Here is a 57,671-nt window from a genome sequence, read left to right as displayed (position 1 = left end):
ATCTTCAAAAACTACAAATTCCGTATGGAATATGTAATTAAAATGGTTAAAAATTATTGTTACTTAAACAATGGTTTGACAATTATTTTCAACGGAGACAAATATATTTCTGAAAATGGTCTTCGTGATTTATTAGAAGAAACCATTAGCGAAGAAGATTTAGAATATCCAATCATTCATTTGAAAGATCATGATATCGAAATCGCTTTAACGCATAGTAAAACACAATATAGCGAGGAATATCACTCTTTTGTCAACGGTCAGAATACAACGCAGGGAGGAACACACTTAGCAGCTTACAGAGAAGCACTTGTGAAAACCATTCGTGAGTTTTACAACAAAAATTTTGAAGCATCAGACGTCCGTAAATCGATTGTAAGTGCGATTAGTATTAAAGTTATGGAACCTGTTTTTGAGTCTCAGACCAAAACTAAACTGGGTTCAACCGATATGGGTTCTGATGATGGAACACCAGCAGTTTCAGTTCGTACCTTCGTAAATGATTTTGTGAAGAACAAACTGGATAATTATTTACATAAAAATCCTGTAACTGCAGAAGCGTTATTACGCAAAATTCTACAAGCTGAAAGAGAGCGTAAAGAATTATCAGGAATTAGAAAACTGGCAACAGATCGTGCAAAAAAAGCCAATCTGCACAATAAAAAATTAAGAGATTGCCGTGCGCATCTTCCAGATACGAAAAACCCGAGAAACTTAGAAAGCACCCTTTTTATTACCGAGGGAGATTCGGCTTCCGGATCGATTACAAAGTCGCGTGACGTAAATACACAAGCCGTTTTCAGTTTGCGTGGTAAGCCTTTGAATTCCTACGGAATGACGAAGAAAATCGTATATGAAAATGAAGAGTTCAATTTGCTTCAAGCCGCTTTAGATATTGAAGACGGACTAGAAAAATTAAGATACAATAATATCGTAATCGCAACCGATGCCGATGTCGATGGTATGCACATTCGTTTGTTGTTGATTACATTCTTTTTGCAATTTTTCCCGGAATTGATCAAAGAAGGGCATTTATATATTTTGCAGACACCCCTTTTCAGGGTTCGAAATAAAAAAGAAACCATTTATTGTTATTCTGAAGAAGAAAGAAGAGACGCGATCGAAAAATTAAAACCAAAACCAGAAATTACCCGATTTAAAGGTTTGGGAGAGATTTCGCCAGATGAGTTCAAGAATTTCATTGGAGAAACGATTCGCCTTGACCCAATTATGATGGATAAAAACACATCAATTGAGCAGCTATTGTCTTTTTATATGGGAAAAAATACGCCCGATAGACAAGAGTTTATTATCAAGAATTTGAAGGTGGAGTTGGATGCGGTTGAAGAAGTATAGAACAGATGGATAAAAAGAAATTGATTTACGCACTAATTGTATTTATATTAAGTTTTGCATTGACTTTTTTTCTTATAAAGAAATTTAAAAAAGCAAATCAAGATACAATTGAAAACGTTCAGGTTAAATAAAATAATTCGGAATCAAAATAAATGAAAGACGAAGACGACAACATAATTCCAAATAACGAAGAGAATAATTCAGAAGAAAATTCGCTTGACGAAAATCAAGAGGGAGATGATTCTGAAGAAATTATCAACGTAGATGCTAAACATTTTGAAGGACAGCATTTTTACGAAAATCAGGAAGAAGAAGGCGAAGATGTAATTACGAAAGTAACCGGTATGTACAAAGACTGGTTTTTGGATTATGCTTCGTACGTAATTCTGGAACGTGCAGTTCCGGCGATTGAAGACGGATTCAAACCGGTTCAGCGTCGTATTATGCACTCTTTAAAAGAGTTGGATGATGGTCGTTATAATAAAGTTGCCAATGTTGTAGGTCACACCATGCAGTATCATCCACACGGAGATGCGAGTATTGGTGATGCAATGGTACAAATTGGTCAGAAAGACTTATTAATTGACTGCCAGGGAAACTGGGGAAATATCTTAACAGGTGACGGAGCAGCAGCTTCTCGTTACATTGAAGCACGTTTGTCTAAGTTTGCTTTAGAGGTTTTATATTCACCAAAAATTACCGATTGGGGTGTTTCTTATGATGGTCGTCGTGCAGAACCGAACAATCTTCCAGTAAAGTTTCCATTGCTTTTAGCACAGGGAGCAGAAGGTATCGCAGTTGGACTGTCAACTAAAGTTTTACCACATAATTTCAATGAATTAATTGATGCTTCGGTTAAAATTTTAAAAGGAAAACCTTTTACCTTATATCCTGATTTCATGACACAAGGTATTGCCGATGTGTCAAATTATAATGATGGACTGCGTGGCGGACGTGTGCGTGTGCGTGCTAAAATTGCCCAGTTAGATAAAAATACATTGGTGATAACGCAAATTCCGTTTTCGACCAATACAACGACTCTGATTGATAGTATTTTGAAAGCCAATGATAAAGGCAAAATCAAAATCAAGAAAATTGAAGACAATACCGCAGCTGATGTAGAGATTTTAATTCATCTTTTTCCGGGAGTTTCTCCAGATAAAACAATTGATGCATTATTTGCTTTTACTGCCTGCGAAACTTCAGTAGCGCCTTTAGGTTGTGTTATCGAAGATAATAAGCCATTGTTTATCGGAGTTTCTGAAATGTTGAAAATTTCGACCCACAGAACGGTTGATTTGCTGAAACAAGAATTAGAAATTCAGTTAGAAGAATTAAAGAATAAATGGCATTTTTCTACTTTAGAAAAAATCTTCATCCGTGAAGAAATGTACATTGAGTTCAAATTGTATTCTGATAGAGAATCGCTGTATAAATATTTGTACGATCGTTTTGAGCCTTTCAAAAAATCATTCGTCAGAGAAATCAACGACGATGATTTACAAAGACTAACTCAGATTCCGATGATTCGTATCACTCGTTTTGACTCTGATAAAGCTGATGATTTTATCGCTAAGTTAGAGGATGAAATGAAAGAAGTGCAGCATAACTTAGAGCATTTAACAGACTTCGCTATTGCTTACTTTACCAAATTAAAGGAGAAATACGGAAAAGGTCGCGAACGCCAAACAGAACTTCGTGTTTTTGATAATGTTGAAGCTACAAAAGTAGTTTTAAGGAATACAAAACTATATGTAAACCGCGAAGAAGGTTTTGTTGGAACAAGTTTGAAAAAAGACGAATATCTTACCGATTGTTCTGATATTGATGATGTAATTGTGTTTTTACGTGATGGTAAAATGATCATTACGAAAGTCGATGCCAAGACATTTGTGGGGAAAGATATTATACATGTCGCCATTTTTGATAAGAGTGATAAACGAACGATATACAACATGATGTATCGTGACGGAAAATCAGGTCCTTCGTACATTAAACGTTTTAATGTAACAGGCGTAACGCGCGACAAACCATATGATTTAACAAATGAAACAGCAGGTTCACAAGTAGTTTATTTTTCGCATAATCCTAATGGAGAAGCTGAGGTAATTACGATTTTATTGCGCCAAGTCGGAACAATTAAGAAATTGAAATTTGATATTGATTTTGCCAAGTTGGCCATTAAAGGTCGTGCTTCCAAAGGAAATCTAGTTACCAAATATCCAATCAAGAAAATCGAATTAAAAGAAAAAGGAATTTCTACTTTATTGCCAAGAAAAGTTTGGTTTGATGATACTGTAAAACGTTTAAATGTCGATGCAAGAGGAGAGTTGCTTGGAGAATTTAAACCAAGCGATAAAATACTGATCATTAATCAAACAGGGAAATTGAAAGTTATTATTCCTGAATTATCGACACATTTTGAGGAAGATATGATTGTGTTGGAAAAATGGAATCCGAAGAAACCAATTTCTGCAATTTACTATGACGGAGAAAAAGAGCGTTATTTCTTAAAACGTTTTCTGGTTGAAAATGAAGGGAAAGAAGAAAGCTTTATTACCGATCATCCAAATTCGCAATTAGAAATTGTTTCTACAGATTATCGTCCGTTGGCGCAATTGGTTTTTGCGAAAGTAAAAGGAGTCCAAAAAGAAGATTTACATATAGATGTAGAAGATTTTATAGCCGTAAAAGGTTTTAAAGCCTTAGGAAATCAATTGACAGCCGATAAGTTAAAACAAGTTAACTTACTGGAGCCTTTGCCATATGAAGAACCAGTTGAAGAAATTCCGGAGAAACCTGAATTACCAGAAGATGATTCGGTGGAGACGGAATTAGATGATGATGGCCAAATAGGTTTGGTTTTAGAATAACAAACGAAAAACGCTAAGAGAATTTCTTAGCGTTTTTTTATGTATTTTTTCGGCCCGAAAATTTATTTTAAAAAAGCTTATTATGATACTTTTAAGATTTATATAGACATATTTTTTTTGTTAAATTATGGTGATTTGTTTTTTAATTTAAAAATCAAAACCATGAAAAAATTGCTTTATTTATTTGCCGCTAGTTTATTAGTATTTACCTCTTGTTCAAAAGATGATAATGATTCATCTAATTCAACTTCTTCAATTTTACCTAAAAAAGTAACAACTACATATAGTGGAGGGGATTCTGATGTCCAAAATATTGTATATAATGGGAATAAAATAGTTACTAGTACCGACCAAGACGGCTATGTAATTAAGTACACTTATACAGGAGAATTCATTACAAAAGTAGAGGAGTTCGATAAAGATGGAAAACTTGATAAAACTACTGATTATACATATTTAAATGGAAAGTTAAATACAAGTGTTGAAAAAAGTGCAGATCCAACTGCTACTTATTACTACGAAACTAAATTTATGCATAATGCAGACGGCACTGTTTTTTATGAAAACTTTAGAGGGCTTATTTTAACTGGTGTTGAGCAGGAGTATGGAGCTACTGGAAAATATACATTTAAAGATCAAAATTTAGTAAAACTTGAAGTATCATATTATGGTAATGAATATTCTTATGTGTATGAATATGATACCAAAAATAATCCACTTAAAAATGTTTTAGGTTATAATCTATTACTAGAAGATGAGAATGCATCCGTTAATAATGTACTAAAGGAAACCTCTACTTCAGGATCTGGAGCTAAAATTAGTACATCGACAACGACTTATTCTTATAAATATGATGCAAACAATTATCCAACAGAAACTGTAAAAAGTTATCCAAGCGGAACTTCAGTTGCGACGCAAACTACTCAAATTGTTTATTAATATTTAAATATTAACAAAAGCCAAACACTTCGTCAATTAGAATTTGATGTGTTTGGCTTTTTTCTTAAAATAATTCCACCCACATTTCTTCTGCTTTTTTTTGGAAGACAAATAATAACATGAATGCTTAAAAATATACTCATTTCCTTATTTTTTTTGTCTATATCTTTTGGCTTTTCACAAAATAAGACAACCGTTATGGTTAATGCCAGAGCTCAAAAAGATAAAATCTTAATTCGCTGGGCGGTCAATTCTCCAATAGAATGGCAAAAAGCAAACAAAAAAGGATTTGTAATTACAAGAACTACTGTATTGCGAGACGGTAACATTTTACCCAAACCTGAAAAAATTCTTCTAACTCTAAAACCGCTAAGACCCGAGCCTTTAGATTCCTGGCTTGATTTAGTTCAAAAAGATAATAACGCTGCTATTATAGCACAATCTATTTATGGAGAGAGCTTTGAGGTAACTGCTGCTAAAGGAGGAGATTTGTCTAAAATAATAAATATGGCTGACGAACTCGATCAGCGTTATACGTTTGCTTTGTATGCTGCTGATATGAATTTTGAAGCTGCGGTAAAAGCGGGGTGGGGATTTGTTGATAAAGACGTAAAAAAAAATGAGGTTTACGCTTATCAAATAAGCGTTTTTGAAAGTCCGAAGGTAAAAGAATCTTCCTATATGACTGGTTTGAAAGATTATACTGTATTACCTCCTCCAACTGATTTTATAGCAATTCCCGATGATAAAAAAGTGATGCTTTCGTGGGATTATGAAATCTTCAAAAGAGTTTACACTTCTTTTATGGTCGAGAAATCTTCTGATGGAATCAATTATGCTCCCATCTCAAATACAGCATTGGTGAACTTAAATGATAAAGAAGATCATCCATCAAAAACAATGTATTATGTTGACACACTTAGTGTCAACGATAAAATATATCATTATAGACTATATGGTATAACTTCATTTGGAGAAAAAGGAGAATTGACAAAACCTATTACTGCAACAGGAGTTGCGGCTATAGTTACTCCAGCCAGGCTCATAGATTATAATATTGTCAATTCAAACGAGATTAACCTGGAATGGGAATATCCTGCAGCATCAGAAGGTTTTATTCAGGGTTACGAAATTAACTTGGCAGATAATGACAAGGGACCTTATAAAATAGTTTCTAAAATACTGCCTCCCTCTCAGAGAAAACTTAATTATAAAGAAAATTTATTTCCATCCAATTACTTTACGATATCTGTTGTAGGAAAAAACAACCAGCGCCTCACATCCCAAAGTATGCTCATTCAACCTGTTGATTCTATTCCGCCGGCAAAACCAATAGGACTTGAAGGTGTAATTGATAGTCTTGGAACGGTAAAGTTAAAATGGAAACCCAATCAGGAAAAAGATCTGAGAGGTTACCGAATTTTAAAAGCCAATACCGCAGGCGAAGAATTCGTCGATATTTATCATAAATCATATATAGGCAACACTTATAAAGACAGCGTGAGTCTGAAAATGACAAACAGTAAAGTATATTATAGAATTGCTGCCGAGGATATGCGTTTTAATATTTCGGAGCCTTCAGATATTTTGATTTTAGATAAGCCGGATAAAATTCCGCCGGCTGCACCAATTTTTAAAGACTATGACAACAAAGATGGTAAAGTACATCTTAAATGGATACGAAGTTATAGCGAAGATGTAGTAGGATATAGCCTAAGAAGGAGAGAAAAAGGCAAAGAAAAGTGGCAGGAAATAAAGCAGATAAACGATACCATTCAGGAATTTACAGATGATAGGGTAGAGAACAGAAAAACGTATCAATATGCGATTCTGGCTAAGGACAGAAGTAATCTTTGGTCGTCATTAGATCATTCCACAATAACTGTACAGGTTTTAGATTTTACATCTCTTAAGATTATTACATTTTTACAAGCAACTCCAGATAGAGAAAATAAAAAAATAACCCTGACTTGGGATTATAATAAAAGTAAAGAAAAAGTAACTGGTTTAAGCATTTATAAAAATATAAAGGGAATGCCAGCAACATTATGGAGGGAAGTAAACGGTGATATTTTTACTCTGGAAGATAAAAATTTAAAAATAAACTTGGAATACGAGTATCATTTAATTCCTAGCCTAGAGAGCAATAGCCCAGCAAAAGAAGAAGTTTTAACCGTTGTTTATTAAGCGTATGAAGAAGATTTACTTATTGATTTTTTTACTGGTTTCAGGATTTGGGTATGCACAAAATGTTGGAGAATATAAAGTAACAGCTATATTGAAAATAAAACCTGGTTCGGGAAGCTATGGTGGTGGTTGCAGGAATGATGTAAAAGTTGATTTGATTTATGATACAGGTATTCCAATTACAGTCATTAATGAAGGATTAGGATCTACATCAACAAGCAACTACACAGTATTTCAAGACTCAATTAAAGTTTCCTCATCTAGAGAACCTGTTAAAGTTCAAGTTTATTCCTCCAGAAACTGGAAAAGAACCCTTGGAGGTTGTGGAGGGAATGGCTCTTTCAATGATGATTTAAGAGAAAGCGATCAATTCAAGTCTTGTACAAATACATATACAGATATTGTAAAATGGTGGGACGACGAATTAACTATAATTAATAACCCAATTTTAGTTGTTACTAACCCAGGAGATGAAAATGATTTTCCAACAGAAACTAAAATCACGTTAAAATCAAATACAGGATTTTTAAAGTCTGAGTATAATTGGCAATATTCGTTTGATTTACCATCAAACGAAGATCCTGACTCTCCTTTGTGGATAAATTTACCGCAATACAATGAAAAAGATAGCTTTTCAGCCAATGCTGTTGATATTTTAGGAAAGAATGTAATAAATTATATAGGAAAGAAAATTTACTTTAGACAAAAAGCTTGTGGTATTGTGTCTAAACCTGTAGAGTATATAGTGCGTTTATCTGCACCAATCGTTAATTCCGCAACACCTATTCAGCCAACGTGCAGTGATATTGAGGATGGAGCTATAAAGTTGATATTCAATAGAGATTTATATGCCGGTGAGCAATTAAATTATACTTTATTGGATGTTGATACAGATACTCCAACCAATTATAATGGTGATTTAACTATAGGATCAGACAAATCTTTTATGATTTCTGGTTTACGAAAAGGAAATTATATGTTACAATTAATAGGCTTTAAAGATGGATTAAATACAGCTACTGATGCAGATCGATATGATTTAAAACCTTTTACAATAGCAACCCCTCCTATATTAGATTTTACTTTAAATGCCTCTAACGTTAATTGTAAAGGAAATCAAGACGGCACCATAACCATAACAACAATAGGAGGAACCCGAACATCTTCAGGAAATGATTATTATTCATTAGATAATGGAGCAAGCTGGATCCCATTCCCAAATAATGCGCCGTATACACTGACAGGTGTGGCACCTGGAATTTATCGTGTAAAAGTAAAAGACATGAATGATTGTATTGCCAGAACTCAATCCGTGGTTGGAGGCGAAATTCAGCTTGGTGAAGAAAAAGTTATAGAAGCTGTTATATCAGAACCATTATCGCCATTAACATTAAATTATACGTTCAAAAAAGACCCAACATTTTTTGGAGCAGTTAATGGAAAACTAGTAGCGTCTGTCAGTGGTGGAACCATTAATGACAATAAATCGTATGATTATGAATGGAAAAATAAAAATGGTGCAGTATTACCAACAACATCTCAATACAATGCATCAGACAAAACATTTAATATTACATTAGAAAATATTCCCGCAGGAGAATACAAACTTACGGTAAAAGACAAAAATTATACCACTGCGACAAACAAAGAAGGCTGTTCTATTATTGAATCGTCTCAAGTAGTAACACAACCTGATAAAGTTGTTATTGCATTAAATGAAACACAATCAATTTCTTGCAATAGTGAGAATTCAGATTCAGATATAAATAAATTTTCTGACGGTATTTTAAAAGCTAATGTTCAAGGAGGTATTCAGCCTTATCAATATGTTTGGTCAAAGTACAATATATCGACAAGTGCCTGGGATGTCTTGGAGGATGAAAATGATAATATATTGCAAAATATATCTAAAGGTAATTATGCTGTAAATATTATAGACGCTAACGGAATAGTTCAGGGAATTTATAATAGTACTGATTTAGTAACAGCAACTCCAACAACAAAAGAAATTTCAGAACCTGCTAAACTTGAATTATCATTTAATTCCGGAAATATCTCTTGTAATGCAGGTAATAACGGTTGGGCGACAGCGAATGTAACAGGAGGAGCAGGATCTTATAAATACACCTGGCACAATACAGGCAGCGGAGTTATAGATGAGAATAAAATATCCAGCTTAATTGCAGGAACTTATACTGTTGAAGTTACCGATAAAAATGGATGTTTTACAAAAGGAAATGTTGTGATTACTGAACCACAATCTCCTGTGACAATTGAATATGAAGAGATTTCGACACCTACTTTTTCCGGCGCTAAAAACGGAAAAATTATCGCTAAAATTACAGGCGGAACACCAAACGACAATCAAACGTATAGTTATGAATGGAAAAATTCAAAAGGTGAGACGCAAACTGCTGTTACTGAATTAAAATATGGCATTTATACTATTACAATAGAGGGACTTCCTGCAGATGATTATTTTTTAAATATTAAGGATAAAAACTATAACGAAGGAACCAATCAAATTATTAATTGCTCCGTATTAGAATCGAAAGTAATACTGAATGAACCTGATCCTCTAAAAGTTGTTTTTGAAATCGTCCGTAGTATTTCTTGTAATACAAGCAATGAGTTCGGAAATGATACAGATATAACGCCGAAAGATGGCCAACGTGATGAATCACAAGACGGAATTTTAATGGCTCATGTTACCGGAGGAACTCCGTTGGCAGCTTCTGTAAATAACGGATTGCCGTATTATTTTTATTGGAAAAAGCAGCAAGACGATGGTTCATGGACTGCATTAACTAATATTTTAGGAGAAACAGCTTCAAATCTTTCTCATGGTAATTATGCCTTAAATGTAAAAGACAGAAACGGAATTGTTCTAGGAACTTACGTTAATAACCATCTTACACAAGAGATTGATGTAACACAATTACTGCAGGAGCCTCCAAAATTATCTGTAACCATTACACATGGAGATGTTTTTTGTAATAACGGAAACGACGGCTGGGCAACAGCGAATGTTGTTGGCGGAACGCCTCCGTATGATTATAAATGGTCTAATGATGTTGTTGATACAGACAAAAACACTGTTTTGATAGCCGGTGATTATTGGGTATTTGTTACAGATGCAAAAGGATGTACGACACAAGCTGATGTTAGAATTACAGAACCAGCAGCACCGATTACTATAAAATATACCGAAACTCTTAATCCTAGTTTTTATAAAGCAACGAATGGGAAAATTGTAGTAGAGGTTACCGGCGGTACTATTTTTCCTGACAATACCTATTGGTATGAGTGGAAAAACAGTAAAGGAATAGTGCAGAATACAACAGTAGCTAATTTTAGTAATGGTATTTACACCATTTCTTTAAACGGACTTGCAGAGGAAACCTACAGCTTAACGGTTCGTGATGCCAATTACAGTGCAGCTACATATAAAAAAAGTTGTACAGTAGCAAATTCTATTATCACATTAGATGACCCGGATCCGCTTGAAGTTACTTTTGAAGTAGCTCGTACTATTTCTTGTAATGTGAATAATGAATTTGGAAATGAGACTGATTTTAATCCGCAAGACAATCAGAGAGATGAATCACAAGATGGAATTTTAAAAGCTCATGTTTCAGGAGGAATTCAGCTGCAGGCAGATCAAAATAATGGATTGCCTTATTTCTACACTTGGAAAAAACAACAAAAAGATGGTTCATGGAGCATCTGGAACGCTCATGATGAAACTGCAGATAACCTATCAGACGGAACTTATGCTTTAAATATTGAAGATGCCAACGGTATAAAATTGGGTACTTACGTAAACAATGTTTTAGTTAAAGAAACTGATGCAGTACAATATATGCCACAGCCTGCAAAATTGAACTTGACTTTTGTAAAATTCAATGCAAGCTGTAACAATGGAGATGACGGCTGGGCACAAGCTCATGTAACAGGTGGAACTGCGCCATATACATACGAATGGACAACCGGGGATACAACAGCAAAAATTGAAAATATTACAACCAATAATTATTTTGTAGTAGTTACCGATGCAAAAGGCTGTACGGTTCAGGGCAGTATTTTTGTTGGAGATCCTAAAGGAATATTTACTACTGAAACTATCAAAAATCCTACCTGTTATGGAGGTAATGATGGATCAATACAACTAAATCTTACAGGTGGAAATTTACCATATACCTATTTATGGAATACAGGAGCAACTACTAAAGATTTAGATAATCTTACAGCAGGAAATTACGACGTAACTATTACTTGTGCAGATTGCTGCGTTTATAAAAAGAAATTTATTTTAAAAGATCCAAATCCAATTGTGATTGATTTAGGAAAAGACAGAACCTTGTGTAATGATCAAATTTTAGATTTAGATGCCGCAATTGCAGATATAAATGCGCAATATAGCTGGACTTCTACAAATGGATTTACTTCAAATGAGGCAAAAGCAAGCTTAACAAAGGCTGGAACCTATCACGTAAAAGTAACTTCAGGTTTGGGATGTATTGGCAAAGATGAAATTGTTATAAAAAAGAGTCAGGCAATAATTAGTTCTGAGTTTTTATTGAGTTCTCAGGCTTATTTAGACGAAGAAGTGATCTTAGTTAATACCAGTGATCCATTTGGAGAAAGTACCCAATGGAATATTCCTAACGGAGTAAAAATTGTAGAGGAAAAAGAAAAATATATCATACTAAAATTTGACGAAATAGGTACTTACGCCATTGGTTTACAACAAACACAAGGAGAATGTTTTGCTGAGTACAATAAAAACATAACCGTAGAAAAACGAAGCACTTTACCAAATGCTGGCAGTGCTCCAAAATTTATTATAGATTTTATCGTAACGCCAAACCCAAGTAACGGAAATTTTAAAGCCATTATTAATTTAGAAAATAACAGCGCTATTAATTTAAGACTGTTTTCTACAACCGGAGAGTTTACCACACAGAAAAAAGATTCAGGCAGGAAAAACTACGAAGTTGATTTTAATACTTCGTTACAATCCGGAATGTATATTTTGGTATTGGAAACGGAACAACAAACAATGGTTAAAAAAATTATCATCTATTAAAATGAAGAACTTTTTCAAAAATATAATAGTATTCATTCTGTTCCCCCTTTGGGGGCTAGGGGGCCATGCCCAATTATTTCCTGTTCAGTTAACGCCTGTTTTTAAAAGCCCGTACAGTGTCAAAATATCCGACTATGCGACTAGCATGGATACCAAGTTCCAACTGCTGATTAATCCTACGGATGTCACAATATCGCAAAGGCAGGTACGCCTAAAATTGTACATACAAGGCAATGGAGTCAATATAAGAAGCAGTGATTATATAACAGGACAAAGACCCATTTTTATAAATGGAGGTGAATTTCAAACTTTGACTAATAGCGATATCTCAGCATTATTCAGGTTAGAAAATCTGCAGGGAATAAGCCCTGCCCAGTATGCAAATCCACTGCCAGACGGGATGTATGATTTTTGTTTTGAAATGTATGACTTCATCACCAATCAAAAAATATCACAGAAAAGCTGTGCCAGTATTTATCTTATATTAAATGATCCGCCGTTATTAAATACACCGCAAAAAAACGAACAAATAGCAGCGAGTGATTTCACGAATATCATCTTTACCTGGACACCGCGCCAGACCAATGCGACCAACGTTTCGTATAAGTTCGAATTAAAGCAGCTCATTGACCCAACATTAGACCCGCAGTTTGCGTTTCAAATGTCCCCGCTTTTATATGAGGAAACAGTTTTTAGCACTGCTATGCTGTACAATTTAAGTATGCCCATACTGACTCCGGGCATGCGTTATGCATGGCGTGTAAAGGCAATATCAACAACCGGACTTTCAGAAAATGCAATATTTAAAAATGATGGTTACAGTGAAATCTATTCCTTTAAATACACCGCATCTTGTGCTGCACCGACTTTTTTATTAAGTGAAGCAATAAGTCCAACGAGCGTTAAAATAACCTGGCAGGGAATTCCTGACCATACCAAATATCAGCTTCAATATAAAAAGCAGGATGTAAGAAATGCAGAATGGTTCTCGACAAATAGTTTAAACACCCAAAGTTTAATTACCAATTTAGAGCCCGGAGTAACCTATCAGTTTAGGGTTGGTTCGAGCTGTGATCCTCCAACGGAAGGAATCCAATCTTTTACTTACTCGGGAATCAGCACATTTACAACACCAACACAAGCCAATGGAGTTCCTGCTTACAATTGTGGAATTACCCCTAAAATTGATATTCAAAATCAAAAACCGCTTACAAATTTAATTCATAGCGAAACTTTTACGGCGGGTGATTTCCCTGTAACAATTTTAGAGCTAAAAGGAGAAAACAGCCCATATTCAGGAAGAGGTTATATTATAGTGCCTTACTTGGCAGATTCCAAAATTGCAGTAGAGTTTACTAATATAGTGGTCAATACCGATTATCAGTTGATTAGTGGTGTTGTTGAGACAAGCTATAATCCGGATTGGAAAAATGTTGTTGATGTAGAAGATTTTACAGGCGAAGGACCGGGCGGGAAAATAAAAGAAGGAGTTCCGTTCGAGATAGAGAAGATTGTAATCAATGCAAGCGGAGATATTGTAGTAAATGGCAAAGACGGCCAACAGGTAACAATTCCGGGAGGAAAAGATACTGTAATTACTGACAGCAGTGGAAAAATATATACAGTAGACAGCAAAGGAAACGGAAGCAATGTACCGGTAGATGTCGCTGAAGGAGGAAGATCTACTCCCGAAAACACTGACGGGGTCGATAAAAACGGCCAAGCTATTGCATTTACAGCCAAAGGAATTACTATTGTCTTTTCAGACATGAAGGATAGTAAATATGCTTTTGATGTGATGCCGGAAAACGCTACAGCAAGCTTGAAAAAACTGTATAAACAAGTAGGCGAAAAAGCGTTGCCTTATAAGGCAGTTGTAAACGGTAGCAGCGACACATTATTGGCAACAGTTGCAATAACTGACGATAATATTAATTTGGATGATATTGTATTTAAGACTGAAAGCGGAGCCAAAGTTGATGCAGTACGAAAGGACAGGATTTTCACTTTAACAGTAAGAGGTAAGCTGACCTACGCCGAAGAAGAAGTCCTTGCTACAATAAAACAAGAAGATAAATGGAAAGTTTTAGGTGCTTTTATGTTGGTTCATATTTCACCAAAAGAAGTAAATGTGGCGCTGGTGCCAACAGATAAAGCTTCGCAAGATAAACTCGAATCGATTATCTCTAATACTCAGGCTATTTACAATAAAGTTGGGGTAAAAATTAATTTTACCAGGGAGCCTGTTTTGCCTATCAGCGATGTAGTTTCGGGGGATACAATTCAGACCGAAAAGAATGCACTTACGTCAACCTACAGCACAGAACAGCAAAATATAAACGCATTATATCATGGTCCTGACAATAGTTATGTGCTTTTTATAACGGATAAAGAGTCAAGCAAAGGAATAGATGGCTATATGCGTTTGAACGGACAGTTTGGATATATTTTTAAAGCTGGATCTTCCAAAACTCCAGCACATGAATTAGGACACGGAATTTTTAAACTCGAGCATCCTTTTGAGCAGTACAAAACTTCTGAAAAAGATACTGATTTTTTAATGGATTATAGTCAGGGAACTGTCCTAAACAATCTTGATTGGAAACAAATTAATGATCCTACTTTTAAATTGTATGCTTTTCAAAGTCAGAGTAGTGGGGATTTAATTGCGGGACATGATCTTATAATAATTAAAAAATACAAAGGTTCCAATGGGAAAATGAAAGAAGATATAGAAAAAACCAAAGAAATGTCTCTGAAAGAATACAATGAATATAAAAAAACAATATGGAACACCTTTCAATTATGCGATAAAAAGGGTTTCAGCGAATGGGTAGAAGGATACAATCAGTATACTTTGGGAAATAATTGCAGTTATAAAAATGGTTTTTATGGGATAAATACTGGGGTTTTAGTTATCGAAGTTACAGAAGAAATACCAGTTTATAAGATTTATTATTATAAGAATGAAATACAATATGAGAGTTCTAAAAATACTCAAAACATACTTGTTTTTGTAAATGGATATCGAGATTCAGGAGTAACACAAGGCGAGTTTGACGATACTTATAACGGCATTAGTAATACTTCAATAGATGATTATTGGGAAGGGATAGATCTTATGTTTGAAGAACGTTTAAAAGACAGAGAAGTTTATTATGCAGACGGACATCATAGTGTAAAAACTTCTAATCATAGAAGCACAGCAAGTTTTGCGAATAATATGTTTAATCATAAAATGGCAACAAGTCCAAATATTGAGGGTTTTACTTTACGTAAGAATAATGGATTTATTGCGGGGATTAATTTGTCAAAAGAATTAGAAAAAGTTAAATTTAATAAACAAATTGAAAAAATTGATATTGTAGCTCATAGTATGGGATATGCTTATGCTTTGGGTATGGTACAAAGTTTAAAGACTAAAGGTTACTTACTTGGGCGTTTTTATATTATTGCCCCTGAAAATGCTTGTAGTGGACGAGTGGACAGAGAAGAGTTTGAAGAAGTATGGCAATACGGAAGCAATTTAGGAGAGCCGGATGCAGATCCAATTAGTGAACAAGATGGTATTGCTCCACAATGCGCAGCTACTGGTTTAACTAACGATCAACGCGCATTTATTCCTAAAAATTGGAAGCCAAAAGGTTTTTTGGATAGTCACTCAATTGTTAATTATAAATGGATATTTCAACGAAAAAAAACAGAAAAAGGATATGTCAAACAACGTTAATAAAATTTTTATAATAGTTTTAGGATTACTCTGTTTTCTTTCTTGTAAAGATGAGAAAAAAGAAATACAAAAGAAGGCAAGTTTGTATTATGAAAAATCCATATCTGCGTCAGATAATGATACATACAATCGAGTTTATGCTAATGCTACTGATTCAATAAATAGTTGGATTAATAACAAATTAAAAGGATATGCAAATCAAAGGTTAAATGCGGGATCATGGCGATTGGATTCTCTGATATGTTTTAACTCTAAAGCTGATAAATGTATTCTTGCATTATTGACTCAAGCTGTTTTTTGGAAAGATACTGATCATGATAACATGGACTTCTTTTATGGCATTAAAATAAAAAACAAGTGGTATTTCTTTCAAGGAGCTGGTATTAGTCTTCCCCGTGAGTTTTATCAAAAGGATACTACCAAACCATTATCATTTCAAATAATGCACGAGATTGCGATGAAAGAAATTTTCAGAGGTTATTTAAAGAAAAAAGATAAAGGCTTTTGGGGCAACTTGTTTGGTAAAACAGAGTGGGAAATAAACGACCGTTTTTTTTTAGAATTAGATAAACCCCGACTACCATTTGAAACAAGGAAAACTGCCCCCTCTTATTATTCCTGTCGGGATATAAATAATAAGAAAGAATATGTGGAATGTTCATTAAAATATGAAGCTCTATCTGTTTGGAACGAGGACAGTACTTCTATAAGCAAGGATACTTACTTGTATTCACCTGAATTTCCTGTAACAAAAAAAATCAGACAATTGAAAAAAGGTGATTTATTAAGAGTGATAGAAAGAATTGATAATAGTCAATGGTGTTACGTTCGCATGTGGGATGGAAATCCTAATGTAGGATTTATTGAAAAAGAGGCAATAGTAAAAAGGGAGAAAAAGTAGATATTGCAGCACACAGTATGGATATGCTTATTCTTTAGGAATGATAGATGAATTAAAAGCCCCTGCTCCCGCACGAATCCTTTCGTGTGGAGGTATGGATATATAAATAATGATGCTTAGCATCAATTCATGATAATAAAAAGTTTTTTGGAAGATTTTAAAAAGTGAAATAGAAAAAGTTTATTTGATGATTATAATTGTATCTAGATGTTTAATATTTAAATAAGAAGTACTCACACGAAAGGATTCGTGCGGTAGCGGGGCCACAAGGTTTTTTAGAGAGCCATAGTATTAGTAATTATAAATGGATATTTACCAAGCTTACAGACCCAAATAAAGATAAAGGATATGTTAAAAATAGATAGAAAATTATTTGTTTTTTGCTTGAGTATTATTTTTTTCTCCTGTACAAGAGAAAAAAATAATACCGTTGATTATAAATTAAGTTCAATCAAAATTGTTTCGATGGTTGGAAATAATAAGATCTATAAGCAGATAAATGATACGGTACGTAATTGGATACGAAATGATATAAGATACTATGGACCTTTTGAATTGCATAAAACACTAATAATTGATTCTTTGTTGTGTTTCAATAAGGATGGAACAAAATTGATTTCTGCCAAACTTACTAGACATCAGGATAAGAACAGCAATAGTGATGGTCTTAACTATTTTTATGGAGTCAAGATTAATAAACGCTGGTATTTTTTTAACGGACCATATATTATTTTACCTCGAGAGTATTATCAAAAAGATATCCATACGCCCTTAAGTTTTGAAAAACTGCACGAAATCGCAATGAAAGAGGTTTTCAGTGGATATTTAAAAAAGGAAGACAAAGATTTTTGGAATAACCTGTTTGGCAAAACGGAATGGAAAATAAATGATGATTTTTTAGCGATTTAACAAGTGCAGCATGGTGTAGCGATTGTAAAACACAAGAACAATGGGATGATGCTTATTTGAAAGTAGTAAGAGAAAATTGGGAAAAACTTGATACTATTCAAAACACTCAATAATATAAAAGAAAGATTACTGATAATAGGGGAGTAATGAAGAAAGTTTAAAAGATAAAAAATGGCTAGAGGATGGCGTTGCGCCACAGGTACCTGTAGGTAATATAGGTACTCGTCATATTTATATACCAGAAGATGGCAGTGCACCACAAGGTCTTTTAGACAGCCATAGTATTAGCAATTATAAATGGATATTTGATGGAACAATAAAAGAAGGGAGGGCATATTATGTTACCCCCGCTCCCGCACGAATCCGTTGGTGTGGCTGTTGAGCCATCAAGTTAAATGTAAGGAATAAAGGTAATTATGAGTAGAAATTACAAGTTTCACAATCCAGAAGGTTTATATTTTATCAGTTTTGCTGTTGTGGGTTGGCTTGATGTATTTACAAGAAACGAGTATAAAGATTTGTTTTTGGAAAGTTTAGAATATTGTCAAAAAAATAAGGGTTTAGAAATTCATGCGTGGTGTATTATGACCAATCATGTTCATTTGGTTTTTAGAAGTGTAAAAGGGCAAATCCTGAATTATTGATAGGAGATTTAAAGAGGTTTACAAGTCAATCTATCGTAAAAAGCACACAAGAAAATCCAAGAGAGAGTAGGAAAGAATTCTTGTTAGATTTCTTTAAAAAAGAGGCAGAAAAAAGTTCTAATGTAAAATATTATCAATTTTGGCGACATGATAATAAGCCAATTAAACTTTGGAGGAATAAAGTTATTCAGCAAAAAATAGATTATGTACATAATAATCCAGTTGAAGAAGGCTTGGTTTATAAAGCAGAAGATTATGTGTAATAGTAGTGCAATTGATTATTCAGGACAGAAAGGTTTTGTAGATGATATAGTTGTTTTTAGAATGTTTGATGTTTAAGTAGAACGTACCACACGAAAGGATTCGTGCGGTAAAGGGGGGAGCGGGGTCTTTTTTTTAATAAAGTAAATTAGAATTGTAAGGATTTTTTAAGAAGTAGAGAGATTTCGCATAAATTTCAATAAATTATTTATGTAATAGTTGCCAAGCTTGCGAACACCCCAGTTTAAGCTTTGTAAACCTCGTTACCAAACAATACCACAATATAAGTTAAATAAAAAGTGCCGGCATAAATTAAATTATGTTAGGTAAACTATTATAAATAAATAAAAAATAAAACAAAAATTAACGTATGAAAAATTATTTTTTAACCCTATTAATTGTACTTTTTAACTACTATGGGTTCGCACAAAAAATCAAAATCGATAAAGGAGAAATTAAGCTCGATGAAAAAACAGTTGGTTATGTTGAAGGAAAAAGACCAGTTTATAAAATTTACAATTTAGATAAAAGTTATGCGGTTACAGCAGAATTGAAAAATGTTCCTAATGCTGCTTCCTTAACACTTCCGTGGATAGAAGTAAAAAGTGAAGAGACAGGAAAATCTAATGAACTGGATTTCAAGAGCAGAAAATTCAGTGCTTTCAATTACGACAGAAGCATTATTTACGAACTATTAGATCTAAATTATTTTACTGCTGATGGTTTAAATAAAGAAGAAATTGAAAAATTTCTAAGCAGCGAATCAACCGGTATTTCTGCAAAACGTCTCGGCGTTCAAAATGTGATAGATCAGGCAAATAAAATTGCAGATACCTATCAATTATTAATCGACGATGCGGGAACTATTTACAGTATAAAAGCACAAAATCCTGACCCAAATGATAAAAGAATTGGCTACATCAAAGTAACATCACCAGCGACCAATGGAGAATTACAGTATGAAGTTGTTGATTTAGATAATTACCGAATAGCAACATGGTTTGCAAAAGCTGGTATGACCTCAGGTTATGATAAATTTTTAAATCAGGAACTAATCACTTTTGACAAAAAAGTATTTAAAGCGGCTTTTGATAACCACGGTAATCCAATAGGTTATAAAATGAGCAAAGATAATACAGCCATGAATATTGTAAGGGTTCTGGTTGGTAACGGATATACGCTACAGCATCAGGGAAAAATGGCTGTAGCTGAAATAAGAACAGAACAGATAAAAATTCAAAATGAAAAAGTTGCAACAGAACGCTCTAATTCGGCTAACATCTATGAGCAAAATGGCTATGTTATAAACGAAAAGGGAGAAAAAAAATCAGGACCAATCACGGCAGAATTTGAATCTATAAAAGCAGAATCATCAAGCGGAATGGCTGATATGACCTCTTACGGAAAAACTGTGACTTTGAAGTTTACAAACGAAAAAGGTAGAGAAAAAACAGAAAACTTTAAATCAAAAAACGGAGTAAGATTTTGTGTTGACAAAGTAGGGAAAGAGGAATGTTATTTAGGATTAAAAACAATCGGGAATACTATGGCTGCGGCAGGAAGTTTAAACTCGTTGAGTTTTGATTTTTCAAGTTTCTATAAAATTCTATATGAGGATAATGGTTATTTGGTATTGGTTGATCCGTTATTGCCATCAGATTTTATTCTAAAAATTCCAACTCAGGAAAAAGGTTTGTATACCAATAAATCAAGTAGTGATAAATTAAAGAAAAACGCAATCGAATATCTAAAATGTGATTCGTTTGTATTTGAAAATTATGATTTTAAAACACTGGAAGGACTTATTCAGGTTTTAGAAGATTATAAAAAAAATTGCGCCAGATAAGACACTTAATATAAACCACTGCAGCTTTTAGGCTACAGTGGTTTAAAAAACAACAAAATGAAAAAAGCTTTACTCTTACTCGTATTTATTGTAATTACTTCATGCTATCAGGAAACCTCTATAGCCGTAGAAGGTGATTTTAAGACCTCATATGTAAATGGTGACGAGTCAATTCCTGTCATCATTAAAATAGATAGTAAAATTACGGGAGCTGATACCTACGAATGGACATTTGAAGGAGGAAGTCCAAGTACTTCGAATTTAAAAAATCCAGGAGAGATTCTGTATGATAAACAGGGAACTTATATAATAAAACTAAGAGCATCAAATGCTGATGGCGAGAGTAAAGAAGTTAGTAATACGGTTGTAATTAGAGAAGGAATCAATATTGATTTTACGCATGAAATAATTAAAAGTAATTATTCTCCGGTTGAAGCTATTTTGACCAATAATACTCTTGGAGAGGGACTCACTTTTAAATGGGATTTTCATGACGGAATGCCATCGACTTTTACAGGAAAAACACCTCCAAATGTTGTTTTTACAAGTCCTGGAGAACATGCAATTGCTCTGACGGTTTCTAATGGTTTTGAATCTCAAAAAATAATTAAAACGATAAATGTTGAGCCAATTTTAGTAAGTAGGTTTATGTATGAACCAAAGTTTGAAAATGATGATTATGAGGCTCCTGTTACCATTAATTTTATCAATAAATCGATTAGTGCAACAAGTTATAAATGGACTTTTCGGGGAGGAAATCCTGCCACATCAACAGAAGAAAATCCAACAGTTGTTTTTACGAGCGTAGGAATTCATGAAGTTACTCTTGAAGCATCTAATGATAAAACCAATCAGATTTTTACGTCAACTCTAACAGTACAGCCTGATACAAACCTGCGTATGCTAACCAATATTAAACTCGGAATAAACACATCACACAATAATAACAATATTGGGGCAATGTTTTCGACTACAACCAGACTAGTTTATAAAGCAAACGAAATCAGTGACCAAAACAGTGGTTTAATCGATATTGTATTTCAGGGACTTAACAGTAATCTTACTTACAATAAATTCATTTCACCCGATCAGGTAAACAACTATGGTTTTATATCACTCAAAAATGCACAAAACACCATTTTTGTAAACTCTCAAAACTTATGCAATTGTGGATTAAATTTTACTGAAGCACAGTTTGACGCCATGGTAAATGACAGTCCGATAAAATCATTGAATATAAGCTATAGTGCAGCAGGAGAACAACAGTTTGGATTTACATATCCAAGAATTATTTTGTTTAAAACACAAGACGGGAAAAAAGGGGCAATCAAGATTAAAGATATGGTTAAGAATGGAGCGAGTTCATATATTTTATGCGACATCAAAGTACAAAAACAATAAAGAGGGAGAATTAATTAATGAAAATAAATAATAAAAGTCGTTGGTTTAAACTCCTTGTTGTTTTGATACTTTTAATAACTAAAAATGCTTATTCGCAAAATGTCGATTTAGAAAATTTCTACAAGCATGACTTTAAAGTAACGGGCGGTGTAAATGCAAACATGATATTTTATAATTCGAACCAGCAAAATTCGCGTGAGCCTTTTAATTATCTGCTTTCAGGTAATTTGAATATCAGTGCTTTCAGTTTTAATATTCCAATATTTTACAGCATAACCAATCAGGGAAATAATCTAGGCTATACAGCGCCATTTGACTTCAACAGATTTTGTATTATGCCAAAATACAAATGGGTAAAAGCCTATATAGGCAATGCAAGTATGACTTTTTCGCCTTACACGTTAAACGGAATTCCTTTTAGAGGAGTTGGCTTGGAATTGGCACCACGAAGCCCTTTTAAAATAAGTTTAATGGGAGGACAATTATTAAAAGCAGTATCAGAAGAAAATGCTTTAGGAGGAGTTCCGGTTTACGAACGATTTGGCTATGGTATAAAAACAAGCTTTGAAAAAGAAAGATATAAAATAGGCTGGATTGGATTTTATGCCAAAGACAGAGAAAGTTCACTTGCTTATACAGGAAATGATAATGGAGTAACACCAAAAGAGAACTTTGTAAACAGCCTGCTCTTAAGTACTTCAATTCTAAAAGACATGACCTTCAATGTCGAATATGCACTTTCTGTTGTAACAGACGATACCCGCGCAGAAAGTATTAAGGGAGGAGGTTTTAGAGACCGGCTTTTTTCGGCGAAAGAAAGTACCGCTTTCCTCAATGCATTAAATGTAAATTTTGATTATAACATACAAAAAACAAGACTTGGATTAACATACGAGCGTATAGATCCCAATTATAACACTTTGGGAGCAATGTATTTTAATAATGATTTAGAAAATATTGCACTGCGTCTTTCAAGACCTTTTTATAATGAGAATATCAATGTTTCGGCAAGCTTAGGATATCAAAGAGATGATCTGGCACGCGAGAAAAAGCAAAATACCAAGCGTGTAGTAGGTTCCATCAATATGAATTATAAAATTACAGATCAGCTTAATTTTACAGGAAGCTATTCTAATTTTTCAACCTATACCAATAAAAAACTCGATCAATTTGAACTTATTAATAATCCAAATATCGTAGCAGCCGATACTTTAGATTACACGCAATTATCTCAAAATGCAAACTTAAACTTTAGTTATGCTTTTGGAGAAAAGAATAACCAAAATATGAATTTCAATTACAGTATTGCAGGTCAGGCCAACGAACAGGGGGGAATAATAAGAAAAGGACAGGCGAGTACCGTGCAGAATTATAATTTGGGGCATACTATAAACATTCTTGGAATAAAAACAGCATTAATCAGCACCCTGAATTACACTAATAATCAAGCAGGGTTATTTGATAATTCATCTTTGGGAGCTTCCGTAGCGGTTTCTAAAAAATTATTAAAAGAAAAATTAAACTCCAATTTTGGAGTGTTGTATAATAATACCCAAAGCGATGTAGATACAAGTTCAGTTTTCGGAATAAAATTTAATAACAGTTATACAGTAATGAAAAAACACAATTTTGCATTATCAATGATATCTATGTTTAGGAGCTCAACCAATAAGCCTTCGAATAATGACATCATGCTGAATTTTAACTATGGTTACAGCTTTTAGAAGAAGGGATACCTTAAATATAAAAACGTATTGAAATTCAGTTTTCAATTTATATATAGATTATTTACTATGAAGAAGTTTTACAAAATACATTTATCAACACTATTTTTACTGCTTACGATTTTTAATTCCTATGGACAAGATATAGCACCGCCTGCCGAAATAAATGCAGCGGCCAGTTCAATAGAAAAAATAGCTGCATCAGATCGCTGGGTAGATAAATTTTCAAATCAGGATTTGGTAGAATTGCCCGTTGGGATCAGAAATACAGTAAACAATGTTCAGTATTCAATCGGGATTACAAAAGCTGTTTTCTCTCCGGAATACACTACTTTAACAGTGTTCTGCAGGGTAGATATTCCTCAAAAAGACACAAAAAATGGTCAACCTATGCAGCTTTTTTTTGGTGCAGATAATGTGAAGCTTTCTCATCAGGGAGGGATTATAGGCGAAGCCAAATTGGTTCTATTAGGAAATGTTGATATTCCGTTTAGTGATAATAAATGGCAATTGTCCTTATATGGTGGTTTTGATATGGCAACAGGAAATGTAAATGATGATTTGACATATGTAAAAATTGACTGCGATGGATTTAAAGAAATGAGAGTTTCAGGAGCTGTAGAATTTTCCCGAGATTTGATATTGCCAATTGACCAGAAAACCAAAACTGTTGATGAAGCAAAAACAACTATAGCTAAAACTTATTATAACGGAAAAACAATTCAAATTCCCAATCGTGTAAGAGGGGAATTTAGTTTTACGGCAAGTGACTGGAATGATATTTTAGTAAATGTAAGTCTGCAACCTTTTGTATTAAAAGACAAAAGAAATGGAAAAGATTTTGATGGAAATTTTCAATTTTTGATAAGTAATGCAGTTTTGGATTTAAGTGATTTAAAAAATGATCCAAGTGTGATTTTTCCAGACTATTATTCTAAAAATGCACTTTTAACACCAAGTGAGCAAGCATGGAAAGGAGTTTTTATTCAGGCTTTTGAAGTTGGCCTGCCAAAAGAATTTCAAACCACAGATACAGCAGCAAATAAGGAAAGACTTTATGTAGGAGCCCAAAATCTTATTATAGATAAATATGGAGTATCGGGAACTTTTTATGCAGATAATGTTTTTCCGCTTGATAAAGGTATTACAAGTCAGGAAAAATCATGGGCTTATTCTTTAGATCATATTGATGTTACTATAGCCGCTAATACTTTTGTAAAAGCAAATTTAAGAGGTGAAATACTTTTGCCTATAAGCAAAGCATCTCCAGAAAAGAAAGAAACGCCAAAAGAACCAATAGCAAGTACAGGAGAAAATAAGCCAGTGACAACAGATTCGCCCGCAAAACAACCTCAAACCAAGAGAGCCGGATTATTATATAATGGATTTATTTCAATGGAAGAACAGCAATTGGTTGTTGTTACAAAAGACTCGATCGCCTTTGATATTTGGAAAGCAAGAGCGTTGTTGCTGCCCAATAGTTCTATTGAATTAAAATTAGTAAAAGGAAAGTTTCTTCCCAAGGCCAATCTAAACGGAATAGTTTCTTTTGGAACCAATAAAACGGCTACGGACGATCATGAAGTAGAAGGGAAACAAACAGTTGATTTTAAAGGGATCTCTTTTGAGAATTTGCAATTGCAGACGGTATCTCCTATTATTTCTGTTCGAAACATGGGCTATAAAGGCATGGTTTCCTTTGGTAATTTCCCTGTTTCGATTGGCAACATAAATGTCGCCATTAACGAAAATGATTCCAGAATCGATTTTGATTTAGGAATAAATTTAATGGATGGAACCAGCGGTGCAGGAGCGACAGCACGAGTAGGAATTCTCGGTAAAATGTATGATGATGGCTACAGACAGCGAAGCAAGTACAATGGGCTAGATGTTTCGGCTATCAGTATAGATTGTGAATTTAGTTCATTAAAAATGAAGGGCAGTCTTATATTAATGGAAAAAGACCCTGTTTATGGCGATGGTTTTAATGCAGATTTAGATGTCGATGTTGCTGTTGTTAATGTAAAGGCGAAGGCTATTTTTGGACGTACGAGTTTTAGATATTGGTATTTTGATGCAGCTGCAAAATTGCATAGTGCTCCCGCGCCTTTTATGATTAATGGTTTTGGAGGTGGTGCCTATTATAAAATGCGCAGAAATGAAGATATCGCTATTGCTGATTTCTCTCCTTCAGGATTGAGTTATACACCGGATGAGAAAATAAATTTAGGGGTTAAGGCCTTAGTTTATTTTTTTGCCGGTTCGGAGAAAGTTTGTAATGGTGAAGCCGGATTTGAAATAGCCTTTAACTCAAAAGGAGGAGTAAACAGGCTAGCGATTTTTGGTAAAGCAAAAGTCATGGCAGAAATAAAAGGGCTCAAAGATATCGGTACTTTAGTGGAAAAAGTGAAATCAAATTTAGCGGCAAAGAAGAGTTTACTTAATTTGAGCGCAGGTGATATAATAGGGTCTTTTGTCAGTAACTATCTTCCGAAGGCAAAAGAAGCAATCCCAGAAGCCTTGACAGATTCAATAGGAATAAAAATGATAGCAGCGATAGAATTTGATTTTCAAAATAATTCATTGCATGGTACAATGGATACTTATATCAATACGCCTAAAAACTTTTTATCAGGTACAGGGCCGGGAGGGAGAGCTGTTTGGGCCGTTTTACATAAAGATCCAAAAGACTGGTATCTGTATATTGGAACTCCGGATGATCGCTGCGGAGTAAAGATGGGAGTAGCGGGCATGTTTTTAAAAACAACAAGTTATTTTATGGCCGGAACATCTCTTCCCGGAAGTCCGCCCCCTCCGCCAATCGTAGCACAGATTCTTGGTGTCGATGCCAAAGATTTGAATTATATGCGTAACGAAAATGAATTGGCAAATGGAGGAGGATTTGCCTTTGGCGGAAATCTGGATTTTGATACAGGAGATTTAAGTTTTTTATTATTTTACGCTCGTTTTCAAGCAGGAATGGGATTTGATATCATGCTGAAAGATTATCAAGAAGCACGATGCTCAAATACAGGAGAGCAAGTAGGTATCAATGGCTGGTATGCCAATGGTCAATCTTACGCTTATCTTCAAGGGCAATTAGGAATAAGAGTTAAATTGGCATTCTTAAAGTTTAAAGTGCCAATTATTTCTGGTGGTGCTGCCGTTTTATTACAGGCAAAACTACCAAATCCTGTTTGGATGCGCGGTTATGTTGGAGGCAATATGAATATTCTGGGAGGTTTGATAAAGGGTAAATTTCGTTTTAAATTGGAAATAGGCGAAGAATGTCAATTTGAAAATGCATCACCATTAGGAGGGATTAAATTGATTACAGATGTAACTCCAAAACAAAGTTCATCTGATGTAGATGTCTTTGCTGTTCCACAAGCGGCTTTCTCACTGAAGGTAAATGAAGCATTTGTAATTCCTGAGGATACTGGAGATGTTACGTACAAAGTTATATTAGAAAAATTCAAAGTTTTTGATGGTATAACAGAAATTCCTGGTGCTTTTGAATGGGGTTTAATGAAAGACAAAGTAAATTTTGTTTCCACCGATATTCTACCTCCTGATAAAGAACTGAAAGTTCAGGTTGAGGTTAGTTTTCAAAAGATGATAAATGGTGTTTTTCAGCCAATAAAAGTCGATGGAAAAATAGCTACGGAATATGAAGAAAGAGTATTTACAACCGGTGGAGCTCCAAATTACATACCTCTTAACAACATACAATATTCCTATCCAGTTGTTGATCAAAAATATTTTCTGGAAGAAGAATATCCTAAAGGTTATATTCAACTTAAACGTGGGCAGGATTATTTATTTAATGATGCAAATTGGGAAACAGGTATAAAGATTAATGAAATTGGAAATTCTAACGCAAAAACTGTAGTTTTTAATTATGATACAAGTTCAAATGAAGTTTATTATGATTTACCTAACATCAGCCAGGAGAAGAAATATAATTTGTCAATATTAAGCAATTTGAAACAAGCTCCACAAAGAGGTTCTTCATCAACTATAACGACTAATACAATTAAAGATGACGGAAATGATATACTGATAAAAGAAAATCAAGCTGAAGAATTATCGAAAGCCGAGGGGAGTATTGAACGTTTGTCTTACGCATTTAATACTAGTAAATATAAAACTTTCACTTCGAAGATGAATTCAATTAATACTCAAAACTATAATTTCGGGGTTTTATATTCAGATGTTATTTATTTGACCACTACTATCTCCAGTCAGGAAGCATTTGACTTGGTTGATCTTCAAGGGATAAATTATAGTGGTGATAAAGCATTAATTAGCGCCCAAGCAAAATTAAATGATGAATATTATGCTACAGATATTTTTCCATATTTATACAGAGATTATCCTTTAAACGGTAATTTTTCTATATCTAATAGAGATATAGAGGAGTTGGGAGTTATTCCTGTAAAAGCGATTCCACTTAATGCATTTTACATGACTAGTATTGAAAATAATGTCAATCAATCATGGACAAAAGCAAATTTTCCTTTTAAGTATAATATGCCATTACTTTATAAACAAGACTGGGTTGATTTAAATAATCAAATCATTAACGCTTACATTAATGATGAACCTAATGCAGAATCAATTGCAAAGCGCTTTTTAAATAGTAATTATCTATTCATGCGTTATGGAAATTATGAAATAGTTGTAAAATATAATTTACCTGGAAATAAGCAATCAAATGATTTTACCTACAAGTATAAAAACACTAATAAATTTAGATTGTAGTAAAAAAGTTTTAAATATATTCAGAAATGTAAGGCAAATGAAATTCAATTTATTTTTATAGTTTTATTATTTTATAGTTGTAATACAACTGAGTTTTGTGGTCATGTCTATGATTATGATACTGAAAGACCTATAAAAAATGTTTTTGTAAGGATAAATGATGATATTACCAAAACAGATAGTACGGGATATTTTTTTGTTAACGTAAAATCAAATTCAATAATTGAGATATTTTTAAAAAGGGAAGGTTATGCAAGTAAAAAAATATTTAGAAATCCAAATTCTTCAGGAAAATTTTCCAAAACAAGCTTAAAAGAGAATGTAATTTATTTATATAATAATGAAAGCGATTTTTATAATAAGTGATTAGCTGTTTAAATAAAATTATCTTTTGATAAGATAAATACCCCCAAGTATACAAGCTGGGGGTATTATTTAAACAAAGAATTCAAATTAATCTCTTTCTTTTCTCGAAGTTTTTTTACAATTTTCAAAAAGGCAATGGCAGTTATGTAAGCATCTCCCAAAGCGGTATGCCTGTCTTTTTTAGAAATATCAAATTTATCGGCAAGATCGTCAAGGGTATAATGATCCTTTCTTTCAAACAAATGAGATTTTATTAAAGTCTTTTTATACAAAAAAGCAGTGTCTAAACTGTGATTTTTCAATTCGGGTAAACCATTTCTTTCTAATGCCTTATTGATCATTGTAACATCAAAAACAGTATGATGTGCGATAATAATGGAATCTCCTAAAAAAGCTAAAAATTGCTGTAAAGCCTCTAGTTCACCAGGACGTTTTAAAACAAATGCTTTTAGAATACCATGAATCTGGGCTGTCGATTTATCATAATGATCTTGTTCAATATAAACTTCAAAACTATTCTGAATAGCTATAATTCCATTTTGTAAAACAAGTGCACCAATGCATAAAATGCGGTCATTTTCATAATCGAATCCAGTAGTTTCAGTATCTAAAACAACAAAACGAGTTTCTTCGATAGTAAGATTTTCATCAAAGAGATTTTCTTCTTTTTTCCAGAAATTAAATAAACTCATACTTATACTACGTTTGAAACATTAAATCTAACGCTAATTAATTCCTGAAGTTCTTTGATGGTTTTAAAAGTTCTTTTAAGCTTGATTTTTTCCATTTTTGATAACGATTCTAAAGCTATAAATTGTCCCGAATCATGATGTAAAAGTCCCTGTTTGGTTCTGAATTTCAATAAGGCCTTAAAAGAATAGGAGCATGATAAATACAACTCGCTATTATTAGGTTCTAATTCAGCTAATTTTTCGAAACGCTCTGCTGTGTTACTGATCCCTTTAACTGAATGCGATAAAATCAAAACACGAGCAGCATCTGTTAAAGGCATTAAAGCTCTTCTTTTTATATCGAAATTATCTTTGTTTGCTCCGTCTTGTTCTACTAAAAATTGTCTAAAAAAGCCTGTTGGTGAAGGACTTTGCAATGCACCGCTAACCAAATGAACATAAAAAATCGGATTTGCCTTTATATTTTCAAAAATAGAATCAGACAATTGACTCGCTATTTCTGTATCTCCATACGTCACGCTGTAATCAAAAAAGATAAACGATAATAAAACTTCATTTTTCCCCGGATTTGTAATCCAATGATGTACCTGGCTTTTCCAGTCATCAAGACTCATACACCATTTAGGGTTGGAAGCCATCATTTCGGCTGGACAGTAATCATAACCAATTTCAAAAAGACCTTTATTAATGAGACCAGCAAATTTTAAAAAGTATATTCTGGTTTCGTCCTTAAAAACTTCAGAAACATTCTCATAAACAATCGCATTATCCTGATCAGTATGTAACATTTGCTCACTTCGACCCTGACTTCCCAATGCTAGCCACGCAAACTTGACTGGTGGTGGGCTGCTCATTTTTTCAATACACATTTCGATAACGCGTGTGGTGCAGGCTTCATTTAATTCGGTTATGATTTTGGAAATCAATGTCATTGGAATATTTTGATCTAAATATCCCTGAAGCAACTGCATAATTCTATTTCGGATGGGCTTAATCTCTTTGATTTTTTTGGCTCTTTTTAATGCTTTAATTAAAACAGCCGGATTATTTCCCAGCGCCACCATAACATCATGTTTAGATAGAATTCCAACAGCTTTGGTATTGACAGTTCCGTCTTTCGTTAAACACAAATGACTAATATTGCTTTTCATCATCGCCATTTGAGCCTCCGTAACTGTCATTTTCTTCGGATATGTAATAACAGGCTTCGTCATAATAGTTTCGGCCGTTGTCAGTATCGAATATTCTCCGGTTACGATTTTATTTCGCAAATCTTTATCGGTTAAAATACCTATCGGAAGCATTTCATCAACAATTAATATCGCCCCAACTTTTTTCTTATTCATTATTTTGGCAACATCTCGAGCTGTTGTGGATGGCGAACAAGTGACAATTTTTTTTGAATATTTTATAGGCGTTAAATCAAATGAATTGGTATGTGAATGCATTGTATCATGAACATCATCATCGCCATACAATTTATCTTTATGAATATCTGAATAGGGATTTCGAGTATTGGATGCATAACTCTCAATCAGGAAATTTCCAACAGTTCTATTTTCCAGTGCATAAGGTTTGAAAACAGCAATTGGAATGGCATATAAAATACTTTCTTCATGTGCAACAGCTTCCATAATGTAGTTTTCCTGAGCCAAAAGCGGACGCAAACCAAAAATATCGCCTTCATCACACATATCCAAGACCGTATTTTTTGTGCTTTTCTTTAAAGCCACAGCGCCTTTATGAACAACATAAAAAGAATCATGCGTTTTTTCATTTTCGGCAAAAATCACAGCATCTTTATCTTTATAGATAATCGAAATTTGTTCTGATAGCTTTTCTAAATCCATTTTGTGTAAAAAGCTAAAAGGAGGGAAGTCCTTTAAAAAGTCGGCAACTCTATGCGATATGGTATTTTTCATTAGTTTAGATTTGCGTTTTGCCACAAAGGCACAAAGACACTAAGATATAAAAATTTGCGTCTTTGTGCCTTTGTGGCAAAATTATTTAGTGTGTTTATTCAACTTTATAAACCTTCCCGCGTTGCTTTTCTTCAGAACCAACCATTCCGAATTCAAAGGTGTAAGAATCTTTAGAAGTATTTAGAATCTTCATGCTGATTGCTTTTTCCTCAGCCATGTTCTTTGGATGTTTCTTCTGTAAAACATACTCGCAGTCGCTTACCCAGCGTACTGTTGAGGTATCGGTTTTTCCATCAAAAGTCTCGATTTCTATATTACCTTTTCGTTCAAAGAATGTTGTTTTTTTAACACCATTTACTTCAAACTCAAATTTGAACTTTCCGTTTTTAAAGTCTTTGCAATTGTGTTCTGCGTTATAACACGAGAATAATGTGATTAACGGTAAAAGGAATATAATTTTTTTCATTTTTAAATAAGTTGTTTTTTTAGGAGCTGTTTCCCGCTGTCCTTCCAAATCTTTTGTGCCGAACCCCGGCACAAAAGGATTTTCCCTCCCATCGGGGCTAGAAGAATATCGGATATATAAGAAATAATGTTACTATAGATGCAATAATGATAGTAAGAAAGGCCAAAAAATATAAATTTCGCCTTCTGTTTTTATCAGACTGTTCATCGGCTAATTTTGTTCTGCAAAACCGAATTAAAAGCCACCACCAAAATCCTCCAAAATAAGCATGAAATTCTATCATTTCAGTCTCTTCAATTCATCATCTGTAAAGTTCTTGATTTCTTTTTCTTTGGCAAACTTTTCGGCATTGTAATTTCCGGATTTATTCTTCGGAATTGATAAACTTTCCCAATCACTATTTTTTAATTGCTTTGCATAAAAAACAATCTGGCCAACATGGTAAGGGTAATGTGCCAATTGACGATTTATAGCTTCAATAACAGTATGGCCTTCATTTCGGATATAAATAATATTCGAAAGTTGTTCTGGTTTTAGACTATTTAAAGCATCTAGAAAACAAGCCCAGCCTTTATTCCAGGCGATTAAAACTTCTTCTTTAGATTGAAAATCATTTTCGAATTCAGCATCACGATTACGCCATTCTTTTTCTCCATCAGAAGTTAAAAAGTCTGTCCAACGCGAAAGCATATTGCCGGAAATGTGTTTTATAATGGTTGCAATACTATTGGTGTCTTCGTTTATTGCTACAAAAAGCTGTCCCGGTTCTAATTGATCCATCGCTTTTTCTCCCAGCATTTTATAGTATAAAAACTGCTTTTTAACGCTTTCTAAATAGGATTCAGTAGTTTCCATATTTATACAATTTTAATATCATACTTATCTAATAGTCCCACAATTCCCTGATTAGAAAATTGCGCTTTTCGCATCGGATTAAATTCCGGATCAATTTTATAATTATACGCCGTTCTAAAATCTACCGATGCCAATTGTGTTTCATTAAAAATAGCGCCATCTAAATCACAATTATCAAAAACCGAACTTGTTAAATTAGTCCCTATAAAAGTAACTTCTCGAACAGAACAATTAATGAATTTGGTTTTCGGCATTTTTTTGTTCGAGAAAATGGCGTAATCTAAGGCTGTTTCTTCAAAATAAACCTGAAATAAAAAGTCATCACATTCATTAAAAGCGATTCCCAAAAGCTTGCAGTTTTTAAAAGTAACATTCTTTAAATTAGTGCCTGCCAAACTGGTCATCGACAAATTGCAGTCAATAAATTCACAGTCTAAAAAAGTATTGTAAGCAAAATTACTGTTTGAAAAATCACAGTTTCTAAAAACACAATCCTCAAACTCCCGGTTGTTTATTTTTTTGTCAATATAAATGACTTTCTCGAACGTTTTCTGAATGTGAATTATACCTTCCATGTAATTTATTTAATAAGAAATTAAAAGTTTGCGGAGTTAAACCTAACAGGTTTTAAAAACCTGTTAGGTTTGTCAAGACATTTAAGAAATTAGTCATTGAACAAACCTTTCATAATGATTTTCAATCCGTAAAAAATCAAAAACATAGCACTTAAACAAGCGACAATCCCAATTCCTAAAACCAAATAATGCCAATTCGTATGTTGATTCATAAAAGCATTATAAATCAACGAAGGACCAATAAATAATAAAGGCAACGAACCCGATAAATATTTAATTCCTTTTCCTAATAATTCTTTATTTGTTGCCATTTTAATTTTGTTTCAAGTTTGAAAAAGTTTCAGGTTTCAGGTTTGACAGACTTTGCGACCTTCGCGTAAACTCTTTGCGAACTTTGCGGTTAAGTCACATCTTACATTTCACAAAAAACTTTTTACTTTAAATAATTGTCGACAGCGTTTCTCACACTGCCATATTTTTTTAATAATTCAGATGCTTCTTCATATGAAACAGGAATTTCTCCCATAATCATTTTGACACCGCGATCGACCAATTTGATGTTGCTCAACTGCATATCGACCATTTTATTTCCTTTCACTTTTCCAAGCTGAATCATCGCTGCGGTCGAAATCATGTTTAGAACTAATTTCTGAGCTGTTCCGGCCTTCATTCTCGAACTTCCGGTAACAAACTCTGGCCCAACTACAACTTCAATAGGAAATTGCGCTGTCAAAGCCAATGGACTCCCAGCGTTATTAGTGATACATCCGGTAAGGATATTATTTTGATTACAAGTTTCTAAACCGCCAATAACATAGGGAGTTGTTCCAGATGCAGCAATACCAATTACAACATCATTTGCACCAATATTATTAGCTTGCAAATCGATCCAGGCTTGTGTTGCGTTGTCTTCGGCATTTTCTACGGCACGACGAATTGCAGTGTCTCCGCCGGCAATTATTCCGTTTACTAAATCAAAAGGAACGCCAAAAGTAGGTGGGCACTCTGAGGCATCAACAACGCCCAAACGTCCAGAAGTTCCGGCTCCGATGTAAAATATTCGCCCGCCTAGTTTTAATTTTGCCACAACCTGCGCCACTAAAGCTTCGATTTGTGGTATCGCTTTCTCAACTGCATTGGGCACAGTTTTGTCTTCATTATTGATATTGGTAAGCAGTTCATGAACTGACATTTTTTCTAAATGTTCGTATTTTGATGCTTGTTCTGTAGTTTTTGTAAAGGTCATTTTTCGTAGTTAATTAGACTAGCCAAAAATACTCTTTTTTATTGCAATTTCGAAATTTGAAAAGCAAAGACGCAAAGATTTAATTTGTTTTTTTATTGTTATTCCTACTCTTTTGAATCCTTGTTAAAAGAACTAAAATATTATATTTGTTGGATAATCAAAAAATGAATGGATAAATTAGGCTTTTTAGATGGCATTGCTCGGATTGCCGTTTTTGTTTCGTTATTGTTGGCACTTTTTTTACTGACAGTAAAAACGGAAAATAAACTGGCCAACCGACTATTTGCCTGTTTTATTATTTTTTCAGGAATTGATTTCAGTGGACTTTTAGTCTATTCTTTTCCACAAGAATATGTTGATTTTGAGATTTTGAGAAGTACAACGTGCTTGCTGGAAATGCCTTTGATTTATTTGTATGTTTTAGCGGTGTGTTATTCTGACTTTCGATTGAAGTGGAAGCATCTAATTTATACGCTACCTTTTATAATTATGAATGTAGTTTTTATGCCAAGATTTTATTTGAAATCGGGTATCGAAAAAGAACTCTTTGTCGCTAATTATAGTCAAATGTTTGAAGCCTATTTTTTTCATATTTTAATTGAATTACAATACTTTTTTTATGTAATAAGTATATTTTTAATTTTAAGAAAGTATAAAAAAATCTACCTCGAAAATTATACTAATCCCAGCACCTCCACTTATAAATGGCTTTTTCAGATGAACTGTGTGTTTTTAATTATGCATTCTATTGCAGCTTCTAAAAATATATTGCGTTACACAGCTACCAGAGATACTTTTCTTTGGGGAAATGTTCTGATGGTAATTACGGCCTTGTCCGTAATATGCTGGTTTGTAATGAAAGCGTTAAATCATCCGGAACTTTTTAGAGGAATCAATTCTCAATTAAAGCTAACGAAAGACATTCTTCCAAAAAACAATGAAAATGCAATCGAAGTAAAAGAACATCAGAATGAAGTTGTTGATACTCAAATCCTGACGTTGAAACAATATATGGCTGATAAAGAACCTTTTCTTGATCCGTCGCTTACGATTCAGGAATTGGCCAATCAAATTGATATTCCGGTTCGGGATTTATCCGTTTTGATAAATCATAAAATGGATCAGCATTTTTTTGATTTTGTAAATGAATATCGAATCCAAAAAGCAATGAATATTTTAAAAGATGAGTCTAAAAGTCAGCTTACCGTTTTAGAAATTTTATATGAAGTTGGTTTTAATTCAAAATCTTCATTCAATACTTCTTTCAAAAAGTATACAAATCTCACGCCTACAGCTTATAGAAATGCAGTATAATAAATCAAGTAGTCAAAAAAATGGATATAGATAGCTTTTTGAGTCTTATGGGCCGGATGTCGGTTTTTGTTTCATTGTTGCTGGCATTCTTTTTATTTACTGTAAAAACACAAAATAAATTAGCAAATAGGCTATTTGCTTCTTATTTACTATTTTTTGTACTTGATGATATAGGAATTTTTATTAGTGAAGCTTTCATTAAAGATTATCTTAATTTAGAATTTTTCAGATGGACTACTTGTGCTTTGACACTTCCTGTTTTTTACCTGTATATAATCTCCGTTTGTTTTGCTGATTTTCGATTAAGAACGAAGCATTTGATTCATGCAATTCCGTTTGTATTTACAAATGCAGTTTTTGTAAGCAGAATCTATTTTTTAAATGACGTGGATAAAATGCAGTTTTATGAGCAGCGCAGTCAAATGCCAGAATTTTACTTTTTTCAGTTGATGCTGGCTTTACAAATTGTATTGTACAGCATTGGCGTATTTTTAGTTTTAAAAAAGTATAAAGAAATATATCGGGAAAATTATACTAATCCGAAGACTTCTATTTTTAAGTGGTTGTTTCAAATATCGACTGTATTTTTTAGTTTGTATTACTTATCAATAGCTAAGAATATTTTAAGATTTACCAATTTTGAGTTACTATGGATTTGGGCAAATGTAATCATGCAATTTTTAGCCTTGGTAGTAACTTGCTGGTTTGTGTTAAAAGCATTGAATCATCCCGAGCTTTTTAGGGGTATAGATTCTAAATTGCAATTAGCAAGAGATATTCTTCCAAAGGAAAATAAAAGCGCTGTGGAGACAAAAGAGCAGCAAAACGATTTAATTACAGCTCAGATTTCGGCATTGAAACAATATATGGCCGGGAAAGAACCTTTTCTTGATCCATCGCTTACAATTCAGGAACTCTCAAATCAAATAGATATTCCGGTTCGTGATTTATCCATTTTGATTAATCATCATATGGATCAGCATTTTTTTGATTTTGTAAACGAATATCGCATTCAAAAAGCCATGAGTATTCTGAAAAATCCCTTAAAAAAAGATCTTACAGTTTTAGAAATTCTCTATGAAGTAGGTTTTAATTCAAAATCGTCTTTTAATACATCTTTTAAAAAATATACTAATTTAACACCTACAGCGTACCGAAACGCTTCATAATAAAGGTTTTGTAAAAAGTCGTACGACATGCTAGATAAAGTCGAACTGATTTCCTGAACAGAAATTGGTTCGACTTTTTTTTGTCGGTCGCCTTCTCAAAATTTCTAAGGCAACTTTGCTTCAAATTAATCGAACAAGTTTAAAATTAGAAATCATGAAAAAAGTTAATCTTTTTATTTTTTTACTATTGCCTCTTTTTTGTTTAGCACAAACATCCTTTAAATTAAATGGAAAAATTGCCGACGAAAAAACAGCAGTTGCCTGGACAGATGTTGTAATCGTAAATCAAGACGGAAAAATTATAAATGGAACAACAACAAAAGAAGACGGAACTTTTGAAGTAATCCTGAATAAAGGATTCTATAAAGTCAAAATTAATACGCAGGGATATGCTGAATTTGAGGAAGAAATTAGGATTGAAAAAGACACCAATTTAGGTTTGATAATTTTAAAGGAAAATGTAACCAATTTGGGAGAAGTGGTCATTCAATCCAAAAAAAGTACAATTGAACAAAAAACAGATCGTTTGGTTTATAATCTGGAAAATAATGTAACAAACGTTGGCGGAGATGCTTTGAGCGCCATAAATACTGCGCCTGGAGTCGTGGTGCAAAATAACGCAATCAATGTATTGGGAAAAGGAACTTCCAGAGTTATGATTGACGGAAGAATGATTGAATTAACGGGAGAAGAACTGAATAATTTCCTGAAATCTATTTCGGCAAATGATATTAAAAATATCGAAATTATAAGTAACCCGTCATCAAAATATGAAGCAGAAGGAACCGGTGGATTGATCAATATTATTATGAAAAAAGGAGCTCGTAATTCCTGGAAAAATACAACCACAGCTTCGTATGACCAGAATAAATATGGAATTTATGCTTTAAGAAATAATTTCTTTTATAATAAAAATAAGTTCAGGGTTTCGGCCAGTATCAATGCAAAAACAGGTTATAGAAATATTGAGGAAGGTCTTGACATGTATTTTGTTGAAGGACCTTCGAAAATGAAGGCAGTAACTAAATTGAATGAAGATAACCTGTCTGGAAAAGTAGCTTTGGATTATGATTTATCAGAAAATACAAGCATCGGTTTTCAATTTTTAAAAGATAAAAGCAATCCTGATTTTGACTCCGATATTAGAATAGACCAATATAATACTCAAAATCAATTAGAAAGTTATGTAATTAATGAGAGCTTTTTAGACCGAAAAACAGGTAATCAAACGTATAATCTGCATCTGATTACAAAACTGGATTCATTAAATCGAAAATTATCATTTGATGCAGATTATTTTGATTTTGATTCAAAATTTGACCGGGATTTTATCGCAAACAATTATGCATCAGATGGGACTTTTGTCGATATAAATCAATCGGCAAGTAATCTTTCGAATCAGGATATTAATAATTTGAGCTTTAAGGCAGATATGGAGCATCCGCTAAAAGCTTTAAACTTATCGTATGGCGCAAAAATGAGTTTTACAAAAAGCAATAGCGATGTAGTTTTTTTTAATACAATCACTGGCACTCCGGTATTAGATACTAACCAAACAAACCAATTTAAATACACTGAAAATAATCAGGCGGTTTATATTAGTGCTGACAAAAAAATCAATGAAAAATGGATTTTTCAGGCAGGGTTACGATTAGAAAACACACAGACAAATGGTTTTTCGAAAACATTAAATCAGGAGACAGTAAATAATTATTTTAAATTATTTCCAACCTTTTATACTTCTTATCAGAAAAACGAAAACAATACTTTTAGTTTAAATTATGGAAGGAGAATTAAAAGACCGAGTTTTTCATTATTAAATCCATTTCGAGTTTATATCAGCAGCAATAGTTATTCAGAGGGAAATCCGTTTTTAAAACCGTCTTTTAGTGATAATTTTGAGTTTGTACATTCGTATAAAAAAATATTGAGAACCAGTATTTACCTTAATTCTATAACAGATGGATATGGCGTAATTTTTACTGCAGATCCCGAAACATTGACACAAGTTATATCGAGAGAGAATTACTTTAAAGGCCTTAATTACGGAATTGGAGAAACATATTCAGCGAATTTTGCAGCTTGGTGGCAGAGTGAGAACTCCTTGTACTTCTTGGGTTCAAATATTAAATTCATAAAAGATATTAATGCAACACCAGTAAACGGTCTTGAAGTCGATTTCTCAACAAACAATACTTTTTCATTGGGTAAATCAACAAAATTACAAGTCGATTTTAACTATACTTCGCCTTATAAAAGCGGTTTGTATGATACAGGATATACATCGAGTTTGAATATTGGTTTTAAACAGGATTTATTAAACAAAACCATGCAGATTGCGTTTTTGGTAAATGATATTTTTAATACATCTTATCTAAAAAACGATGTTTCAATTGTAAATGGCGTAAAACAGGTATATAATCAAAATGAAAGCAACAGATTTGCCCGACTATCTTTAGTTTACAATTTTGGAAACAAAAAAATTAACGTAAGCGAGCGTACTTTAGGAAATCAAGACGAGAAGAATAGAGCCAGGTAAATTAGATAATTAGTCAATTAGAAAATTAGATAATTTTGGGAGTATCCTAACAGGTTTTTAAAACCTGTTAGGTATTTTTTTTCGTGTGAAGTTTTTTTGCGTGAGGGGATAGGAGTAGGCTACCGAAGTAGCACGGATAGCCCGACCGAATTTGCGAAAGGCGCACATAAGCGGTTTGTTACATAGCGCCTTTTGTGAATTTGGTCACGCCCTAATTATAATACGAATGCCAATAAAATTCCGAGAACGATCATGGAAACTTTGGCAACATTGAATTTATGTCCTTCACTGCTTTCAAAAATAATAGTCGATGAAATATGGAATAAAATTCCGATGACAATGGCAGTTATTTCAGTGTAATATTGATTTAGAATGGGTAAATATTCAGAGGCGATTGTACCAAGCGGTGTCATAATGGCGAAGGTTAGCATGAAAGCAAAAATCGCTTTTTTGTTGAGATTGGCATTGATAAAAAACGTGGTTAAAATCACGGCAATTGGCAAATGATGAATCGCGATACCGAGTGCTAAACCATGATGATGACTTACCGGAAAACCCTCTAAAAAGGCGTGAATACACAAGCTGATAAAAAGCAACCACGGAATCTGAGACATTTGTGCATGTCCGTGAACGTGCCCGTGTTCAGCTCCTTTTGAGAAAAACTCCAATATGATCTGGAATAAAATCCCGACCATAATAAATAAACCAATATTATGATTGTGAGATTCGTAAACTTCAGGCAACAAATGCATTACAGTTAATGATAATAAAAATGAACCGCTAAAAGCAAGCAATAATTTTAGATTGGTTTTGTTTTTTGGTTTTAAAAACAAAGCCACAGCATAACCTAAAAGTACAGAAAATAAGGGTAGTAAGTAATTCATCTTTGTTGTTTAATCGTTGATTTGTTTAATCGGTTAATTGTTTTTTTGCTTAGCGATTAAACGGTTAAACAATTAAACGATTCACCAATTTATTTAAAAATCATGATTAATCGTTCGCTTTCGGTTTTATGGAATTTTTTGAGTTTATAATCTCCAAAAATATCCAAAAGAAAAATTCCGGCTTCGGCCATTAATCCTTCAAAATCTTTTAAAGTTAAAGCTTTTACTTTTTCGGTAAAATGATATTGATGTCCTTGATCTTCAAAATCAATTTCTTTAAAAATATGTCCGTCTTCAAGGTATCTTTTGATTTTAAAATCGATTCCGTCAACGGTTTTTACTTCTTCGGGAACCAAAGTTTCGATTACCTGAGCGACATTCATAAAATCAATCACGGCAAAACCGTATTCAGATAAACTTTCTTTGATCGCTTTTAAAGTCGTCAAATTATCATCATCGCTTTCGAAATAACCAAAACTGGTAAACAAATTAAATATAGCATCGTATTTTTCTTCGAAGGGTTCACGCATATCGTGGACCTTGAAATGTAGGGTTTCGTTGCTGTTTTTGCTGGCCTCTGCAATACTATTTTCAGACAAATCGGCGCCTAAAACATCAAAGCCAAGCTGGTTTAAATAAATAGAATGGCGTCCTTTTCCGCAGGCTAAATCCAATACTTTTGCCTTTTCAGGAAGATTTAGGTAATGCGTAAGATTATCCATAAAAATCTGAGCCTCTCGGTAATTTCGGTCTTTATAAAGAATGTGATAATACGGAGTATCAAACCATGATGTAAACCAGTTTTCGGTGTTACGCTCCTGATTTGGTGTTGATGAGTTTGGTGCTTCAGACATTTATTCTATTTCAATTAATTCAAAGTACCGCAAATTTAGTGTATTTTTGCCGAAAAATAACTATTTCGCGAGGATACCTATATAAATGGTAATATGCATTTGCGATTGGAGTTGTTTTTTTAAACAAAAATAAAGATGGAAGAAAATTTTAGAATGATAGCCAAATGTTTTTTTGGTTTCGAAGAAATATTAGAAAAAGAATTACGTGATCTTGGTGCTCAGGATGTCGAAAAAGGAGTGAGAATGGTAAGCTTTAAGGGCGATAAAGGTTTTATGTACAAAGCCAATTTATCGTTGCGTACTGCGCTTAAAGTTTTAAAACCAATTTATTCGTTTAGGGCAAACAACGAGCAGGCATTATATAAAGGAATTTCGGGCGTGAACTGGTCTAAACTTTTGAATGCCAACCAAACTTTTGTAATTGATGCAACTGTGCATTCCACTTATTTTAATCACTCAGAATTTGTTTCTCAGAAATGTAAAGATGCGATTGTCGATCAGTTTAGAGAAAGAACAGGTCAGCGTCCGAGTATTGATAAAGCTTTTCCAGATCTAAGGATCAACGTTCATATCGATAAAGATCAGGTTTCTGTTGCTTTGGATACTTCAGGAAATTCATTGCACCAACGTGGTTACAGAACGGCTACGAATATTGCACCAATCAACGAAGTTTTGGCGGCAGGAATTTTATTGTTATCAGGTTGGGAAGGTCAAAGTCACTTTTTAGATCCAATGTGTGGATCTGGAACTTTTTTGGCTGAGGCGGCTATGATTGCTTGTAACATTCCGGCAAACATCAACAGAAAAGAATTTGCTTTCGAAAAATGGAAAGATTGGGATAATGATTTATTTGATCAGATTGTAAACAGTTTGATGAAAAAAACAAAAGAATTCCATTATACAATAAAAGGTTTTGATAAAGCGCCAAGTGCTGTAAACAAAGCGAAAGACAATATCAAAAACGCTAATTTAGAAGATTACGTTACCATTTCAGAAGATAACTTTTTTGACACTGAAAAAGCGGTTGAAGGAAAACTGCATATGGTTTTCAATCCGCCATACGATGAGCGTTTGGATATTCACATGGAAGAATTCTACAAAAATATCGGAGATACTTTAAAGAAAAGTTACCCGGGAACAAACGCATGGTTTATCACTGCAAATCTTGAAGCTTTAAAATTTGTTGGATTAAAACCGTCAAGAAAAATCAAACTTTTCAATGCAAGTCTTGAAGCACGTTTGGTAAAATACGAAATGTACGAAGGAAGCAAGAGAACGAAATTTCAGGTGTAAGGTTCTGAGGTACTAAGACACTAAGGTGCTAAGATTTTTAGCTTTGTGTCTTACAATTTTAGAATTATAATTTAGAAATAAAACAATTAGGTTCAATGAGTAAAAACTTAGCATCTTAGTACCTCAGAACCTTAGCAACTTTTAAAAAAATGTCAAAACTACAAGTAAGAAGCTTTTTATATCAATTAGGATGTTTCGCAATTTTATTTATTGCGGGCCGATTTGTAATTGCTAACTATACACAATTAACCGGGATCTGGATTCCGATGACGGCTTTTATTGTTGCCACTTTGATTGCGCCTAAATTTCAGGCGGTAAAAACCAAAGATGGTGAGAAGCTTTTTATGAAATGGATTTTTATAAAAGGAATCAGGGAAATTGGATAATTAGCTATATTATATGAGGAAAATTGGACTTATAGGCGGTATTAGCTGGGTTTCTACAGCAGATTATTACAAACTTATAAACGAGGGAATAAATGAAAAAATGGGAGGATTAAACTTCTCTGAATGTTTGATTTATTCGTTCAATTATTCTGATATAAAAAAGAATAACGAAGCCAACGATTGGGATTCGACTTTTGAAATGCTTTTTAAAGGTTGTGAATTCTTAAAGTTAAGCGGAGCAGAAGCGATTGTTTTGTGCGCCAATACGATGCATCTTATAGCTGATCGACTTGAAGAAGCAATTGATTTGCCTCTTATTCATATTGCAACGGCTACGGCTGTTGAAATTCAGAAGCAAGAAATAAAAAAAGTGGGTTTGTTAGGAACTAAGTTTACGATGGAACTCGACTTCTTTACAAATAAATTGAAAGCAAAAGGAATAGAAGCTATAATTCCGGAAAATCAGGAAGATAAAGATTTTGTTCATACTACAATTTTTGAAGAATTAGGTAGAGGGCTTGTAACTCCGGAAACTAAAAAGCGTTATTTAGAAATTGCAAATCAGTTAATAGAAAACGGGGCCGAAGGAATTATTTTAGGCTGTACCGAAATTCCATTAGTAATTAAACCAGGAGATCTTTCGGTACCAATTTTTGATACTACATTGATTCATTCAAAGGCAGCGGTTGAATTTCAATTATCGTAAATATTTAAAATTAAAAAAGCCTCAAATTTTTAAATTTGAGGCTTTTTTAATATCTGTAAAAAATTACTTTTTAGGTTGTTCTTTTTTAGCTGTAGGAATAATTGTTTTTTTCTTATAAATTGGAATAAAGTAAGAAACAGTATAATTAAAACCGATTCCAAAACTTCCATCATAAGTTCTGTTAAAACCAGGAATATAAAGATTATCAAAGCCGTCTGGTTTTGTATTCGCGACCAACATTTTCAGTTGAACGCCAAAGCCTACAAAAACATTATTGAAAACTTTTGCTTTTAATCCCATAGCAACTTCAATCCAGCCAGCTGTAAGGCCGTTGTATTTTTTATTATCAACAATTGGTGGCTGTTCTCCCCAATACGGATTTGGATTATAGATTTTGTAACTGTTTAATTCCTGACTAAAAGTACTAAAACCACCTCGTAAACCTATAGTAATGAGGTTTTCCATATCAAGCCAGTTTTGGTACAAATTATAATCAAAACCTCCTTTAATATAAGTTCCGGTAGCAGTAGAATTCAATCTGTCGTCATCGGTTGTTTTATCTTCAAAACCAAGTTCTGCCGCGATATAGTATTTTTTAGTTAAACGAAAATCTCCAACAATTTCGATTCCTTTATAATCTTTGTCATACAGGCCACGAGTCAATTTATACAAATCAACACCAACACGAAGGCCATAACGATCGGTTTTTATACTGTCTGGTTTAACTTCCTGAAGTTCTGGTTTGGCAGTTTCAGTTTTTGGTTTAGCTGGTGCAGTTTCTTTTTTTACTGTTGTAGTTGATGTTTCCTGGGCCTGAACCAAAACCATTGAAAACAATAAACAACTACTAAAAAAATACTTTAATGTGTGTTTCATTTTCGGTTTCAATTTTAGGATTTATTACAAATACTTGTTGCATCCAAAGTCCGTTACCATCCGCATCTGTCAGTACAAAAGGAATAGATACAGGAGGACTGCTCGATACAGGATTCAGAGTAAAAGTAGTTTTAAAACCACAAGCTCTGGAAACATATATATCCTGATGGGTGTAATTAAATCTAATTGCATCTTTGTTGATTGCAGCAGGATTTGGGTTTTGAGAATCTGAAATAAAAGTAAAAGTAGTTGATTCTGCGTTTGTTTTTAACGGAATTGAAATTGTACTTCCGTTTGCTAAATATTTAGTTGTTTCATCTCCGCTTTCATTGAAAATAATTCCTCCGTTTACTTCAGATTTGTCTTGTCCAATTACTTTTAAATTAGTAACATTTTTAAGTAGTGTTGGATTATTAATGTCATAAAAAGTAATTACTAATCGCGGAGTAGTGGGCGTATCTGGATCACAAATGTCATCTTTCTCGCAGCTCGATAAGCCAAAAGTAAAAACTAATAAAAAAGAAATTATTTTTTTCATTTATATAAATTGTGTTATCTAAGTTCTAAAAGTACAACATTTTCAACATGGTGCGTCTGCGGAAACATATCAACTGGTCGAACGCGGGTAACTTTGTATTTTTCGTCCATTAAAGCAAGATCTCTCGCTTGTGTAGCCGAGTTACAACTCACATAAACTATTTTTTCAGGAGCAATCTTCATGATTTGATCAATAACAGCTGCGTGCATACCATCCCTTGGCGGATCTGTAATAATAACATCTGGTTTTCCGTGTTGTGCAATAAAACTTTCATTGAACACTACTTTCATGTCTCCAACAAAAAACTCACAATTTGTAATATTATTGCGTTCTGCATTGGCTTTGGCATCTAAAATAGCTTCAGGAACACTTTCTACACCAATTACTTTTTTTGCTTTTTTAGAAACGAACTGAGCAATCGTTCCTGTTCCTGTATATAAATCATAAACCGTTTCGTTACCTGTAAGTCCGGCAAAATCACGTGTTATTTTGTACAGTTCATAAGCCTGATCAGAATTGGTCTGGTAAAATGATTTAGCATTGATACTAAATTTCAGACCTTCCATTTCCTCCAAAATATAATCTCTACCTTTATATAGTTTAATGTCCTGATCGTATATTGTATCGTTCTGTTTTGAATTTACGACATATTGTAATGAAGTAATTTGTGGGAATTTTTCATATAAATGATCCAAAATCAATTCACGATTTTTCTTGTCATTTTCGAAAAACTGAATCAAAACCATGATTTCGCCAGTCGAAGCAGTACGAATCATAAAAGTTCTTAATAAACCTGATTGTTCTCGCGGATTAAAAAAAGCTAAATTATGTTCGTTAGCAAAATCTCTGATTTCATTTCTGATAGCATTTGAAGGATCTTCCTGTAAATGACATTTTTGAATGTCCAGAATTTTATCCCACATTTTAGGAATATGAAATCCTAAAGCATTTCTGTTACCCAGGTCTTCAGTGCTTCCAATTTCCTTTTCTGTTAACCAACGGCTGTTAGAAAACGAAAATTCCATTTTATTTCTATAGAAAAACTGTTTTTCAGAACCCAAAATAGTTTCGAATTCCGGAAGTTCAACTTTTCCTATACGCTGTAAGTGGTTTTTTACTTCATTTTGTTTGTAATACAACTGTTGGCTGTATTTCATATTTTGCCATTTGCATCCCCCACAAACTCCAAAATGCTCGCAAATTGGTTCAATGCGATGTTCTGATAATTCGTGAAATTTTACGGCTTTGCCTTCGTAATAGGCTTTTCTTTTTTTGAAAGTTTGTACGTCAACTACATCACCCGGTACTACATTCGGAATAAATATTACTTTTCCGTCTGGAGCCTTAGCTACTGATACTCCTTTTGCTCCAGCATCAAGAACCTGGATTTGATGAAAGACAACTTTGTCTGTATTTTTTCTTCCCATAGCGCAAAAATAAGGGTTTGTAAACTTTTATAAATTTAAATTTTAAAATATTTTATCAAATTTTTGAATTTATTAGTTTAAATGAGTTTAAAAGTTAACTTTGTTTTTAGTATTATCCCTGAATGCTACTTTTTTAACCTATAGTTTTGTTATGTTTTTATGAATTTGTATCACAATCTTTCACAAATAAGCTTTCTGAAAAAAAGCTATTCATTCAAATTTCTGTTTGTGGCTTTTATAGGTATTCATATTCCGTTAATTGGGATTTTATTTTTTGTACTATTTTACGCTCAGGATATTTCGGCCACCTCTATTTTGGTTTTTTCTTTAATAATGACCTTATTGGCGACAGTAATAACACTTTTAGTTTTAAAACAATTAATTAAGCCTATCTCAGTAGCATCAAAATCATTAGATGATTATCGGAATAACAGAAGACTTTCTGTTTTGCCTACAGAATATACAGATGAAGCTGGTTTATTAATGTGTAATATTCAGGAATCTATTTATGAAGCAGAAAGTTTTATAAACGAAAAGCAGGATTTAATTTATATGCTTTCGCATGATTTGAAGAATTTTGCGGGAAATCCTCAAGGGCTGGCAAAGTTAATTTTAAGTGAAAATCCATCTGAATCCATAAAACATTTAGCCGATTTAATTTGTGAATCGACCAATTTGCAATTTCGTTATATAGAGAATTTTATAAAATTGCTGAATGAACAAGATCAGGTTGTAAAATTTAATCAGGAACCTCGAGAAATAATATTCCCTAATATTTTGCCTTTCATTAATGAACAGGTAGAGCAACGTTTGATTGATAAAAATATCAAATTAAGTCTGAGTTTAGAAACAGTAGCAGCTACCCTTAGAATTGATGAAGGTTTGTTGATTCAGGTTATTGTAAACTTAATAAGTAATGCAATTAAGTTTTCTTATTTTGACAGTGAAATCAAAGTCAGAATTTATAGCGAAGATTCAAAATTGATAATTACAGTAATCGATAAAGGAATTGGTTTCAATAAAAACCAGATTGAAGAGTTATTTAAAAAATTCACGAAAATGAGCCGATTAGGAACGGCAAATGAATCTTCGACAGGAATTGGTTTATATTTGTGCAAAAAAATTATTGAAAGAAATAAAGGAACTTTAAGCGCAGCCAGCGAAGGTAAAAACAGAGGAGCTGAGTTTAAGATTGAGTTTGAGATCTAATTTTTTCTTTTTTTGATGATTTCATAATTGACAATCGTAAAAAAATAAAAGCATAAATCAGCGGAAATTTTTCCGAAAATAATTCCGAAAAAATAATTCCCAAATAGAATTGGCATCCAATACATGCAAAAAGGACGAATTACTAAAAAGTCTAAAAATGCAGGATAGCCAAATTCTAATACTAAATTTTTCAGTAGTAAAACAATCTCTTTAAAAGTTGTGTCTTTGTTCTGTACTTTATTTTGCTTTGAAAGTTTTTTATAAGCTGTAATAAAAATGACACTGTAAAAAGCCAGATATTCCGAAAAAGTAATAATGTACGCTGTTGTTAATCCGCTATAGATTTTACTAAAAAGAGAAGCTGTAAGCGCGGCACTTGTACTAGCTAATTCAGCATATTTATAACGATCAAACCATTCTTTAAATTGTGATTTTGTAAGCATTTCTTTTCTAGTAACTAAGTTATTTAGTAGCTAAGTTACTAAGTTTCGTTTTTAGATAATAGTATTTCTGCCTTTGTTATCTTAAGTGCCTTAGGAACAGGTTTTACTATTTTTGAATTTTAGATTTAAGTTCGGGAACTTAAAAAAAACTTGGAAACTTAGAATCTCAGTAACTTAGCATCTTAAATTACCATAAATGATGAACAGAAGGTTTAATGTATTCTTCATAAATCGCGTTCATGGCCTTACTCTTTTCAGGAGTTAATTTTGGCAGATCATAAACGGATAAATTTGACATAACATGATTTGCTGTAGAAGCGCCGGGAATAATACAACTGATATCCTGAAAACTCAAAATCCATTGTAACGCAATAGGTGCAAGATTAGTTGTTTCAGGAAATAATGCTTTTAGTTTTTCTACCGCTTGTAGTCCCAATTCGTAATCGATACCAGAAAAAGTTTCGCCTTTATCAAAAGCATCTCCATTACGATTAAAATTGCGATGATCTTGTGGTTCGAAAGTGGTTTTCGAATCAAATTTACCTGTTAAAAGCCCACTTGCTAAGGGAACGCGGGCAATAATTCCAATATCTTTTTTTCTGGCTTCAGAAAAAAACAATTGTGAAGGGCGTTGGCGAAACAAATTAAAAATAATTTGTACTGTGGTTACATTCGAATATTCGATTGCTTTTAATGCTTCTTCCACTTTTTCGACACTTACGCCAAGATTTAAAATTTTCCCCTGATCTTTCAAACGATCAAACATTTCAAAAATTTCAGGTCGATAATAAACTTCGGTAGGAGGGCAATGTAACTGAATTAAATCTAGTGTTTCTAAATTCATTCTTTTTAAACTGTCTTCAACAAATTTCTGAAGCACTTTTGGTTGATAGCCTTCACTAACGTGCGGGTTAATATGTCGCCCGCATTTTGTAGCTACATAAATTCGTTCTGATCGTGAACGTACAACTCTTCCAACAGCAGTTTCGCTTAAACCGTTTTCATAAACATCTGCAGTATCAATAAAATTTACACCATTATCAATCGCAGTATTCAAAAGTTCGTCTGCTGTTTTGTTATCAAAAGCAGATCCCCATTTTCCGCCCACTTGCCAGGTGCCAAGTGAGATTTCGGATATATTAAAATTTGTTTTTCCTAGTTTTCTGTAATTCATTTTTTTAAGGTTCTAAGTTGCTAAGGTTCTCAGATGCTAAGTTTTTTTTAAAGGCGTTAAAAAGGTAAGTTTTAAGTTGCAAAGATGATTTTGTGTAAGGTAAAAAAAGACTTAGAACCTTAGCATCTTAGCAACTTAGTATCTTTCTCAGTCAAACAAATCCGAAGAAAGATATCGATCGCCGCGATCGCAGATAACTGCTACTATAACTCCGGATTCTAATTGTTCAGCAATTTTTAGTGCTACGGCAACAGAACCGCCGCTGCTCATTCCGGCAAAAACGCCTTCTTCAAGTGCTAATCTTTTTGTCATATCTCTTGCTTCTTGCTCGCTAATGTCTACAACTGTATCTACTTTTGAAGCATCGAAGATCTTTGGTAAATATTCCTGTGGCCATTTACGTATTCCGGGAATTTGAGATCCGTCACTTGGTTGTGCGCCTACGATTTGAATAGATGGATTTTTTTCTTTTAAATAAGTCGATGTTCCAATGATTGTTCCTGTTGTACCCATTGCCGAAACAAAATGTGTTACAGTTCCGTCAGTGTCTTTCCAGATTTCTGGTCCGGTAGTTTTATAATGCGCTTTCCAGTTGTCGTCATTTGCAAACTGATTTAACATGATGTAACCGCCTTCTGCGACTTTTTTGTCGGCATAGTCACGCGAACCAATAATTCCTTCGCTAGCGGGTGTTAAAATCACTGTAGCGCCATAAGCACGCATGGTTTGTGTTCTCTCTTTTGTAGAATCTTCCGGCAATACCAGTTCAATCTCTATTTGAAACAATTGAGCAATCATGGCAAGGGCAATTCCGGTATTGCCGCTTGTAGCTTCAATCAATTTATCACCTTTTTTAATTTCACCTCTTTCAAGAGCTGATGCAATCATGTTATAAGCTGCTCTGTCTTTTACACTTCCGCCTGGATTATTTCCTTCAAGTTTAAGTAAAAGCTTTACGTTTTTATTTTTAACCAAATTGACCGTTTCCATCAATGGAGTATTTCCAATTAGGTTTAACAATTTCTGTGGACCCATTTTATTTTTTTTCTTTTATTTTAACTTCAGTTGTCGTGGTGTTCAAAACGATAGAATCTGCAGGGATAGATTTAGTAATCCAGGCATTTCCTCCAACGATACTATTTTTTCCAATAATTGTTTCGCCTCCTAAAATGGTTGCATTAGCATAAATACAAACATTTTTTTCTACAGTAGGATGTCGCTTTGCATTTTTCATTTCTTTGCTCACGCTCAAAGCTCCAAGTGTAACGCCCTGATAAATTTTTACATGTTTTTCAATAACGGTTGTTTCACCAATTACAATTCCGGTAGCATGATCGATGAAAAAAGGTGATGCAATTTTAGCACCTGCATGAATATCAGTTCCTGTAATTCTATGTGCGTATTCGCTCATTAATCTTGAAAATAATAATAAATCAAGTTGATATAGTTCATGACTTAATCTGTAAATGGCAATCGCATAAAAGCCTGGATAACCTAAATAAACTTCGTCAATGCTGTTTGATGCCGGATCATTTTCTAAAATATATTCAGCATCCTGATTTAATTTTTCTAAAACTTCAGGGAGTTTTTCCAGAAAACGGTCCCAAATGGATTCGCATAAATTTTCTGGTTTTTTGCAGGCCAAAACTGCAATTTCTTTAAATCGTATTTCGAGTTCGTCGATGCTTTGCTCTAAAGGGGCATTTGAATCAAAAAGGGTATAAAAAAGCTTTTCGGTAAAATCTTCTGTCTTAGTTTTGATTCCGTAGTTTATATTCGAATGGCTTTTTAAAGCTTTTATATTTTGTATGATGAGATTTTTTGACACAATTATAAAAATTGAATGGATAAATTTGAAACGCTAAAAGTAAGGTGTTTTTTGTAAATAAAGGCACGAAATGCTTAAAGAAATTTCGTTTTGAGAATTCGATTTGTGATAATTAAAGGAATTTTAGAAACCTGTAATTTATATCATTCTTAAGAAGTTAAATGTGTAAATTAGCCAGTAAAATTTATACAAATGAAAAACAATTCAACTTTTAAGAGTGCTATTTCTGATCTTGAATTCCCGGAAAGTGAGAAAATATGGGGGAAATCAATACATGATCCTATTTTGGGACTTATTGTTAAGGATTATCCCTCGTTTTGTGACACCGATTGTATTGGGGTTCAGGAGTTGAATGTGTATCGTCAAAAATACATTTCGAATTATTTATCAGCGGAAATGGGGGCGCTTTCTGATCTGGAAAAAAATGTAATTACATCTTTAAAAGAAGATAAATCGATAGTGAGCATTGTTGAAGATGAAGAAGAAACAAGAAGTTTTGGGCAGAAAATAGCAGATCAGGTGGCTGATTTTGGAGGAAGCTGGACATTTATCATTTCGTTTTTAGCATTTATAGTTGTTTGGATTGGTTCGAACGTGTACATTTTGGTAAACAAAGGTTTTGATCCTTATCCGTTTATTTTGTTGAATTTGATCTTGTCCTGTATTGCAGCGTTACAAGCTCCGGTCATTATGATGAGCCAAAATCGTCAGGAAGAAAAAGATCGAAATCGTGCAAAAAAAGATTATATGATCAATCTAAAATCAGAATTGGAGATCAGAATGATTCATGATAAAATTGATCATTTGATCATGCATCAACAACAGGAATTAATCGAAATTCAGAAAGTACAAATCGAAATGATGAATGATATTTTGAATCAGGTCAAGAAATAATTCTTACAAAAAATTAGACATAAAAATGTTTGAAATAGTACCCGCCAAGCATAAAAAAGACATTTAAAAAAGCAGCTGCTAAAAGTGCTTTTTTGTTGTTTTTTGATTTGTTAAAGTAATAAAGTACTCCAATTCCAAAAAACAAGAGAGTAGTGTAAACGGCTGGATACATTTTAAAAGCAGCTAAAAAATCACCTTGAAAAAGTAAGAAAACAGAACGCTGAAAACCACATCCCAAACAGTCAATTCCGAAGACTGTTTTGAATAGGCAAGGCAGCATATATTTTTCTAAAATCACAGCAATTATTTTTTACAATTTTACAAAAAAATAATGGATAACAATTCAGAAGTATGAAACTACTATTTTAAAGTTTCATACTTTTGAACTCTTACTATTTAGAAATATGAAAGCTTTAAAAATTATAATAATGATACTTGCGATTTCGGTTGCGTTATACGAGCAGGTTTCAGCAGAAAAAAATGTCTACATCATGGTAATTGCAATTGCAGTTTTCATGTTTGGAATGATGCAGTTGAGTGCAAAAACACCGAGTAAAAATCAAGATAAAGAGGATAACGATGTTGACTAAAGGAGATAAGGTTTCAGTCTTAGACGAAGCCATAAACGGAATAGTGATTTCAGTGAAAAACAATGAGGTTTTGATTGAAACAGAGGATGGATTTATGATGACATTTTTTGTCAACGAATTGATTAAAATTCACGATTCCAGTAATTTAATGAATTCTATTAAAAGAATAGATTTAGATACTGTTTCAAAAGAGAAAGAAGAGCCAAAAGCAAGAAGTTTTGTTAAAGAAAAGAAAGATAAACGCGAAATTTCTGCTCCGGAATTCGATTTACACATTGAAAAATTAGTTCCTAATAAACGAGGAATGTCAAATTATGATATCCTCACTTTACAAACAGAAACAGCAAAAAGACATATTGAATTTGCAATTCGAAACCGCATTCCAAAAATTGTTTTTATTCATGGTGTTGGTGAAGGAATTTTAAAAGCAGAACTTGACTTTTTATTAGGTCGTTATGACGGAGTAGATTTTCAGGACGCCAATTATCAAAAATATGGCTTAGGTGCAACTGAAGTTTATTTTAGGCAAAACAATAAATAATAGTATTTTTTGAGTTTAGAATAGCGTTTTTAAAAGCATAAAAAAACATCCATTTTTCTTTCTGAATTTGTAATAAAATCAGTTTTGAAAAATGGATGTTTTTTTGTAAGAATTCAAATGCTCTTTTGTTTCCTTAAAATTGTTATCAATTATGGAGTTACACTTCCCAGAACAAATTCTGTAGCCAGTTTAAATTTGCTGTTTCCTTTTTGAAGCGTTACGTTTTTAAGAACAATTTTATGGGTGTATATTGTACCAATCAATGTTGTTGTCACTTCTATAATACCACTTACATTTGTAACTCCTGTTTCACCAACCCAAGTATCTTTTACAGTAGGAGATGTTGGTGTTTTTTCCTGACAATAATATCCTGTTGTTGGTATTGGCAAAGTAGTATTATAGGTTCTGTAATAGACGTTATTTGTAGTTGCTGTAGAATTGATTAAACCTCTTCTTGGTTGTGTAGGAGGAGTTACTTCGTTCTTAAATAAATTAGCCGCATCAAAATTTTCAATAAGTAAAGAATTTGCAGTGTTATTGTTGTAAACTTTCTTTTGGTCTGGACAATACTTTGCATTATCAGGTTCAAGAAAACTTACTATTACCGGATCAACAGGAGTTAGATAATCTCCAAATATATATTCTTTTTCAATTTGAGGACCTGTCGGCTTTTCAAATGTGATATTTTTAAAAATAATACTGTGATTATATCCTGTAATTTCGGTATGTCCATCCGTTGGAGCCGGCGTTTTCTCAACTTGTTTAGTTACAATTTGAATTGTTCCTGCTGATGCAAACCATTCTTCTGTTACATTTGGTGTTTTTGGAGGTATAGCACCACAAATATTTTCTTTCGCTACTGTACCATCATAAGCTCTATAAACAACACGATAGTTCACATTGTCAATTTTATAAACTAACGTATCACCTACAGTTGGCTCGTTAATAATCTTATCAGCAGGCATATTTAATAATAAAGACTCCTGAGGTTTTAACTTATAAATTAAAGTATTAGTAATTGGGTCACAGCTTGTAGAGGTTACTTCTTTAAAATCTATTGTGTCAACCGTTAAATCACCGTCATCACAACCATTTAATAAAAGCGCAAATAACAAAAGGCTTGCATATTTTTTCATCGTAAATTTATTTGGGTCAAAAATAGTGAAAAATTTGGCAAATGATATTTAAGAATAGACAATTGATATTTCATAACTTTGCCACAATGAAAAAAGTATATCTCGATAACGCCTCTACAACTGCTATACGACCTGAAGTTATTCAGGAAATGACGAAAGTTATGGCAGACGATTTTGGTAATCCGTCTTCTACACATAGTTTTGGGCGAAATGGTAAGACCATTTTGGAACTTTCAAGGAAAAGTATTGCCAGACATTTAAATTGTTCTGCACAGGAAATTATTTTTACTTCTGGTGGTACGGAAGCTAATAACTGGATACTTCGTTCAGCTGTTGAAGATTTGAAAATTGAACGTATTATTACTTCTAAAATTGAGCATCATGCTGTTTTATATGCTGCTTTGGCTTTGCAGGCAGATTATAATATTCAGATTGATTACGTCAAAATTAGTTCAGACGGCAGTATTGATCTAACACATTTATCTAATTTATTATCTGAAGAAAAGAAAACAATAGTTAGCTTAATGCATGTTAATAACGAAACCGGAGCTATTTTAGATTTGGAGAGAGTCGGTGTAATCTGTAAGCAGTATAATACTTTGTTTCATTCAGATACTGTGCAATCTGTTGGTAAAACGGAGATTGATTTGCAAAAAATACCAGTTGATTTTATAGTGGCAAGTGCGCATAAATTTCACGGACCAAAAGGAATTGGTTTTGCTTTTATTCGTAAAAACTCTGGTTTGCAGCCTTTGCTCTTTGGTGGAGAACAGGAAAAAGGCCTGCGCGCGGGAACCGAAGCAGTGCATCAGATCGCCGGAATGGCGAAAGCTTTATCTGTCTCTTATGAAAATTTAGATTCAGAAAGAAAATACATTTCCGACTTAAAAGTATATCTGATTGAGCAACTGGAAATTCATTTTCCTGGTTTTAGAATCAATGGAAAAAAAGAAGATTTTTACAATATTATAAACATTATTTTGCCATTTTCTTCAGATAAAACTTCGATGTTATTATTTAGTCTTGATATGAAAGGAATTGCAGTTTCAAGAGGAAGTGCATGCCAGTCCGGAAGTATAAAACCTTCACATGTTTTAAAAGAAATGCTTTCGGAGACTGATTTAAAATTACCAAATCTCCGCATTTCTTTTAGTCATTATAATACCAGGGAAGATATTGACTGGTTGATTGAGAGCTTGAAAACTCTTTAAAAGAGGTTCAAAGGCGCAAAGAAACAAAGGTTCATAGGTTTTTTAATCTAAAATCTATATTCTAAAATCTAAAATTACTTGCGTATTACTTTTACCTGTGAATCTTTTGTCAGTTTTATAATTGTTGAAGGTTTTCCGGCGACTCTGTCATGGTATAAATTCACTACATAATCAACTCCTTTAATTATTTCCGGATTAATATCTTTAAAAGCGATAGGAGTGGGTTGCCCCGAAATATTAGCCGAAGTCGAAACCAATGGCTTTTTCATTCGCTCTAGTAATTTAAAACAAAACGGCTCTTTTACGATACGAATTCCAAGTGAATTATCTGCGGCTATTATATTTGGTGCAACATTTCGCGGTCCATCTAATATTAATGTTGTTGGTTTTTCTGATAAATCTAAAATCTGCCAGGCAACTTCTGGAATGTCTTTAAAAACATTATACATCATTTTTTCTCCATTCATCAAAACAATCATACTTTGTGTTTCGGCACGTTGCTTTAATTTATAGATTTTGGCAACAGCTTCCGGGTTTGTTGCGTCGCAGCCAATTCCCCAAACAGTATCAGTGGGATAAAGGATAATTCCACCTTCCTTGATGACTTCGTATGCTTTTAAAATTTCTTCGTTCATTGTAATTGAATATAAATTAGTGCAAAAATAATCTTTCTGGTTGGTAAATAAACCTAAAGCAGGTCATTTTTGAAAGCCAATTAATATCAAAAGTGAAGTTTTTTATAAATCTATTATTTTATAGGAAGGAACTCCTTTGATTTTGAATTTGTTGTGATACATATATAGGTTGATCAGTCTTTCTGATATAAAACCAAAAATTCGGGCTTGATAATCATCGACGGGAATATTGATTCGAGATTCGAGTTCAAAAAGAATATCAAATAACCAGGTGTAATAAGCATCAAATTTTTCTTTTGAAGAAATCATCATATTCCCAATATGAAAAGTAATTCCTTCATCCAAAAATTTGACAATACTGTCTTTATATTCCGGATGTTTTTTTAGAATTATTTGTTTTATCAAATCCCAATCTTCTTTTCTATGATCGTCACAGTAATTTTGGGTTAAGTTTCCATCTTTAAATATGTAAGGTCGGCAAAGAATAACATCGTATTCTGAAAGAATCGAAGCTACTTTTTTTTCTAATTTTTTAGAAGAAGTATTGTATAATTTGGTTTTTTTAAAATCGTCTGTTTTTATTTTTTTCTGAGCTGACGGTTTTAAGTTATACCAGTCATTGTAAAAGTTTAAATATCGTCTATAATGGCAAATACCAACATAATCGGCATCTTTTACGTTTTTCCAAATCCAGTAAGCTGCGGTTAATTCACAGTAATTACTGTTTTTATCGGCTATATTTTCATGTGTATTATCTCTTAAAATAGTTGCGGTTATAGCTTGATTTGTTCCTACCTGAATAGGAATCAAAATATCATTAGATAATACAGGATTTTCTTTATGAGTAACTACAAAAATTTTAATCATTGCTTAATTCTTTTTTAGATCTTGTTAAAGCCATAGCAATTACCTGATGCATGTCGTAATATTTATATTCGGATAATCTTCCTCCAAATATTACATTCTTTTCTTTGAGAGATAGTTCTCTATATCCTTCATATAAAGCCTGATTTTTGGCATCATTTATAGGATAAAAAGCTTCGTTTGACGGATTCCATTCTTGTGGATATTCCTTTGTGATAACCGTTTTGCTTTGTTGACCAAACTCAAAATGTTTATGCTCAATTATTCTTGTAAAATCATAACTAGCATCATTATAGTTAACGACAGCATTCCCCTGAAAATTGTCTGTGTCTAAAATTTCATTTTCAAAACGAAGCGATCGATATTCTAAAACACCTAATTTATAATCAAAGTATTCGTCAATTTTTCCAGAGT

At 33.2% G+C, this 57,671-nt stretch carries 46 protein-coding genes (2 of these 46 cut by a window edge); 25 read left to right on the top strand and 21 right to left on the bottom strand.

The genetic code is table 11. The features are described from left to right. From B0A65_RS19940 to B0A65_RS19880, 14 genes are all read left to right on the top strand, one after another. Positions 1-1,356, top strand: partial view of a DNA topoisomerase IV subunit B gene (locus B0A65_RS19940; RefSeq protein WP_074657009.1) — the 3' portion only. 513 nt of this gene lie to the left of the window's left edge; only the last 1,356 of its 1,869 coding nucleotides appear in the window; its start codon lies beyond the left edge, outside the window; its stop codon occupies positions 1,354-1,356. A 152-nt stretch (positions 1,357-1,508) separates the two neighbouring features. Further along, the gene (locus B0A65_RS19935) at positions 1,509-4,229 is read left to right on the top strand and encodes a DNA gyrase/topoisomerase IV subunit A (protein ID WP_074657012.1); all 2,721 of its coding nucleotides are present in this window, start codon (positions 1,509-1,511) and stop codon (positions 4,227-4,229) included. Between the two features lie 171 nt (positions 4,230-4,400). Further along, positions 4,401-5,168, top strand: coding sequence for a hypothetical protein (locus tag B0A65_RS19930; RefSeq protein WP_207556466.1), 768 nt, complete (start codon positions 4,401-4,403; stop codon positions 5,166-5,168). Positions 5,169-5,366: 198 nt separating this feature from the next. Beyond that, entirely contained in the window at positions 5,367-7,355 is a 1,989-nt protein-coding gene (locus B0A65_RS19925) for a fibronectin type III domain-containing protein (RefSeq protein ID WP_083370361.1), read from the top strand. A 4-nt stretch (positions 7,356-7,359) separates the two neighbouring features. Beyond that, the gene (locus tag B0A65_RS19920) at positions 7,360-12,444 is read left to right on the top strand and encodes a T9SS type A sorting domain-containing protein (protein WP_074657022.1); all 5,085 of its coding nucleotides are present in this window, start codon (positions 7,360-7,362) and stop codon (positions 12,442-12,444) included. Positions 12,445-12,661: 217 nt separating this feature from the next. Next, positions 12,662-16,174 (top strand): fibronectin type III domain-containing protein, encoded by a 3,513-nt coding sequence (locus B0A65_RS19915; RefSeq protein WP_074657024.1) that lies wholly within the window; start codon positions 12,662-12,664, stop codon positions 16,172-16,174. Further along, positions 16,158-17,075 (top strand): hypothetical protein, encoded by a 918-nt coding sequence (locus B0A65_RS19910; RefSeq protein WP_123890390.1) that lies wholly within the window; start codon positions 16,158-16,160, stop codon positions 17,073-17,075. Before B0A65_RS19915 ends, B0A65_RS19910 begins: the two co-directional genes overlap by 17 nt. A gap of 348 nt (positions 17,076-17,423) precedes the next feature. Then, a complete protein-coding gene (locus B0A65_RS19905) occupies positions 17,424-17,984 on the top strand; it encodes a hypothetical protein (protein ID WP_074657030.1) in 561 nt (186 codons plus the stop codon). Positions 17,985-18,400: 416 nt separating this feature from the next. After that, positions 18,401-18,628 (top strand): transposase, encoded by a 228-nt coding sequence (locus tag B0A65_RS23580; protein ID WP_242670320.1) that lies wholly within the window; start codon positions 18,401-18,403, stop codon positions 18,626-18,628. After that, a complete protein-coding gene (locus tag B0A65_RS23575; RefSeq protein WP_242670319.1) occupies positions 18,625-18,891 on the top strand; it encodes a hypothetical protein in 267 nt (88 codons plus the stop codon). Before B0A65_RS23580 ends, B0A65_RS23575 begins: the two co-directional genes overlap by 4 nt. A 368-nt stretch (positions 18,892-19,259) precedes the next feature. After that, positions 19,260-20,735, top strand: a complete 1,476-nt coding sequence (locus B0A65_RS19895) for a hypothetical protein (protein ID WP_074657033.1) — start codon at positions 19,260-19,262, stop codon at positions 20,733-20,735. A 57-nt stretch (positions 20,736-20,792) separates the two neighbouring features. Next, a complete protein-coding gene (locus B0A65_RS19890; protein ID WP_074657035.1) occupies positions 20,793-22,136 on the top strand; it encodes a PKD domain-containing protein in 1,344 nt (447 codons plus the stop codon). 62 nt (positions 22,137-22,198) lie between these two features. After that, positions 22,199-23,860 (top strand): hypothetical protein, encoded by a 1,662-nt coding sequence (locus B0A65_RS19885; RefSeq protein WP_089069657.1) that lies wholly within the window; start codon positions 22,199-22,201, stop codon positions 23,858-23,860. Positions 23,861-23,929: 69 nt separating this feature from the next. Further along, positions 23,930-28,624, top strand: coding sequence for a hypothetical protein (locus tag B0A65_RS19880; protein WP_074657039.1), 4,695 nt, complete (start codon positions 23,930-23,932; stop codon positions 28,622-28,624). 431 nt (positions 28,625-29,055) lie between these two features. Here B0A65_RS19880 and B0A65_RS19875 read toward each other — a convergent pair whose 3' ends face one another. The 7 genes from B0A65_RS19875 to murQ form a co-directional block, all read right to left on the bottom strand. Further along, on the bottom strand, positions 29,056-29,682 hold the full coding sequence (locus B0A65_RS19875) for a 3'-5' exonuclease (protein WP_074657042.1): 627 nt from the start codon (positions 29,680-29,682) through the stop codon (positions 29,056-29,058). A 2-nt stretch (positions 29,683-29,684) separates the two neighbouring features. Further along, entirely contained in the window at positions 29,685-31,604 is a 1,920-nt protein-coding gene (locus B0A65_RS19870; protein ID WP_074657046.1) for a DUF294 nucleotidyltransferase-like domain-containing protein, read from the bottom strand. 94 nt (positions 31,605-31,698) lie between these two features. Further along, positions 31,699-32,070 carry a DNA topoisomerase IV gene (locus tag B0A65_RS19865; RefSeq protein WP_074658292.1) on the bottom strand — a complete coding sequence of 124 codons (372 nt, stop codon included), beginning with the start codon at positions 32,068-32,070 and terminating at the stop codon, positions 31,699-31,701. Positions 32,071-32,349: 279 nt separating this feature from the next. Next, the gene (locus B0A65_RS19855) at positions 32,350-32,925 is read right to left on the bottom strand and encodes a DUF1572 domain-containing protein (RefSeq protein ID WP_074657050.1); all 576 of its coding nucleotides are present in this window, start codon (positions 32,923-32,925) and stop codon (positions 32,350-32,352) included. 2 nt (positions 32,926-32,927) lie between these two features. Beyond that, the gene (locus B0A65_RS19850) at positions 32,928-33,500 is read right to left on the bottom strand and encodes a pentapeptide repeat-containing protein (protein ID WP_074657052.1); all 573 of its coding nucleotides are present in this window, start codon (positions 33,498-33,500) and stop codon (positions 32,928-32,930) included. A gap of 89 nt (positions 33,501-33,589) precedes the next feature. Next, a complete protein-coding gene (locus B0A65_RS19845; protein ID WP_017498392.1) occupies positions 33,590-33,811 on the bottom strand; it encodes a DUF6095 family protein in 222 nt (73 codons plus the stop codon). A 122-nt stretch (positions 33,812-33,933) separates the two neighbouring features. Beyond that, positions 33,934-34,746, bottom strand: a complete 813-nt coding sequence (murQ, locus tag B0A65_RS19840; protein WP_074657053.1) for an N-acetylmuramic acid 6-phosphate etherase — start codon at positions 34,744-34,746, stop codon at positions 33,934-33,936. 168 nt (positions 34,747-34,914) lie between these two features. Here murQ and B0A65_RS19835 point away from each other — a divergent pair, with 168 nt between their 5' ends. The 3 genes from B0A65_RS19835 to B0A65_RS19825 all read left to right on the top strand — a co-directional run bounded on the left by B0A65_RS19835 (position 34,915) and on the right by B0A65_RS19825 (position 39,768). Then, the gene (locus B0A65_RS19835; RefSeq protein WP_074657055.1) at positions 34,915-36,060 is read left to right on the top strand and encodes a helix-turn-helix domain-containing protein; all 1,146 of its coding nucleotides are present in this window, start codon (positions 34,915-34,917) and stop codon (positions 36,058-36,060) included. Positions 36,061-36,080: 20 nt separating this feature from the next. Beyond that, positions 36,081-37,229: a helix-turn-helix domain-containing protein gene (locus B0A65_RS19830; protein WP_074657057.1), complete on the top strand. Its 1,149-nt coding sequence runs from the start codon at positions 36,081-36,083 to the stop codon at positions 37,227-37,229. A 154-nt stretch (positions 37,230-37,383) separates the two neighbouring features. After that, entirely contained in the window at positions 37,384-39,768 is a 2,385-nt protein-coding gene (locus tag B0A65_RS19825) for a TonB-dependent receptor domain-containing protein (RefSeq protein WP_074657058.1), read from the top strand. Positions 39,769-39,983: 215 nt separating this feature from the next. Here B0A65_RS19825 and B0A65_RS19820 read toward each other — a convergent pair whose 3' ends face one another. Then, complete coding sequence (locus B0A65_RS19820) at positions 39,984-40,652, bottom strand: ZIP family metal transporter (RefSeq protein WP_074657060.1); 669 nt, start codon at positions 40,650-40,652, stop codon at positions 39,984-39,986. Between the two features lie 89 nt (positions 40,653-40,741). Next, positions 40,742-41,506, bottom strand: coding sequence for a class I SAM-dependent methyltransferase (locus B0A65_RS19815; RefSeq protein WP_074657062.1), 765 nt, complete (start codon positions 41,504-41,506; stop codon positions 40,742-40,744). A gap of 135 nt (positions 41,507-41,641) precedes the next feature. Between B0A65_RS19815 and B0A65_RS19810 the strand changes: the two genes are divergently transcribed. From B0A65_RS19810 to B0A65_RS19800, 3 genes are all read left to right on the top strand, one after another. Then, on the top strand, positions 41,642-42,799 hold the full coding sequence (locus B0A65_RS19810; RefSeq protein ID WP_026982114.1) for a THUMP domain-containing class I SAM-dependent RNA methyltransferase: 1,158 nt from the start codon (positions 41,642-41,644) through the stop codon (positions 42,797-42,799). Positions 42,800-42,948: 149 nt separating this feature from the next. Then, positions 42,949-43,185, top strand: coding sequence for a hypothetical protein (locus B0A65_RS19805; protein ID WP_074657064.1), 237 nt, complete (start codon positions 42,949-42,951; stop codon positions 43,183-43,185). 13 nt (positions 43,186-43,198) lie between these two features. After that, positions 43,199-43,891 (top strand): aspartate/glutamate racemase family protein, encoded by a 693-nt coding sequence (locus B0A65_RS19800; RefSeq protein ID WP_074657066.1) that lies wholly within the window; start codon positions 43,199-43,201, stop codon positions 43,889-43,891. Positions 43,892-43,954: 63 nt separating this feature from the next. Here the strand turns inward: B0A65_RS19800 and B0A65_RS19795 are convergent, their stop codons facing one another. The 3 genes from B0A65_RS19795 to rlmD are packed head-to-tail and all read right to left on the bottom strand — an operon-like array spanning position 43,955 to position 46,732. Next, entirely contained in the window at positions 43,955-44,767 is an 813-nt protein-coding gene (locus tag B0A65_RS19795) for a DUF6048 family protein (protein ID WP_074657068.1), read from the bottom strand. Continuing rightward, a complete protein-coding gene (locus B0A65_RS19790) occupies positions 44,739-45,305 on the bottom strand; it encodes a DUF6452 family protein (protein ID WP_074657071.1) in 567 nt (188 codons plus the stop codon). Before B0A65_RS19790 ends, B0A65_RS19795 begins: the two co-directional genes overlap by 29 nt. Positions 45,306-45,319: 14 nt before the next feature. Continuing rightward, positions 45,320-46,732, bottom strand: coding sequence for a 23S rRNA (uracil(1939)-C(5))-methyltransferase RlmD (gene rlmD / locus B0A65_RS19785; RefSeq protein WP_074657073.1), 1,413 nt, complete (start codon positions 46,730-46,732; stop codon positions 45,320-45,322). Between the two features lie 228 nt (positions 46,733-46,960). Here rlmD and B0A65_RS19780 point away from each other — a divergent pair, with 228 nt between their 5' ends. Continuing rightward, positions 46,961-47,941, top strand: a complete 981-nt coding sequence (locus tag B0A65_RS19780; protein WP_242670317.1) for a sensor histidine kinase — start codon at positions 46,961-46,963, stop codon at positions 47,939-47,941. On the opposite strand, the gene B0A65_RS19775 is transcribed toward B0A65_RS19780, so the two are convergent. The 4 genes from B0A65_RS19775 to B0A65_RS19760 form a co-directional block, all read right to left on the bottom strand. Next, on the bottom strand, positions 47,938-48,384 hold the full coding sequence (locus B0A65_RS19775) for a hypothetical protein (protein ID WP_074657078.1): 447 nt from the start codon (positions 48,382-48,384) through the stop codon (positions 47,938-47,940). The two genes, B0A65_RS19780 and B0A65_RS19775, sit on opposite strands and share 4 nt — an antisense overlap. A gap of 187 nt (positions 48,385-48,571) precedes the next feature. Further along, positions 48,572-49,558 (bottom strand): aldo/keto reductase, encoded by a 987-nt coding sequence (locus B0A65_RS19770; protein WP_074657080.1) that lies wholly within the window; start codon positions 49,556-49,558, stop codon positions 48,572-48,574. Positions 49,559-49,705: 147 nt separating this feature from the next. Next, positions 49,706-50,593 carry a cysteine synthase CysM gene (gene cysM / locus B0A65_RS19765; protein WP_074657083.1) on the bottom strand — a complete coding sequence of 296 codons (888 nt, stop codon included), beginning with the start codon at positions 50,591-50,593 and terminating at the stop codon, positions 49,706-49,708. 1 nt (position 50,594) lies between these two features. Next, positions 50,595-51,386 carry a serine O-acetyltransferase gene (locus B0A65_RS19760; RefSeq protein WP_074657085.1) on the bottom strand — a complete coding sequence of 264 codons (792 nt, stop codon included), beginning with the start codon at positions 51,384-51,386 and terminating at the stop codon, positions 50,595-50,597. Between the two features lie 192 nt (positions 51,387-51,578). Here B0A65_RS19760 and B0A65_RS19755 point away from each other — a divergent pair, with 192 nt between their 5' ends. After that, positions 51,579-52,280: a DUF1003 domain-containing protein gene (locus B0A65_RS19755; protein ID WP_074657088.1), complete on the top strand. Its 702-nt coding sequence runs from the start codon at positions 51,579-51,581 to the stop codon at positions 52,278-52,280. Positions 52,281-52,293: 13 nt separating this feature from the next. Here B0A65_RS19755 and B0A65_RS19750 read toward each other — a convergent pair whose 3' ends face one another. Then, positions 52,294-52,578, bottom strand: a complete 285-nt coding sequence (locus B0A65_RS19750; protein WP_074657091.1) for a DUF2752 domain-containing protein — start codon at positions 52,576-52,578, stop codon at positions 52,294-52,296. Between the two features lie 106 nt (positions 52,579-52,684). Between B0A65_RS19750 and B0A65_RS19745 the strand changes: the two genes are divergently transcribed. Then, positions 52,685-52,870: a hypothetical protein gene (locus tag B0A65_RS19745; protein ID WP_074657094.1), complete on the top strand. Its 186-nt coding sequence runs from the start codon at positions 52,685-52,687 to the stop codon at positions 52,868-52,870. Next, complete coding sequence (locus B0A65_RS19740) at positions 52,860-53,411, top strand: Smr/MutS family protein (protein ID WP_074657096.1); 552 nt, start codon at positions 52,860-52,862, stop codon at positions 53,409-53,411. Before B0A65_RS19745 ends, B0A65_RS19740 begins: the two co-directional genes overlap by 11 nt. A gap of 149 nt (positions 53,412-53,560) precedes the next feature. On the opposite strand, the gene B0A65_RS19735 is transcribed toward B0A65_RS19740, so the two are convergent. Beyond that, the gene (locus B0A65_RS19735) at positions 53,561-54,547 is read right to left on the bottom strand and encodes a hypothetical protein (protein ID WP_074657098.1); all 987 of its coding nucleotides are present in this window, start codon (positions 54,545-54,547) and stop codon (positions 53,561-53,563) included. An 86-nt stretch (positions 54,548-54,633) separates the two neighbouring features. Between B0A65_RS19735 and B0A65_RS19730 the strand changes: the two genes are divergently transcribed. Continuing rightward, positions 54,634-55,758, top strand: coding sequence for a cysteine desulfurase family protein (locus B0A65_RS19730; protein ID WP_074657100.1), 1,125 nt, complete (start codon positions 54,634-54,636; stop codon positions 55,756-55,758). Between the two features lie 74 nt (positions 55,759-55,832). On the opposite strand, the gene B0A65_RS19725 is transcribed toward B0A65_RS19730, so the two are convergent. The 3 genes from B0A65_RS19725 to glf all read right to left on the bottom strand — a co-directional run. Then, positions 55,833-56,393, bottom strand: a complete 561-nt coding sequence (locus B0A65_RS19725) for an L-threonylcarbamoyladenylate synthase (protein WP_074657102.1) — start codon at positions 56,391-56,393, stop codon at positions 55,833-55,835. A gap of 102 nt (positions 56,394-56,495) precedes the next feature. Continuing rightward, the gene (locus B0A65_RS19720) at positions 56,496-57,260 is read right to left on the bottom strand and encodes a DUF4422 domain-containing protein (protein WP_074657105.1); all 765 of its coding nucleotides are present in this window, start codon (positions 57,258-57,260) and stop codon (positions 56,496-56,498) included. Continuing rightward, positions 57,253-57,671 carry the end of a UDP-galactopyranose mutase gene (gene glf / locus B0A65_RS19715; protein ID WP_074657108.1) on the bottom strand. The gene runs 694 nt beyond the window's last position, so only the last 419 of its 1,113 coding nucleotides appear in the window; the start codon falls outside the window, past its right edge; its stop codon occupies positions 57,253-57,255. The genes B0A65_RS19720 and glf overlap by 8 nt, the downstream gene beginning before the upstream one ends.

Source organism: Flavobacterium frigidimaris, assembly GCF_002217275.1.
GTDB classification, from domain to species: domain Bacteria; phylum Bacteroidota; class Bacteroidia; order Flavobacteriales; family Flavobacteriaceae; genus Flavobacterium; species Flavobacterium aquidurense.
This window is presented reverse-complemented; position numbering and strand designations above follow the sequence as displayed.

Bases quoted from the DNA above. Each gene is read 5' to 3' on its own strand.
- B0A65_RS19935 (WP_074657012.1), top strand. From the start codon at position 1,509: ATGAAAGACGAAGACGACAACATAATTCCAAATAACGAAGAGAATAAT.
- B0A65_RS19925 (WP_083370361.1), top strand. From the start codon at position 5,367: ATGGTTAATGCCAGAGCTCAAAAAGATAAAATCTTAATTCGCTGGGCG.
- B0A65_RS19920 (WP_074657022.1), top strand. From the start codon at position 7,360: ATGAAGAAGATTTACTTATTGATTTTTTTACTGGTTTCAGGATTTGGG.
- B0A65_RS19910 (WP_123890390.1), top strand. From the start codon at position 16,158: ATGTCAAACAACGTTAATAAAATTTTTATAATAGTTTTAGGATTACTC.
- B0A65_RS19905 (WP_074657030.1), top strand. From the start codon at position 17,424: ATGTTAAAAATAGATAGAAAATTATTTGTTTTTTGCTTGAGTATTATT.
- B0A65_RS23580 (WP_242670320.1), top strand. From the start codon at position 18,401: ATGAGTAGAAATTACAAGTTTCACAATCCAGAAGGTTTATATTTTATC.
- B0A65_RS19895 (WP_074657033.1), top strand. From the start codon at position 19,260: ATGAAAAATTATTTTTTAACCCTATTAATTGTACTTTTTAACTACTAT.
- B0A65_RS19890 (WP_074657035.1), top strand. From the start codon at position 20,793: ATGAAAAAAGCTTTACTCTTACTCGTATTTATTGTAATTACTTCATGC.
- B0A65_RS19880 (WP_074657039.1), top strand. From the start codon at position 23,930: ATGAAGAAGTTTTACAAAATACATTTATCAACACTATTTTTACTGCTT.
- B0A65_RS19875 (WP_074657042.1), bottom strand. From the start codon at position 29,682: ATGAGTTTATTTAATTTCTGGAAAAAAGAAGAAAATCTCTTTGATGAA.
- B0A65_RS19870 (WP_074657046.1), bottom strand. From the start codon at position 31,604: ATGAAAAATACCATATCGCATAGAGTTGCCGACTTTTTAAAGGACTTC.
- B0A65_RS19865 (WP_074658292.1), bottom strand. From the start codon at position 32,070: ATGAAAAAAATTATATTCCTTTTACCGTTAATCACATTATTCTCGTGT.
- B0A65_RS19855 (WP_074657050.1), bottom strand. From the start codon at position 32,925: ATGGAAACTACTGAATCCTATTTAGAAAGCGTTAAAAAGCAGTTTTTA.
- B0A65_RS19850 (WP_074657052.1), bottom strand. From the start codon at position 33,500: ATGGAAGGTATAATTCACATTCAGAAAACGTTCGAGAAAGTCATTTAT.
- B0A65_RS19845 (WP_017498392.1), bottom strand. From the start codon at position 33,811: ATGGCAACAAATAAAGAATTATTAGGAAAAGGAATTAAATATTTATCG.
- murQ (WP_074657053.1), bottom strand. From the start codon at position 34,746: ATGACCTTTACAAAAACTACAGAACAAGCATCAAAATACGAACATTTA.
- B0A65_RS19835 (WP_074657055.1), top strand. From the start codon at position 34,915: ATGGATAAATTAGGCTTTTTAGATGGCATTGCTCGGATTGCCGTTTTT.
- B0A65_RS19830 (WP_074657057.1), top strand. From the start codon at position 36,081: ATGGATATAGATAGCTTTTTGAGTCTTATGGGCCGGATGTCGGTTTTT.
- B0A65_RS19825 (WP_074657058.1), top strand. From the start codon at position 37,384: ATGAAAAAAGTTAATCTTTTTATTTTTTTACTATTGCCTCTTTTTTGT.
- B0A65_RS19820 (WP_074657060.1), bottom strand. From the start codon at position 40,652: ATGAATTACTTACTACCCTTATTTTCTGTACTTTTAGGTTATGCTGTG.
- B0A65_RS19815 (WP_074657062.1), bottom strand. From the start codon at position 41,506: ATGTCTGAAGCACCAAACTCATCAACACCAAATCAGGAGCGTAACACC.
- B0A65_RS19810 (WP_026982114.1), top strand. From the start codon at position 41,642: ATGGAAGAAAATTTTAGAATGATAGCCAAATGTTTTTTTGGTTTCGAA.
- B0A65_RS19805 (WP_074657064.1), top strand. From the start codon at position 42,949: ATGTCAAAACTACAAGTAAGAAGCTTTTTATATCAATTAGGATGTTTC.
- B0A65_RS19800 (WP_074657066.1), top strand. From the start codon at position 43,199: ATGAGGAAAATTGGACTTATAGGCGGTATTAGCTGGGTTTCTACAGCA.
- B0A65_RS19795 (WP_074657068.1), bottom strand. From the start codon at position 44,767: ATGAAACACACATTAAAGTATTTTTTTAGTAGTTGTTTATTGTTTTCA.
- B0A65_RS19790 (WP_074657071.1), bottom strand. From the start codon at position 45,305: ATGAAAAAAATAATTTCTTTTTTATTAGTTTTTACTTTTGGCTTATCG.
- rlmD (WP_074657073.1), bottom strand. From the start codon at position 46,732: ATGGGAAGAAAAAATACAGACAAAGTTGTCTTTCATCAAATCCAGGTT.
- B0A65_RS19775 (WP_074657078.1), bottom strand. From the start codon at position 48,384: ATGCTTACAAAATCACAATTTAAAGAATGGTTTGATCGTTATAAATAT.
- B0A65_RS19770 (WP_074657080.1), bottom strand. From the start codon at position 49,558: ATGAATTACAGAAAACTAGGAAAAACAAATTTTAATATATCCGAAATC.
- cysM (WP_074657083.1), bottom strand. From the start codon at position 50,593: ATGGGTCCACAGAAATTGTTAAACCTAATTGGAAATACTCCATTGATG.
- B0A65_RS19755 (WP_074657088.1), top strand. From the start codon at position 51,579: ATGAAAAACAATTCAACTTTTAAGAGTGCTATTTCTGATCTTGAATTC.
- B0A65_RS19745 (WP_074657094.1), top strand. From the start codon at position 52,685: ATGAAAGCTTTAAAAATTATAATAATGATACTTGCGATTTCGGTTGCG.
- B0A65_RS19740 (WP_074657096.1), top strand. From the start codon at position 52,860: ATGTTGACTAAAGGAGATAAGGTTTCAGTCTTAGACGAAGCCATAAAC.
- B0A65_RS19735 (WP_074657098.1), bottom strand. From the start codon at position 54,547: ATGAAAAAATATGCAAGCCTTTTGTTATTTGCGCTTTTATTAAATGGT.
- B0A65_RS19730 (WP_074657100.1), top strand. From the start codon at position 54,634: ATGAAAAAAGTATATCTCGATAACGCCTCTACAACTGCTATACGACCT.
- B0A65_RS19725 (WP_074657102.1), bottom strand. From the start codon at position 56,393: ATGAACGAAGAAATTTTAAAAGCATACGAAGTCATCAAGGAAGGTGGA.
- B0A65_RS19720 (WP_074657105.1), bottom strand. From the start codon at position 57,260: ATGATTAAAATTTTTGTAGTTACTCATAAAGAAAATCCTGTATTATCT.